The sequence below is a fragment of the Exiguobacterium sp. EF_C8 genome (genome assembly GCF_054956715.1).
In genome coordinates, this window is the sequence record NZ_CM143264.1 from 2,314,444 (window position 1) to 2,372,114 (window position 57,671).

At 46.5% G+C, this 57,671-nt stretch carries 54 protein-coding genes (2 of these 54 only partly in view); 9 read left to right on the top strand and 45 right to left on the bottom strand.

Annotated features, from left to right (window positions below):
* Positions 1–337 carry the 3' portion of a YslB family protein gene (locus ACY2IG_RS12370; RefSeq protein WP_035406382.1) on the top strand. Its footprint begins 101 nt before the window's first position, so only the last 337 of its 438 coding nucleotides appear in the window; the start codon falls outside the window, past its left edge; it ends in the stop codon at positions 335–337.
* A gap of 99 nt (positions 338–436) precedes the next feature.
* Complete coding sequence (locus ACY2IG_RS12375) at positions 437–1,051, top strand: PH domain-containing protein (protein ID WP_023468990.1); 615 nt, start codon at positions 437–439, stop codon at positions 1,049–1,051.
* A gap of 43 nt (positions 1,052–1,094) precedes the next feature.
* On the opposite strand, the gene uvrC is transcribed toward ACY2IG_RS12375, so the two are convergent.
* Positions 1,095–2,879: an excinuclease ABC subunit UvrC gene (uvrC, locus tag ACY2IG_RS12380; protein WP_056062620.1), complete on the bottom strand. Its 1,785-nt coding sequence runs from the start codon at positions 2,877–2,879 to the stop codon at positions 1,095–1,097.
* Between the two features lie 82 nt (positions 2,880–2,961).
* Here uvrC and ACY2IG_RS12385 point away from each other — a divergent pair, with 82 nt between their 5' ends.
* Together ACY2IG_RS12385 and ACY2IG_RS12390 are read left to right on the top strand one after the other, a co-directional pair.
* Positions 2,962–4,284, top strand: coding sequence for a dihydrolipoyl dehydrogenase family protein (locus tag ACY2IG_RS12385; protein WP_290785286.1), 1,323 nt, complete (start codon positions 2,962–2,964; stop codon positions 4,282–4,284).
* 11 nt (positions 4,285–4,295) lie between these two features.
* Positions 4,296–4,676, top strand: coding sequence for a VOC family protein (locus ACY2IG_RS12390; RefSeq protein ID WP_035406375.1), 381 nt, complete (start codon positions 4,296–4,298; stop codon positions 4,674–4,676).
* Positions 4,677–4,736: 60 nt separating this feature from the next.
* Here ACY2IG_RS12390 and trxA read toward each other — a convergent pair whose 3' ends face one another.
* The 11 genes from trxA to zapA all read right to left on the bottom strand — a co-directional run bounded on the left by trxA (position 4,737) and on the right by zapA (position 15,973).
* The gene (gene trxA / locus ACY2IG_RS12395; protein WP_023468994.1) at positions 4,737–5,048 is read right to left on the bottom strand and encodes a thioredoxin; all 312 of its coding nucleotides are present in this window, start codon (positions 5,046–5,048) and stop codon (positions 4,737–4,739) included.
* Between the two features lie 162 nt (positions 5,049–5,210).
* Positions 5,211–6,176 carry an electron transfer flavoprotein subunit alpha/FixB family protein gene (locus ACY2IG_RS12400; protein ID WP_035406372.1) on the bottom strand — a complete coding sequence of 322 codons (966 nt, stop codon included), beginning with the start codon at positions 6,174–6,176 and terminating at the stop codon, positions 5,211–5,213.
* 13 nt (positions 6,177–6,189) lie between these two features.
* Positions 6,190–6,963, bottom strand: a complete 774-nt coding sequence (locus ACY2IG_RS12405) for an electron transfer flavoprotein subunit beta/FixA family protein (protein ID WP_035406369.1) — start codon at positions 6,961–6,963, stop codon at positions 6,190–6,192.
* 74 nt (positions 6,964–7,037) lie between these two features.
* Entirely contained in the window at positions 7,038–7,616 is a 579-nt protein-coding gene (locus ACY2IG_RS12410; protein WP_052018985.1) for a TetR/AcrR family transcriptional regulator, read from the bottom strand.
* Between the two features lie 71 nt (positions 7,617–7,687).
* On the bottom strand, positions 7,688–9,361 hold the full coding sequence (locus ACY2IG_RS12415) for an AMP-binding protein (RefSeq protein WP_056062630.1): 1,674 nt from the start codon (positions 9,359–9,361) through the stop codon (positions 7,688–7,690).
* Between the two features lie 197 nt (positions 9,362–9,558).
* The gene (locus ACY2IG_RS12420) at positions 9,559–10,455 is read right to left on the bottom strand and encodes a YitT family protein (protein ID WP_035406360.1); all 897 of its coding nucleotides are present in this window, start codon (positions 10,453–10,455) and stop codon (positions 9,559–9,561) included.
* Between the two features lie 183 nt (positions 10,456–10,638).
* The gene (locus tag ACY2IG_RS12425; protein ID WP_023469001.1) at positions 10,639–11,046 is read right to left on the bottom strand and encodes a DUF350 domain-containing protein; all 408 of its coding nucleotides are present in this window, start codon (positions 11,044–11,046) and stop codon (positions 10,639–10,641) included.
* Positions 11,047–11,056: 10 nt separating this feature from the next.
* Positions 11,057–13,423 (bottom strand): endonuclease MutS2, encoded by a 2,367-nt coding sequence (locus tag ACY2IG_RS12430; protein ID WP_035406355.1) that lies wholly within the window; start codon positions 13,421–13,423, stop codon positions 11,057–11,059.
* Positions 13,424–15,139 (bottom strand): DNA polymerase/3'-5' exonuclease PolX, encoded by a 1,716-nt coding sequence (gene polX / locus ACY2IG_RS12435; protein WP_462617980.1) that lies wholly within the window; start codon positions 15,137–15,139, stop codon positions 13,424–13,426.
* A 45-nt stretch (positions 15,140–15,184) separates the two neighbouring features.
* Positions 15,185–15,733 carry a CvpA family protein gene (locus ACY2IG_RS12440; protein ID WP_035406349.1) on the bottom strand — a complete coding sequence of 183 codons (549 nt, stop codon included), beginning with the start codon at positions 15,731–15,733 and terminating at the stop codon, positions 15,185–15,187.
* A gap of 3 nt (positions 15,734–15,736) precedes the next feature.
* Complete coding sequence (zapA, locus tag ACY2IG_RS12445; RefSeq protein ID WP_029342308.1) at positions 15,737–15,973, bottom strand: cell division protein ZapA; 237 nt, start codon at positions 15,971–15,973, stop codon at positions 15,737–15,739.
* A 120-nt stretch (positions 15,974–16,093) separates the two neighbouring features.
* Between zapA and rnhC the strand changes: the two genes are divergently transcribed.
* Complete coding sequence (gene rnhC, locus ACY2IG_RS12450; RefSeq protein ID WP_290772105.1) at positions 16,094–17,014, top strand: ribonuclease HIII; 921 nt, start codon at positions 16,094–16,096, stop codon at positions 17,012–17,014.
* A 21-nt stretch (positions 17,015–17,035) separates the two neighbouring features.
* On the opposite strand, the gene ACY2IG_RS12455 is transcribed toward rnhC, so the two are convergent.
* On the bottom strand, positions 17,036–18,502 hold the full coding sequence (locus ACY2IG_RS12455; RefSeq protein ID WP_462617981.1) for a UDP-N-acetylmuramoyl-L-alanyl-D-glutamate--2,6-diaminopimelate ligase: 1,467 nt from the start codon (positions 18,500–18,502) through the stop codon (positions 17,036–17,038).
* A gap of 248 nt (positions 18,503–18,750) precedes the next feature.
* Here ACY2IG_RS12455 and ACY2IG_RS12460 point away from each other — a divergent pair, with 248 nt between their 5' ends.
* Together ACY2IG_RS12460 and ACY2IG_RS12465 are read left to right on the top strand one after the other, a co-directional pair.
* Positions 18,751–19,179, top strand: coding sequence for a MarR family winged helix-turn-helix transcriptional regulator (locus ACY2IG_RS12460; protein ID WP_035406341.1), 429 nt, complete (start codon positions 18,751–18,753; stop codon positions 19,177–19,179).
* Positions 19,176–20,363, top strand: a complete 1,188-nt coding sequence (locus ACY2IG_RS12465) for an MFS transporter (protein WP_035406338.1) — start codon at positions 19,176–19,178, stop codon at positions 20,361–20,363. Before ACY2IG_RS12460 ends, ACY2IG_RS12465 begins: the two co-directional genes overlap by 4 nt.
* Before the next feature lie 67 nt (positions 20,364–20,430).
* Here the strand turns inward: ACY2IG_RS12465 and pheT are convergent, their stop codons facing one another.
* From pheT to infC, 8 genes are all read right to left on the bottom strand, one after another.
* Positions 20,431–22,827, bottom strand: coding sequence for a phenylalanine--tRNA ligase subunit beta (gene pheT / locus ACY2IG_RS12470; protein WP_462617982.1), 2,397 nt, complete (start codon positions 22,825–22,827; stop codon positions 20,431–20,433).
* Positions 22,828–22,839: 12 nt separating this feature from the next.
* Positions 22,840–23,862: a phenylalanine--tRNA ligase subunit alpha gene (gene pheS / locus ACY2IG_RS12475; protein WP_056062640.1), complete on the bottom strand. Its 1,023-nt coding sequence runs from the start codon at positions 23,860–23,862 to the stop codon at positions 22,840–22,842.
* A gap of 308 nt (positions 23,863–24,170) precedes the next feature.
* Positions 24,171–24,923, bottom strand: coding sequence for a TrmH family RNA methyltransferase (locus tag ACY2IG_RS12480; protein ID WP_308101837.1), 753 nt, complete (start codon positions 24,921–24,923; stop codon positions 24,171–24,173).
* A 7-nt stretch (positions 24,924–24,930) separates the two neighbouring features.
* Positions 24,931–26,013, bottom strand: coding sequence for a M42 family metallopeptidase (locus tag ACY2IG_RS12485; protein WP_029342316.1), 1,083 nt, complete (start codon positions 26,011–26,013; stop codon positions 24,931–24,933).
* A 12-nt stretch (positions 26,014–26,025) separates the two neighbouring features.
* Positions 26,026–26,508 (bottom strand): dUTP diphosphatase, encoded by a 483-nt coding sequence (locus ACY2IG_RS12490; RefSeq protein ID WP_035406331.1) that lies wholly within the window; start codon positions 26,506–26,508, stop codon positions 26,026–26,028.
* Positions 26,509–26,626: 118 nt separating this feature from the next.
* Positions 26,627–26,986 carry a 50S ribosomal protein L20 gene (gene rplT, locus ACY2IG_RS12495; RefSeq protein WP_012371057.1) on the bottom strand — a complete coding sequence of 120 codons (360 nt, stop codon included), beginning with the start codon at positions 26,984–26,986 and terminating at the stop codon, positions 26,627–26,629.
* Between the two features lie 37 nt (positions 26,987–27,023).
* Positions 27,024–27,218 carry a 50S ribosomal protein L35 gene (gene rpmI, locus ACY2IG_RS12500; protein ID WP_023469015.1) on the bottom strand — a complete coding sequence of 65 codons (195 nt, stop codon included), beginning with the start codon at positions 27,216–27,218 and terminating at the stop codon, positions 27,024–27,026.
* 27 nt (positions 27,219–27,245) lie between these two features.
* Positions 27,246–27,776 (bottom strand): translation initiation factor IF-3, encoded by a 531-nt coding sequence (gene infC, locus ACY2IG_RS12505; RefSeq protein WP_035406328.1) that lies wholly within the window; start codon positions 27,774–27,776, stop codon positions 27,246–27,248.
* 432 nt (positions 27,777–28,208) lie between these two features.
* On the opposite strand from infC, the gene ACY2IG_RS12510 reads away from it, so the two are divergent.
* On the top strand, positions 28,209–29,678 hold the full coding sequence (locus ACY2IG_RS12510; protein ID WP_035406325.1) for a catalase: 1,470 nt from the start codon (positions 28,209–28,211) through the stop codon (positions 29,676–29,678).
* Between the two features lie 47 nt (positions 29,679–29,725).
* Here the strand turns inward: ACY2IG_RS12510 and ACY2IG_RS12515 are convergent, their stop codons facing one another.
* The 13 genes from ACY2IG_RS12515 to ACY2IG_RS12575 all read right to left on the bottom strand — a co-directional run bounded on the left by ACY2IG_RS12515 (position 29,726) and on the right by ACY2IG_RS12575 (position 45,261).
* Positions 29,726–30,931 carry a glycoside hydrolase family protein gene (locus ACY2IG_RS12515; RefSeq protein ID WP_290772117.1) on the bottom strand — a complete coding sequence of 402 codons (1,206 nt, stop codon included), beginning with the start codon at positions 30,929–30,931 and terminating at the stop codon, positions 29,726–29,728.
* A 217-nt stretch (positions 30,932–31,148) separates the two neighbouring features.
* Positions 31,149–33,089 carry a threonine--tRNA ligase gene (thrS, locus tag ACY2IG_RS12520; protein ID WP_035406322.1) on the bottom strand — a complete coding sequence of 647 codons (1,941 nt, stop codon included), beginning with the start codon at positions 33,087–33,089 and terminating at the stop codon, positions 31,149–31,151.
* Positions 33,090–33,400: 311 nt separating this feature from the next.
* Positions 33,401–34,318: a primosomal protein DnaI gene (gene dnaI / locus ACY2IG_RS12525; RefSeq protein ID WP_035406319.1), complete on the bottom strand. Its 918-nt coding sequence runs from the start codon at positions 34,316–34,318 to the stop codon at positions 33,401–33,403.
* A gap of 12 nt (positions 34,319–34,330) precedes the next feature.
* Positions 34,331–35,692: a replication initiation and membrane attachment family protein gene (locus tag ACY2IG_RS12530; RefSeq protein ID WP_056062648.1), complete on the bottom strand. Its 1,362-nt coding sequence runs from the start codon at positions 35,690–35,692 to the stop codon at positions 34,331–34,333.
* A gap of 72 nt (positions 35,693–35,764) precedes the next feature.
* Positions 35,765–36,241 carry a transcriptional regulator NrdR gene (nrdR, locus tag ACY2IG_RS12535; RefSeq protein WP_035406313.1) on the bottom strand — a complete coding sequence of 159 codons (477 nt, stop codon included), beginning with the start codon at positions 36,239–36,241 and terminating at the stop codon, positions 35,765–35,767.
* A gap of 13 nt (positions 36,242–36,254) precedes the next feature.
* On the bottom strand, positions 36,255–36,623 hold the full coding sequence (locus tag ACY2IG_RS12540) for a hypothetical protein (RefSeq protein ID WP_035406312.1): 369 nt from the start codon (positions 36,621–36,623) through the stop codon (positions 36,255–36,257).
* 107 nt (positions 36,624–36,730) lie between these two features.
* A complete protein-coding gene (gene speD / locus ACY2IG_RS12545; protein WP_023469024.1) occupies positions 36,731–37,117 on the bottom strand; it encodes an adenosylmethionine decarboxylase in 387 nt (128 codons plus the stop codon).
* 258 nt (positions 37,118–37,375) lie between these two features.
* A complete protein-coding gene (locus ACY2IG_RS12550; RefSeq protein WP_035406310.1) occupies positions 37,376–38,419 on the bottom strand; it encodes a glyceraldehyde-3-phosphate dehydrogenase in 1,044 nt (347 codons plus the stop codon).
* Positions 38,420–38,573: 154 nt separating this feature from the next.
* Positions 38,574–39,158 (bottom strand): dephospho-CoA kinase, encoded by a 585-nt coding sequence (gene coaE / locus ACY2IG_RS12555; RefSeq protein ID WP_214852872.1) that lies wholly within the window; start codon positions 39,156–39,158, stop codon positions 38,574–38,576.
* Positions 39,155–39,985, bottom strand: coding sequence for a DNA-formamidopyrimidine glycosylase (mutM, locus tag ACY2IG_RS12560; RefSeq protein WP_035406306.1), 831 nt, complete (start codon positions 39,983–39,985; stop codon positions 39,155–39,157). The genes coaE and mutM overlap by 4 nt, the downstream gene beginning before the upstream one ends.
* Before the next feature lie 16 nt (positions 39,986–40,001).
* Positions 40,002–42,599: a DNA polymerase I gene (gene polA / locus ACY2IG_RS12565; RefSeq protein ID WP_329468856.1), complete on the bottom strand. Its 2,598-nt coding sequence runs from the start codon at positions 42,597–42,599 to the stop codon at positions 40,002–40,004.
* Between the two features lie 212 nt (positions 42,600–42,811).
* Positions 42,812–44,545, bottom strand: a complete 1,734-nt coding sequence (gene pnpS, locus ACY2IG_RS12570) for a two-component system histidine kinase PnpS (protein WP_035406301.1) — start codon at positions 44,543–44,545, stop codon at positions 42,812–42,814.
* Positions 44,542–45,261 (bottom strand): response regulator, encoded by a 720-nt coding sequence (locus ACY2IG_RS12575; protein ID WP_369792024.1) that lies wholly within the window; start codon positions 45,259–45,261, stop codon positions 44,542–44,544. Before ACY2IG_RS12575 ends, pnpS begins: the two co-directional genes overlap by 4 nt.
* A gap of 211 nt (positions 45,262–45,472) precedes the next feature.
* On the opposite strand from ACY2IG_RS12575, the gene ACY2IG_RS12580 reads away from it, so the two are divergent.
* Positions 45,473–45,898 carry a divergent PAP2 family protein gene (locus tag ACY2IG_RS12580; protein ID WP_035406299.1) on the top strand — a complete coding sequence of 142 codons (426 nt, stop codon included), beginning with the start codon at positions 45,473–45,475 and terminating at the stop codon, positions 45,896–45,898.
* Between the two features lie 49 nt (positions 45,899–45,947).
* On the opposite strand, the gene ACY2IG_RS12585 is transcribed toward ACY2IG_RS12580, so the two are convergent.
* The 11 genes from ACY2IG_RS12585 to dnaE all read right to left on the bottom strand — a co-directional run.
* Positions 45,948–47,087: a zinc-dependent alcohol dehydrogenase gene (locus ACY2IG_RS12585; protein WP_035406295.1), complete on the bottom strand. Its 1,140-nt coding sequence runs from the start codon at positions 47,085–47,087 to the stop codon at positions 45,948–45,950.
* Positions 47,088–47,413: 326 nt separating this feature from the next.
* Entirely contained in the window at positions 47,414–48,352 is a 939-nt protein-coding gene (gene mdh / locus ACY2IG_RS12590) for a malate dehydrogenase (protein WP_056062660.1), read from the bottom strand.
* A gap of 22 nt (positions 48,353–48,374) precedes the next feature.
* On the bottom strand, positions 48,375–49,649 hold the full coding sequence (icd, locus tag ACY2IG_RS12595) for an NADP-dependent isocitrate dehydrogenase (protein WP_035406288.1): 1,275 nt from the start codon (positions 49,647–49,649) through the stop codon (positions 48,375–48,377).
* 71 nt (positions 49,650–49,720) lie between these two features.
* On the bottom strand, positions 49,721–50,833 hold the full coding sequence (gene citZ / locus ACY2IG_RS12600) for a citrate synthase (protein ID WP_035406285.1): 1,113 nt from the start codon (positions 50,831–50,833) through the stop codon (positions 49,721–49,723).
* 218 nt (positions 50,834–51,051) lie between these two features.
* Complete coding sequence (locus ACY2IG_RS12605) at positions 51,052–51,522, bottom strand: DUF441 domain-containing protein (protein WP_035406282.1); 471 nt, start codon at positions 51,520–51,522, stop codon at positions 51,052–51,054.
* Positions 51,523–51,580: 58 nt separating this feature from the next.
* Positions 51,581–53,329 (bottom strand): pyruvate kinase, encoded by a 1,749-nt coding sequence (gene pyk, locus ACY2IG_RS12610; RefSeq protein WP_056062669.1) that lies wholly within the window; start codon positions 53,327–53,329, stop codon positions 51,581–51,583.
* A gap of 65 nt (positions 53,330–53,394) precedes the next feature.
* Complete coding sequence (gene pfkA, locus ACY2IG_RS12615; RefSeq protein ID WP_052019079.1) at positions 53,395–54,312, bottom strand: 6-phosphofructokinase; 918 nt, start codon at positions 54,310–54,312, stop codon at positions 53,395–53,397.
* A gap of 198 nt (positions 54,313–54,510) precedes the next feature.
* On the bottom strand, positions 54,511–55,446 hold the full coding sequence (accA, locus tag ACY2IG_RS12620) for an acetyl-CoA carboxylase carboxyl transferase subunit alpha (protein ID WP_035406271.1): 936 nt from the start codon (positions 55,444–55,446) through the stop codon (positions 54,511–54,513).
* The gene (gene accD, locus ACY2IG_RS12625; RefSeq protein WP_056062672.1) at positions 55,433–56,293 is read right to left on the bottom strand and encodes an acetyl-CoA carboxylase, carboxyltransferase subunit beta; all 861 of its coding nucleotides are present in this window, start codon (positions 56,291–56,293) and stop codon (positions 55,433–55,435) included. Before accD ends, accA begins: the two co-directional genes overlap by 14 nt.
* Positions 56,294–56,313: 20 nt before the next feature.
* A complete protein-coding gene (locus ACY2IG_RS12630; RefSeq protein ID WP_035406263.1) occupies positions 56,314–56,832 on the bottom strand; it encodes a FadR/GntR family transcriptional regulator in 519 nt (172 codons plus the stop codon).
* Positions 56,833–56,934: 102 nt separating this feature from the next.
* Positions 56,935–57,671: the 3' end of a DNA polymerase III subunit alpha gene (gene dnaE, locus ACY2IG_RS12635; protein WP_329468858.1), read on the bottom strand. The gene runs 2,425 nt beyond the window's last position; 737 of the gene's 3,162 nt are visible here — the last part of the coding sequence; its start codon lies beyond the right edge, outside the window; its stop codon occupies positions 56,935–56,937.

A 57,671-nucleotide genomic window follows, 5' to 3' on the forward strand; every position in this document is an offset into this window, starting at 1 on the left:
CTGGGCAGGTAAACGTCTCGCGCGTCAATTCCCTGTCGTGGATGAATCTGAATTGGCCTCATTCTTTGAACAAGCCGGTTGGGGAATGCTCGAAATCAAGAAACGTAAAGGAACGGTCATCTCGTTCGTACTGTCTCCTCCTGATACGACGAGAGATGAACGGCCACAAGGCTACTTTCAACTCGAAGCCGGTTTCCTCGCTGAACAGTTTTCTCGTTTTAACGGATGTGTTGCGGAAGGATATGCTGAGACGAGTAAAGAGTTTGTTCAAATCACGGTCCAAATCGATCCAAAAGATCCACTCGAACCAATCGGTCGAACTTTACATAGAATGTGACAGGAATCTTTATTTTCAACATCGAAATAGATTCATGAAACTTTTTGTAGCAAGTGATCGTAAAATCATGCGTACACAAATTGCGAGGAGGAACTTTACATGTTCAAAAAACTAGCAGCAGATTTAACGGGATTCAGTGATATCGGACAAGTCATTCATCCTGATGATTTCGACAAGGCAGCCGCTGACGATTATGTTTTACATGAAGACGGCGAAAAAATCTATTTCTTGATCAAGTCCAAATCTGACGAGTATTGCTTTACGAACTTAGCCTTGATTCACCTTGATGGAGAAAGTGCTGTCAGTTCAAAACGTGTACTCTACCGCTATCCATATGCACATTATCCAATTCGCCACGTCATGTTCGAAACGGCCGGAACAGTCGACCTCGATGTCGAGATCAAGTTCGAGATTGGTGGCAAACATTATTCGATCGACGTTGATAAAAAACAACTGGAGCATGTAAAGGATCTGTATAAGACATTACTTGCCATCGCTGAAAAACAATACGAAGGACAAAAGATGCTCGAGTTCGCGAATAGCTCATTAAATCATTCGGTCACGATTCTCGGTGGTCTTCGCCAAGGCGACATGAATGTTCCGCAAACATTCAAGGAGTTGTCTGAACAATCCTTCGAGTGGCTTCAAGGTCACTACCATCAGTGGAACCAGCGTGATTTCGGTTCGTACTACGAGAAGTACATCAACAACTAATGCCATAAAAAAAAGCCGCTCTCTTCACGAGGACGGCCTTTTTTCATTCTTCATTCGCTTGGCTTAAATACTCAGCAACGGTTTCCGCTAATTTCACAGGCAATCCTGCCTCAGCCAACTGTTCGATCGTCGCACGTCTTAGACTACGCATCGACCCGAAATGACGGATCAGCTGTTGGCGTCGTTTTGGTCCGACTCCTGGTATCTCATCGAGCAAGGAACGGGTCATCCCTTTCGAACGAAGCGAGCGGTGGAATGTGATCGCGAATCGGTGGACCTCATCTTGCATACGCTGAAGTAAATAAAATGCACTTGAGCGAGGGCTGAGTTCGATCAATCGCGCATCTTCTCCAAACAACAACTGACTCGTCCGGTGTTTGTCATCTTTTTTTAATGAGCCGACCGGCAGGGATAGGCCGAGTTCATCTTGAATGACTTCTAAAGCAGCATTCAACTGTCCGACTCCTCCATCAATCAGGACGAGATCCGGAAGGCGCGCTCCCTCAAGTAACAAGCGTCGATAACGCCGACGAACGATTTCCCGCATCGATTCATAGTCATCCGGTCCTTGAACCGTCCGAATCTTGAACTTCCGGTATTCTTTTTTCAGTGGTTTACCGTCTTCAAAGACGACGAGCGCTGAAACGGCATCCGCTCCTTGGATGTTCGCATTATCGATGATCTCGATTCGGGACAATGGATGAACATTGATTGCATCAGCGAGTTCTTCTACTGCCTGAACGGTCCGTTTCTCATCCCGCGCGAGTAGTTCGAAACGTTCCGAAATCGCGTTTTCAGCATTTTTCGTTGCTAAATCAAGTAATTTCCGTTTTGATCCTCGGACCGGAACATGAATTTTGATCGAGAGCGCCTCTTTGAGCAGAAGTTGGTTAACGAGTGGTGGTACATACAGTTCACTTGGTTTGATGTTCTTCTCATAGAACTGGACGATGAAACTCTCGAGTTCCTCTGCTGGTGTTCCGTAGATTGGGAAGAGCGAGACATCACGTTCAATCATCTTTCCGCCGCGGAGGAAGAAGACTTGGACACACATCCAGCCTTTATCAACGTGGATCCCGAATACATCGCGTGATGTCAAATCTGCTGTAATCATGTTTTGCTTGTTCATGATCGACTCAATGGCTCGGACCTGATCCCGTAATTCTCCGGCACGCTCGAATTCCATCGTCTCAGCTGCTTCCGCCATCTTGTGCTTCAAGCTTTCGACGAGTTCCTTCGTGTCTCCGGACAAAAAACGTCGAATTTCCGAAACGAGCGCTTTTTGTTCCGACTCGAGATTCGGGATTTCGCATGGACCGAGACACTGACCGATATGGTAATACAGACAGAGCTTCTTCGGCATCGGCTGGCATTTGCGTAGCGGATATAAACGATCTAACAGACGTTTCGTTTCGTTCGCTGCATATGCATTCGGGTAAGGACCAAAATAATGTCCGCCATCCTTCTTCAACTTACGCGTCGTAATCAAGCGCGGATATGTCTCATTCGTAATCTTCAGATAAGGATAGGATTTGTCATCCTTCAACATGATATTGTACTTCGGATCATGTTTCTTAATAAGCGTCATCTCAAGCAATAACGCTTCTAGTTCACTCGCTGTAATAATGTATTCAAAATCACGAACTTCCGCAACGAGGCGTTCCGTCTTGATATCATGTGCTCCTGTGAAATAGGAACGGACACGGTTCTTGAGATTTTTTGCTTTTCCGACATAAATGACTTCACCAAATTCATTTTTGTGTAGATAACATCCCGGCTCATCGGGCAAAAGGGATAATTTCGCTTTGATATGTTCTTGATGTCCCAAATAAATGTCTCCTTTCACCGTTTTTAGTTTTATTCGTTCGGGTAAATACCATACATTGATTATGACATACGGAGGATGAAAAATGCGTACATATGATTGCATTGTGATTGGAACAGGTTCCGCTGGAAATCAAGCGGCTTATAAATTTGCTGAAAAAGGACTACGTGTTGCCATCGTTGAAAATTTCACGCCAGGGGGCACATGTGCCCAACGTGGGTGTGACGCTAAAAAAATTCTGCTGACGGGTAGTGAGACGAAGGATGCGGTCGAGCGCTTGCTCGGATATGGCGTAAAGGGATTAATTTCAATCGATTGGCGCCAGTTGATGGAGCGCAAGAATGAATACACGCGTGCCATTCCGGAACAAACACGAAAACGATACGAGGAGACGGACATCGACTATTTCCACGGCGAACCCCGCTTCGTCTCTTCACACCGTCTCCAAATTGGTGAAGAAGAAATCGAAGGGAAACAATTCCTGATCGCAACTGGTTTACGCCCTCGCGAGTTATCTGTACCCGGTAGTGAACGTTTTATAACGAGTAATGAGTTTTTGGAACTAAAAGACCTCCCACGTCGACTCGTCTGTATTGGTGGCGGGTACATCTCGTTCGAGTTCGCGCATCTTGCTCGGATTGCTGGTGCAGACGTCACGATTGTCTTACGTTCTAACCCCTTAAAACAATTCGAGAGTGAACTCGTCGATGTCTTACTCGATGCTACGCAAGCACTTGGCATCTCGATCATCAAAGAAGCAGAGGTCGTCGCTTACGAAGAGGAATCACTTCGTTTATCGAACGGTGACGTGTTGAAGACGGACGTCGTCTTAAATGCGACTGGACGTGTCGCAAGTATCGACCAACTCGGACTCGAAGAAATCGGTGTTTCCCATAATGAAAAAGGAATCCATGTCAATGCGTACCTGCAGTCTTCTGTCGAACATATCTATGCCGCAGGAGATGTCGCTGTCAGCGGGAATCCCGCGTTGACGCCGTTTGCTGGAACCGAAGGACGACTCGCTGCCGATAACATGCTCGAAGGGAATAACCGGAAACTGGAACTGCTCCCTGTACCTAGCGTCGTATTCACTGCGCCGAACCTTGCCCTCGTCGGTGAAACGGAAGTTTCCTTAAAAAAAGCAGGTATTCCGTACCGTGGTCGTTTGATTGATACGTCCTCTTGGCAAACGAACGCACGCATCAAGGATAATTTTGCTCGGGCGAAAGTGCTCGTGGGGGAAGATGATCAAGTACTAGGCGCACACTTCATTGGTGTCAATGCGGCGGAACTCGCAAACTATTTCTCGTTTGCGATGCAACACCGGATCCCTAGTACTTCGATGCAACAGACTGGATTTGCTTACCCGACACCTGCTTCAGACATTGCTTCGTTATTCGAGGATTGATAGGAGGCTTTTTGATGATTCAATACGGCTATACGATTTTATACGTTGAAGACACTGCACGGACGCTGACATTCTATCGAGACGTTCTTGGCTTATCCGTCAAAGCGGAGCACGGAAGCTACATTGAGTTCGAGACCGGTCAGACAACACTTGCCTTCAATACTCGTGAAGACGTGCAACGGTTGATTCCGGATTACACGATCCCAAGCGGAAAAGCGCAGCAGACGTTAGAGATTGGTTTCGTCACGGATGACGTCCCTACGCTTTTTCAAAAGGTGGAAGCTGCCGGATACAAGACCGTACTCACGCCTGTTGAAAAACCATGGGGGCAAGTCGTTGCGTACGTGCTTGATCCGGATGGTCACCTCATCGAACTTTGCACACCTATGTAATCTAAAAAAACAGACCGTTCTGCCTGTGCAGAACGGTCTGTTTTGATATGCAGGAAAGAATTAGTTAGATGTTTCAACGAATTCTTTAAGTGCGTCTTTTGGCATGAAGCCCATTGTTTTGTTGACAGGTTGTCCATCTTTGAAGAGAACGAGTGTCGGGATACTTTGAACTTGGAATGCTCCAGCTACTTCTGGGTTTGCATCTACGTCAACTTTAACGATTTTTACATCTTGCATGTCAGCATCGAGTTCTTCAAGAACTGGTGCGAGCATACGACATGGTCCACACCATGTTGCCCAAAAATCAACAAGGACGAGTCCTTCTTGTGTTTCTTCTTTAAATGATTGGCTAGTTGCGTGTACGATTGCCATTGATCATAACCTCCTAATGAGTAGATCAACCCGTTAAAAAAATGGGTGATCTCTTTATTGATTCGAGTATATCATAGCAGTCTCTTCCAACAAACGAAACTGCTCACGTGAAGAATTCGTAAAAAATAACCGGTACCATCTGCATGGCACCGGTACATTCACTCATCCGTGAACAAGCATTTTTTTGAATTCAGCTGTCAATAGTGGCACGACATCGAACAAATCTCCGACGATGCCATAGTCCGCGACAGAGAAGATGTTCGCTTCCGGGTCCTTATTGATCGCAACAATCACTTTGGCATTCGACATCCCCGCTAAGTGTTGGATCGCACCCGAGATCCCACACGCGATATAAAGATCCGGTGTAACGACTTTACCTGTCTGACCGATTTGAAGCGCATAGTCGCAGTAATCCGCATCACAAGCACCACGCGAAGCACCCACTGCTCCTCCGAGGACATCTGCTAGTTCTTGTAACGGTGCGAAGCCGTCCGAACTCTTGACGCCTCGTCCACCTGCGACGATGACTTTTGCCTCTGACAAATCAACGCCGCCTGTTGCTTTGCGTACGATGTCTGCGACGATCGTCCGTAAATCCTTCAGTTCAACCGTAACCGACTCGACCGTTCCTTGTGAACTCCCCGTTTCGAGCGGATCGATGTTATTCGGACGGACCGTAAAGAGTGTCTTGCCTTCTGCGACTTTGACTTTCTCGAATGCTTTCCCTGAGTAGATCGGTCGGATGAAAGTTGCTTCCGCGCCTTCCCCTTCAATCGCCGTCACATCACTGATTAGACCGGCTTGCAGTTTTGCCGCGATCTTCGGTGATAAATCCTTACCGAGCGACGTATGACCGAAGACGAGCACGTCGGGTGACGTCCGGTTCATCAACTCGAGGAAGACTTGTCCATAACCGTCTGGCGTGTAGTGTAGAAGACGCTCATCCTCGACGACGAGGACTTGGTCCGCTCCGCGTGATGCTAATGCGTCGGCATCCTTTGCGACATCGTGTCCAATCAGGACCGCGATGACTTCATCCGCGACACGTCGCGCTGCTGCGATTGCCTCAAACGACACATTCCGTAAACTACCATCCCGTGATTCTGCGAGTACTAATGCTTTTGTCATTCGTTTCTCCCCCTTAGACCACTTTTGCTTCGTTACGTAATAATGATGCGAGCTGCGCGACTTGCTCGTTTAGTTCACCTTCGAGAATCTTACCGGCTGCTTTGTTCGGTGGTAAGAAACGTTCAATCGTCTCTAGACGTGGTGCGAGTTCATCTTCATCGAGTTCAAGATCATCGAGTTCGAGTTCTTCAAGCGGCTTCTTTTTCGCTTTCATGATCCCCGGAAGACTTGGATAGCGTGGCTCATTCAGTCCTTGCTGCGCAGTCACGAGTAACGGAAGTGTTGTTTCAATCGTTTCTGTATCCCCTTCAGCGTCACGTGTCACGACAGCCTTCGTGCCGTCGAGTTCGAGTTTCGTGATCGTCGTCACGTAAGGAATATCGAGCAATTCTGCGACGCGTGGTGCCACTTGACCACTTCCGCCATCAACTGCGACGTTTCCAGCGATGATAAGATCGACTGTCTGTTCTTTTAAATAACCAGCAAGTACTTCAGAAATCGTGAAATGATCCGCCTCTTCGATGTCATCCTCAATCGAGATGCGTACTGCTTGATCCGCTCCCATTGCGAGTGCTGTTCGTAATTCTTTGTCCGCGTCTTCCGGACCGACCGTCACGATCGTCACAGTTCCCCCTTGTGCATCACGGACACGAATCGCCTCTTCTACCGCATATTCATCATATGGGTTAATGATGAACTCAGCCCCATCCTCATCGATTTGACCATTTTCGAGTTGGATTGCTTCTTCCGTATCGAATGTGCGTTTCAACAGTACATAGATTTCCATCTCATGCTCCCCCTTATCGTCTATTCACCATCATTCTTTGTATCCGCTTACATAATTGTTGTCATGAAAAGGGCTTAACTCAGCCCTTTGATCAACATCCGATGGATCCCGTCGCGTGTCTCAAGCAACTCATATTTGAATCCACTTGCCATCCAGCTCGTCACGACCTCATCGATTGTTCCGAAGATCATCTGACGCGCTAATCGATAATCGAGTTCGTTTGAAAACTCGCCTGTCGTCATCCCGTGCTTGATGACACGGTCAATCAGATGCAGGTACGGTTTCAAGACGGCGGCAATGTTTTGGCGCATGTCTTGATTGGATTGACGTAGCTCGATTTGCGTGACGACAGCCAAATCATAATCAACGGATAATTGCTCAAGATGTGCCTCGATCAATGCGGCCAATTGTTCTGTCGCTGACGTGTGATTCGCGATTTGTCCTTCGGAATACTCGATGAAGCTTCCCATTTTCGCTTGGAATAGCGAAATCAGCAGGTGTTCTTTATTCTTGAAGTACAGATAGATCGTTCCATCCGCAACACCGGCTTCCTTTGCGATGGCGGTCACCTTCGCTCCATGGTAGCCGTTTTTAGCGATGACTTTTACGGCGGCATCAATGATGCGGTCACTCTTTGACATTGTTCGTTTCATTCCACTATCTCCTAACGCATAAAATGAATGATGGTTCATTCATATTTATTCTATCATGCCATTTTGTCCTGTCAACTGCTTTCTTCGAGTTGTTTGGCACGTTCTTCTTCAACAAGAACACGACGGAGAATCTTCCCGACGAACGTCTTCGGTAACTCTTGTCGGAATTCGTACTGCTTTGGCACTTTAAATGACGCTAACTGTTTACGACAGAATTGATCAAGCTCTTCTTCTGTGACCGTCATCTCATCCTTGACGACGATGAACGCCTTGACGGTCTCTCCACGATAGGCATCCGGAACACCGATCACGACGGCTTCCTTGACGGCCGGATGCTCGTACAAGATTTCTTCGACTTCACGTGGATAAATATTAAATCCGGAAGCAATGATTAAATCCTTTTTCCGATCAACGATCCGGAAGTAATGATCTTCGCCGATATAGCCAAGGTCTCCCGTGTGCAACCAACCGTTTCGAAGAACAGCTTGCGTCTCTTCTGGTCGTTTCCAGTATCCTTTCATGACTTGCGGACCTGTGACGATGATCTCACCGATCTCACCAGGAGTTGCGGGTGTCTCTCCATCCGCTTGGACGATTTTCGCTTGCGTATCGGGTACCGGAATACCAACCGTTCCAGGAATCCGGCGATCCCAGATACAGTTCGTATGAGTCACCGGACTCGTCTCAGACAAACCATATCCTTCAACGATTCGTCCGCCCGTTAATGCTTCGAATTTTTCCTGGACTTCGACCGGCAGTGGAGCTGAACCTGAAATACAAGCTTCGATTGAAGACAGATCATATTTCTTTAGCTTCGGATGGTTCAACAGACCGACATACATCGTCGGTGCACCAGGGAACAGATTTGGTTTTTCCTTATGAATCATTTTCAATACTTGTTCGATGTCGAATTTTGGAACGATGATTTGCTCATAGGCATTAAAAATACCGAAATTGAGGTTACATGTCATGCCATAGACATGGAAATACGGAACGACAGCTAACAGTTTTCGTCCATCTCCCCGCTCATATTTATAAAACCATTTGTCGATTTGCTCGACATTCGCACTCAGGTTATAGTGCGTCAGCATGACACCTTTTGGAGCACCTGTCGTTCCACCCGTATATTGAAGAACCGCGACATCTTCTTTCGGTTGAATCGCAACCGGTGTAATCGGTTCATAACCACGTAGCGATAAAAATGGAATCGAACCCGTCGTATCGATGACGATGTTGTTATCTTTCCGTGCTTTAATGGGATACAGTTTATTTTTAGGGAAGGGAAGATAATCCGCGATGCTTGTTGTCACGACCGTTTTGAGTGCCGTCGCCGCTTTGACGCGAGATGCTTTCGGATAAAGTAGGTCGAGGGTTACGAGCAGATGTGCACCTGAATCGATGAGGATCTGTTCGAGTTCACGGTCCGTATAGAGCGGATTCACCTGCACGACGATTCCACCAGCATAGAGGACAGCATAATAACTGATCATATACTGGGGACAGTTCGGTAACATCAGTCCGACACGATCTCCTTTTTTGAGGCCATGCTCTTGAAGTAAACTTCCGAGTGCATGTGCTTCGTCGCACACTTCGCGAAACGTCATACGTTTCCCTAAGAAACTTAAGGCACGTTGTTCTGGAAAATCAGTCGCTGCCTCATCAAGTGCCTGATAAAGAGGTATTTCTCGGTAATCAATCGATACGGGTACTTGCTTTGGATAATCAGATAACCAAACGGATTCCATACGTTTCCCTCCCTGATAATGAATTACTATTCATTTTCATTATACGTTGATTTGAATTCGACATGCCAGTAAAATCCAAAAAAAGAAATTGAATCTGCTTGTTTTTTTGGTTATTTCAATCAAAATTTTAATACTAAAAAAGCAGCACCTCCCTTTCTCGATTTCCGAAAAAGAGAGGTGCTACTTTTGAATCCATATTACCGGGAGGGATATGTGAATCCTTCCCCGATGACTTCTCGCACTTTATGAATGACGACGAAGGCGCGGGGATCCGCTGCTTCGACGATTTGTTTCAACGGTGCCAGTTGTCGTTTATCGACGATCATATACAACATGTCATTCTTTTGTTTCGTGAAATGACCATGACTGTGGATGACAGTTGCGCTACGTCCGAGCGTCTCCGTCAGAATCGTCGCGATTTCTTCTTGGCGATGGCTAATGATCGTGACCGCTTCGCGGACATTCAATCCTTCGCTGACGAGATCAATCAAATACGAACCGATGATAATCGCAATTAACGTGTACAGCATCGTCTCTTCTCCAAATAGAAAACCTGACGCACCGACAACGGCGACATCGATGATGAACATCGAGACTGCGATACTGAGATTCAAGTATTTATTCATCAGTCGAGCGATAATGACACCACCGCCCGTCGTTCCTCCCGCACGAATGACGAGTCCGATTCCGACACCAATCAAAATACCCGCATAGACCGTACCAATCAAACGGCTATCCGATGATGTCGCAAGGTTTGCTGTCGAAGAGAGGACAAACGATGTAACGGCGACTGAGATGACTGAGTAAAGCATCGTCTTCCGGCTAAGGAATCGATAACCGACAACGAACAGCAAAGCGTTCGCAAGTAAGGAGACAAGTCCCGTATCCCAACCGTAAAGATAGTAGAAAATGACCGTGATCCCAATCAATCCACCTTCTGAGAGATCATTTGGAATCGTAAAGTAGTTGATTCCAAAGGCGAGAATCGACGACCCGATGATAACCCAGAAGATGTCCTTCCAAGAGATCAATTGCATCGCCTCGAAAGCACGGCGTCTCGTTTCTGTCGTTGTTGATGTTTTTCGTACGTTCATATGCGTTCCTCCTTTTTTGATTAGGCGTGGCTCAATAAAAATTCCGTACTGAAACGATGTCAGTACGGAATGATCACACGGTAAGACCGGTTCTTTTAATTAAATACAATCCAGAGGATACCGACAACCAAAAAGGCGATCGAAACCCCGAACATGATTTTCGCTAAACGTTCTAACACGGATTCACCCCACTAACGCTGATCCGATGACGTAGGACATGCCGATCGATAAAGCGCATGAAATGATACCGACAGCAATGTTGCCATTCTCGATTTCACGGTCTACCGGCAAATTCGGTGTCAGGAATTCAAAGATCCAATATGTCGATATCAACAATAAGAAGCCAAAGGCACTTTCAAGAAATATCGACCCGACCCGTTCTTCCCCTTGAACAGCGAAATGAACGATATTGGCGAGTCCGATGATTTTTCCACCTGTTGCTAACGCAACGGCGATGTTGCCACTCTTGATATGTTCCCAGTTTTTATACCGGGTTGTCAACTCAAAAAGTGCAAGCCCCAAAATGATCAGTAATCCCGCGACCGAATAGAGCGCTGTCGTATAGACATAGACGTTCTCAAAAATGTTCATCTTGCTTTCCTCATTTCAGTTCGATGATCGTCACACCGTGTCCGCCTTCACCTTGACCACCTAACCGGTGACCTTTGACGTGACGATGACCTTTCAAGAATTCTTGGACACCTTGTCGCATCGCTCCCGTACCCAAGCCATGAATGACACGGATGTGGTCGTAGTTCGATAACAAGGCTTGGTCCATGAAGCGTTCGAGCTTCGACAACCCTTCTTCGACACGCACGCCACGTAAATCCAGTTCAGCCGAAGGTGTCGATTGTTTCGTCACACTCGTTCCACCAGAGCGCCCTTTCGTTTGTGGACGTTTTGGTGTACTGCCAACCTTCGCGAGATCTTCCGGTTTGACGTTCACCTTCATGATGCCGACTTGGACGGTATACTCGCCGTTCGCCTGTTGGTTGATAATGTAGCCTTTTTGATTGAAGGTCGTGACTTTAACTTCTTCGCCTTTATCGAATCGCGGCGTTTGGTCGTATTTTGCTTTTACTTTAGCTATCCGCTTCTCTTGCAGACTCGGCTTCGCGTCTTCGAGTCGCTTCCGCGCCTCGATCAGTTCATGCTCTTTGACGGCACCAGCGTCTCGTAATTCCTTCAGACGTTTGATGACGCCTTCTGCTTCTTTTTGAGCGCGTTCGACCGCACGTGTTGCTTTTTCTTCCGCTTTTGCCAGAATTTCGTTTTTCTCTTCCTGGATCTCAGCTTGTTCTTGCTCGAACTGCTCTCTCTCTTCGACAAGTCGTTTTTTCTCTTCTAACAACTGTGCCTCTAACGTTTCAGCCCGCTGTTTCGCTTCTTCTAATCGTTCGATCATCGTCTCGACAGACTGTGCGTCGCTACCGATCTGACCACGTGCCGCATCGATGATCCGGTCTTCGAGTCCAAGACGTTTTGAAATCTCGAACGCATTCGAGCGTCCAGGTACACCGATGAGTAAGCGATAGGTCGGACTTAGTGATTCGACATCGAATTCCATTGACGCATTGACGACCCCTTCTCGGTTATAGCCGTACGCTTTTAATTCTGAATAGTGCGTCGTCGCTGCCACACGTGCTCCGCGTCGCTTCACTTCATCAAGAATCGCGATTGCTAGGGCAGCCCCTTCTGTCGGATCCGTTCCCGCACCTAACTCATCGAACAGTACTAGACTCATAAAATCGATTTTTTCCATCATTGAGACGATGTTCGTCATGTGTGAACTAAACGTCGATAAGTTTTGTTCAATCGACTGTTCATCCCCGATATCGGCATAAATCGCATCAAAGACACTGAGCTCCGTCTCATCTGCAGCTGGCACGTATAGTCCCGATTGCACCATCAATTGCAAAAGACCGATCGTCTTTAAGGTAACTGTTTTACCGCCGGTGTTCGGACCGGTGATGACGAGTGACGTAAAATCCCCACCCAGTGATACGGTAATTGGTACGACTTCCTCTTTCGGGATGAACGGATGCCGTGCTTCCTTCAGAATGATATGGCGGTTTTCGTTCAAGCGTGGCTCGACCGCTCCAATCTGATGACCGTATAATGCTTTTGCCATGATGAAATCAAGTTCTGCTAGTACATCCAGATTGATGCGTAGCGAATCACCAACGCTACCGACAAGTGCCGATAGTTGTGCAAGAATTCGTTCGATTTCCGCCCGTTCTTTCAAACGCGCTTCTTGAATTTCGTTGTTCGCAGAGACGACAGCTTGCGGTTCGATGAACAACGTTGCTCCAGAAGCCGACTGATCGTGGACGATTCCGCCGAACGCTTGACGGTATTCTTGTTTGACCGGTACACAATAACGATCGTTTCGCATCGTCACGATGGCGTCAGACAGCATCTTCGCTTTACTACGTAAGACGTTATCGATTTTTGAACGAACTTGTCCTTCGAGCGAGCGTAACTGACTGCGTAACGCTCGTAATTTATCACTCGCTGAGTCTTGGACAGTCCCTTGATCGTCGATGGCATGGCGAATCCCCTGTTCGATCTCGACGAGCTTCGTGATTTGCTCGATTCGACTATCAAGGCGCGGTAATCGTAGATCCGCATGGTCTTCGTGTAGCCGTTCTTGGAACGCCTTCACTTGACGTCCCGAGTAGACGACGTCTGCGACGGCTAGAAGTTCACTCGTCGAGAGGACAGAGCCAATCTCTGCCCGTTTGACTTCACTTCGGACGTCCGTCAATCCACCGAACGGATAACGGTCACGCAACCGGTAGACCGTCGTTGCTTCCGTCGTGACAGCTAACAGTTCCTTGACCTGCTCGAAGTCTTCCGCCGGACGCATTGCCCGGACGAACTGTGCTCCGAGTGAACTAGCCGTGAAGGCGAGCATGTTTTCTTTTAACTTCTCATATTCTAAAACGCGTAATGCGTTGGCATTCATTTAATCCACTCCTAAACGTTTTCGACCGAAGAATTCGAGTGCTTCTTCAGCAGACCACGTATTGATGACATCAGACGCCTCCAAATAAGCTTTACGAGCATGGAGGACTCCAAGTTTCATATCTTCTAACATTTCTGGTCGGTGTGTATCCGTATTAATTAAAATCTTCACGCCGGCAGCCTTCGCTTTCGCAAGCGAACTTGCCGTTAAATCAAAACGTGCTGGATTCGCGTTCATCTCAAGCGCTGTTCCTGTCTCCGCTGCTAGTTCGATCAATCGATCGACATTGACGGCGTATCCTTCTCGTCTTCCAATGATTCGTCCCGTCGGATGAGCAATCAAGGAAACATAAGGATTACGACAAGCATTCTCGAGCCGCTGCATGATCTCTTCTTCCGTCTGATCGAACTTCGAGTGGATCGAGGCGATGACATAGTCCATTTCTTTTAAGAATTCATCTTCATAATCAAGTGATCCATCGGGCAAGATATCCATCTCGACACCACATAAAATTGTCATATCGGGATGTTTCTCGCGTGCCGCTTCGATTTCAATACGTTGTGCACGCAGACGTTCTTCCGTTAATCCATTGACGAATTTCATATATTTACTATGATCCGTGATCGCCATCCATGTATATCCGCGTGCAGCACAGGCATCGACTAGTTCTGCAACAGACAACGTACCATCTGACCATGTCGTATGCATATGCACATCGGCTTGAATATCTTGTTCCGTCAAGAGACGTGATAAATCTTGCTCGAATTCATGACGTCCCGCTCGTAATTCAGGCGCGATGAACGGTAAATCATATCGCGCAAACAATTCTTCTTCTGTGTTCGGTTGCACTAATCCTTGCTCGGTCTCGACACCATATTCAGAAATACTCTCTCCTCGCTCTTTTGCGAGTTGGCGCATCCGGACGTTGTGATCCTTCGAACCCGTAAAGTGATGTAATGTGGATGCATACGCCGCATCATCCACGATTCGAAAATCAACCGCGATATAATGAACGTCTCGTTTTAAGATGAGCGATACTTTCGTGCTGCCAGCTGCGATGACTTCATCGATGAGCGACAGTTCTAGAAGCTGCTCCTTGATTCGTTCCGGTTCATCCGTTGAGAGAATGAAATCAAGGTCCTTACACGTCTCTTCTGCTCGACGGAAACTTCCTCCAACTTCAAAACGAATGATTGCCTCAAACGATGCAAGTGTCTGATTCAATTCAGCGACGATCTTTCGCATGACACCGTATGGTAATCGCTCCGGTCGTGTTTCAAACGTTTCAAGTGCTTTAACGTACTTCTCGACCGTCTTCTTGCCGAATCCAGGCATCGCTTCGACTGTACCATCTGCTAATTTCTCTGCAAAGGAATCTGCATCAATGACGCCGACTTCATGCAGTTTAGCGAGCTTTTTTCCACCAAGACCCGGAATCTTCAATAAGGCGATCAATCCTTCTGGCACTTCTTGTTCGAGTTCTGTCAGTGCCGTGCTCGTTCCCGTTTCCCGATATTCCTCTAGAACAGCAGCCGTTCCTTTCCCGATCCCCTTCATCGTCGTGAAATCCTCGATCGCCATGAAGTCAGCATCGGATGCTTCGAGAATACTTGCTGCTTTCCGAAAAGCATTAATCTTAAATGGATTTTCCCCTTTGACCTCTAGGTAGACCGATATCCGTTCCAAATGACGCATCGCATCTTGAATCGTACGCATGTGCAGTTCTCCCCTCAAAAAAAGCTCCCAATCGTGGGAGCCTGTTTATTTTATCAATCCAACTTGATCCATCAGCCAGTTCGCAAGAAGCGGGGTGTGCTGGATAATGAAGCTTGCTAAACTCGAGTCCGCGATCGCATCCTGTATCGATTGGATTGGAACGAATGCCGCTAAGAACAAGAGCAGGAAGATGAAGATGTACATCTCGATGAAACCAAAGACGCCACCTAATAACCCTTTGACTTGTTTTAGAATCGGGACATTCGTCAACGAATCAAACATCGACAATAAGATCGATAAGATGATTTTTGTACCGAAGAACAGGACGACGAACCAAAAGGCTTTGTAGAACACCTCATCGAGTCGTGCTGAACTTGGAATCGCGAACATCGTCAAATCGATTCCCGCATCATCCAGTGTAGACGGATATGGTACCCACAATCGGAATTTCGTAGCCAGTTCCTCATAGAACGACAGTGCAACGATGAAGGAAATGATCAGGCTGAGCAAATGACCGGCCTGCAACACAACTCCCCTTCGGACCCCTGTCATGACACCTAAGGCGAGAAGTAATAAGATAACGAGAGAAATCATAGTTTATAGTTCACCCAAATTCTTTTTAATTTTTACATAATCACTACCAATATTAAGCGCCGCTAGGACGGCGATTTGACGAACGTCGAGTTGTGGTGCTTGTTCTCGGATTTCTCGAATCTTCGTATCTACGAGGAGACCCACTTCGCGTACGTGTTCTGGCGACTCCGTTCCGACAATCGTATAATCATTGCCTGCGATATGAATCGTCGTCCGGTTCAACCCTTCTGAATCAGCCATTTTTCTGTCCTCCTCATACTTTGCTTCTTTCATATAGTACCATCATTTTCGTTTTAGGAAAAGAAGTCCCCCATCGGTCTTAAGGATGGTATGCTTAATCCCGGAAAGGGAGGTTAGCCTATGGGAACGACCGTTTTACGCTTATCTAAAGAAAAACAGGACTTAGTCATACAGAACTTCAAACAGAACGAGACGAAGTCTCCTCCGTATGCCCGTTTTGCTGCTAAGATTCCTGGTTGTGTCATCACGATTTATAATTCTGGAAAAGTGATGTTTCAAGGACCGCAAGCCGAAGCTATCGCTACACGTTTCGGTACGGCTTCGCCGACTAAGTCGAAAGAACCACTTGTTTCAACGTTACCGAATGGTTTTTCGGAATGGTCCGTCGTTGGTAGTGACGAAGTCGGGAAAGGCGATTTCTTTGGTCCACTCGTCGTCGCCGCTTCCTTTGTTGATCGAAAGCAGATCGCACTTCTTCACGAACTCGGTGTCCGAGACTCCAAACATTTGAACGATATCGAGATTCGTCGAATTGCTCGCGATCTCCATGCTGTCATTCCGTACACATATCGTATTCTACATAATCCAGAATACAATCAGATGCAACGGTCGATGACTCAAGGAAAGATGACTGCCCTGATGCATAATGATGTAATCGAGCGGCTTCTTGACCAACTGGAGACGAAACCAGAAGCGATTTTAATTGATCAGTTCGCCGAAAAAAGTGTCTATTATAAACACCTATCTGGTGTCGTGAATCCTGTTCGAGAAAATGTCTACTTCTCGACTAAAGCGGAACAACTTCATGTTGCCGTCGCTGCTTCATCCATCATCGCTCGTGCGATTTTTCTTAAGGAAATGGACAAGTTAAGTGAGTCAACAGGTGTCGTCATTCCTAAAGGTGCTGGCGCCAAGGTTGACCAAGTCGCAGCTTCACTGATTTTACGTTATGGCTCTGACAAACTGCGTGACTGGACGAAAGCTCATTTTGCGAATACAAAAAAGGCACAACAATTAGCTACGAAACGAAACCGACCATGACCCTTGCGGAATGGTCGGTTTTTAAATGACGGATTCTCCTTTAGACAGCCGTTCTAGTTCCGCAAGCAGTATATGTTTTTCATTAAATGGAATCGTTTTAGTTCCGATTCGTTCCACCTCATCATGCCCTTTTCCGACAATGACGACGCGTTGCCCTCGATGTGCGAGATGCGCGGCTTGTACGAGTGCTTCATGACGAGACGTGTGACACCCAATTAACCGCTCTTTCGGAACATCAACAATTAACTCATCGATGATCTGATTCGGAGCCTCTGATCTCGCATCATGAACAGTTGCTATGATATGTTCGCAATATTTACTTGCGATTCGTCCCATCTCCGCTCGTTTTGATCGGTCACGCTCTCCAGCTGCACTCAAGACAATCGATAGCGACTCGCCTATATAAGTAAGTGCCTGTAAACATTTTTCTAGACCATCTGGGGTATGCGCATAATCGAGATAGATTTCGCAAGAAGTCCATTCCAGTCGTTCAAGTCGTCCTTTCGGTAACTCCAGTTCTGGAATATGACGAATCAGTGCATACAGATTGGCATTGCCTGCCCGCAATAATCCCATTGCTGCCGCTAAATTCGCCGCATTGAATTCACCAAGTAAAGCTGTCGGTACACGTGTCGTCGTCTCATCGATCCGGACATTGATGGTGTCGGTCAGCCATTCGACTGCGATTTGTGACGTCCGGTGTGGTTGCGTCGTATACCAAATAACTGGTTGCAAAGGTGCGGCATCTCGCATGACACGACTCCAACCGTCTTCTCGATTTAAGACGATGGTCTGTCCGTTTGACGCAGCAACTTGTTGAAATAACAAAGCTTTCGTCTTGGCGTACTCTTCCATCGAATGATGATAATCAAGATGATCATGCGATAAATTCGTAAAGGCTGCCGAATGGAAGGAAACTCCCTCGACTCTCCCTTCAGCGAGCGCATGAGAAGACACTTCAATAATACAATCCGTCACGCCTTGTTCAACCATCTCGAACAATAATCGATGCAGAATGATCGCTTCGGGCGTCGTATTTGGCGTCTCGATGAATTCTTCATCGATCCGTGCACCGACCGTGCTGATCATGCCGGCTTTCACACCAGTCGCCCGAAAGAGATCGTACGCTAATTTCGTTGTCGTCGTTTTTCCGTTCGTTCCTGTTACACCATAAACACGCATTTTTTGACTCGGTTGGTTATAAAAGCGATTCGCGACTTGACCCGCAAGTCGTTTTGTATCCGATACGATGATGATAGGAACTGGACAGTTGGGAAACGGCCGTTCAGCCAAAATTGCCACAGCTCCATTTTTGATTGCTTGATTGATATAATCGTGACCATCAACGGTGTAACCGTTGATACAAATAAACAGTCCATTCGGTTTGATTTGACGTGAATCGGTGGCGATATTCGTGATCAATGGATTGATTGCTTCATTTATAGGAATTGGCAATAATTCAGTCAGAAGCTTCGCTAGTCGATTCATGATGTACTCTTCCTTTCTTCTCTCTATGTCCAAATAGTACAGTCAACTTATCGTAAGAGTAAGCACTCGATGTTTTAAGTTGAACAAATACCCTTTTACGGAACATACCCCGTTCGAGCATTGCTTAATCTTTTTCATTTAAGAACCTCATTCCTGTTAATACATGCAAGAAGTTTTTTCATCTTGCACCTCTCACCCAGCTTTGATACACTCTTAAGGTTAACTAGTTAACTAAAGGAGAAATAAAAATGCTTTATACCCAAGAAGATGTCCTCGGACAATTATCCAAAGTATCACGTCTCGTCAAACGAGAAGTTGATGCTACCTTAGCTCCATATTCCTTACATACGGGTCAATGGGCGCTATTGAAAGCAGTTGCGTTATTACAACCTGTTTCACAAGTTCAATTGGCACATTATTTGATCATCGAAAAACCAGCTGTGACAAAAACCGTTTCACGTCTTGAGACACTCGGATTCATCACTCGAACGAAAGAAGGACGAACACACTTCGTCTCGTTGACACCTTTAGCCATCGAACGGTTCGACCAAATCGACGCTGCTGTCCAAGAGACACATCAACGATTACTTGCCACCTTCCCCCTTACCGATCAGCAACAACTCGGTGAATGGATGACACACTTACTCACTCTACATCGACAGGAGGAATCCTCATGACCACTCGATTATTTTCACGTCATTACGTCATGACGTTGGTCATCAATCTATTGCTCTTCATCACGTTTTACCTACTCAATGCCTCACTGCCTTTACTGGCTGCTAAGCAGTTTCCAGTCTCTGCTTCAGCACTCGGATGGATTGTGACTAGCTTCATCCTGGCAACGGTCTGTTCTCGTCCATTGATTGGTCACTGGTTGGATCGTTACGATTTGAAGCGCGTCTTGATGATCTCTGCGACTCTCTTTACAATGATGAGCATTTGTTACCTGCTCGTCCTACCACTGGAATCATTCTTCTATTTGATCATCATCCGTATCATTCATGGTTTTAGTTTTGGGATGTTGTCTTCTTCAATCAGTCTCGCTGTCACGACATTGATCCCAAAAACACGTCAAGGCGAAGGTATGGGATATTTTGTACTATCGATGAACTTGGCATCCGTTCTTGGTCCTGTCATCGGTCTAACCTTTATTCAAGAAAAAGCCTTTGCTCTTTATTTCGTCACGGTTGCTGCCCTAGCCATCATCGCCTTATTGTTAATGATGCGTTTGCCACTAACAAGCCAACATATTCCAAGCACATCCGCATTTCGTTTAAGCCAGTCTCTCTTTTTATCGCGTCCACTTTTGTTAGTAGCGACCCTTTTGGCAGGCGTTGCAATTTCTAGTACTTCAGCGTTCATTTCACTGTATACGGACTCGATCGGACATGTGGCATATGCTTCTTATTTTTATGCGTTAGTTGCTCTTGGAATGGTCGGGATTCGACCAATTGCCGGAAAACTGTTCGACCAGCGGGGTGCCGCATTCGTGTTATTGCCATCGTTTGTTCTTTATATGATTGGCTTTGTCATTCTCGGCATGTATCCTTCTTTTGCCGGTTTATTGACTGCTGCCGTCATCATTGGTGTCGGTTCGGCGTCTATCTTCCCGGGTCTTCAAACCGTTCTCTTGAATTTCGCACCTCCCGCACAGAAAGGGAAAGCCATCTCGACCTTTTTCCTTGCTTACGACACGGGCTTCGGAATCGGTGCCTTGATTCTCGCCACAGTCGCAAGCGGTATCGGCTATTCGAATATGTTCTTATCCTGTAGTCTAATCGTTCTCGTAAGTGGTCTACTGTACTTTATCTTTACGAAACGACAAGCTACATCATCTGAAGCAGAAGAACTAGCTTCTTAAATCTATCTCGTCAAACGAAAACAGCCACCTTCCTCTAAGAGGAAAGCGGCTGTTTTTTTCATTCTGATTATGCACGAAGTTCCGCATTGAAAGTTTCTTTCACTGCATCAACGACTCGCTGTTGCGCTGTCGTAATCTCTTCGTCGACGAGCGTCCGTTCTTTGTTTTGGTAACGAAGAGAGAAGGCGAACGATTTTTTATGTTCTCCAACGTTCTCTCCCGTATAGACATCGAATAATTCGATTGCCTGTAGAAGTGGACCGGCCGCCTCCGTCATGACATCGACGATTGATTGTGCCGTCACTGATCGCTCAACGACGATTGCTAAGTCACGTGTCATCGATGGGAAACGTGAGATTTCCGAGTAGACCTGTTCTTCCTTCGAACGCAATGCCATTGCCTCTAACTCGAAGACGTACACTTCTTTTAGACCATACTGTTCTTTTGACAGACCAGGATGCACTTGACCGACGAATCCGATTGCTTCTCCATCAAGCAGAATACGTGCCGTCCGCCCTGGGTGCATCGATGGAATGCTCGCTGCCTCAAACGTCAACGTGATACCGACTGCAGAAGCGAGTGTCTCGACGATTCCTTTCATGACGAAGAAATCTGTTTTAACAAGTGTGCCATGAGCACGGTGTTGTTCTGATACACCAACTGCGACGCCACCAATCATTTCTTGTTCGATTGGAAGTGTCTCAAGTGAAGCATCTCGTTGTAGATAAACACTACCGAGTTCATAGAATGCGACATCTGCATGCTGTCGAGCGACGTTATGTTGTGCGACTTCAAGGAGTCCCGGAATGAGTGATGTCCGCAATGTCGAACGTGCTTCACTGATTGGCATCGCCAGTTTGACTGGATGCAGATCTTCCCGTTCATTGAATTGCATCGCGCGTTGCTCGCTCGTCAATGAATACGTGATCGCTTGTGAGAGACCCGCTCCCTGCAATGTCCGACGTAAATGACGACGATGGATGTTCCGTTTCGGTAAGAAACCACGGCTCGCTTCAGACGGTAAGCTTGAAGTCAGTGCATCATATCCATAGAGACGTGCGACCTCTTCCGCTAAATCAGCCGGAATTTTCAAATCTTGGCGGCGAGTCGGTACGCTGACAGTCAAGGCATCCCCCGATAATTCAACACCGAGACCAAGACGTTCGAGTAACGTTTGCATGACCGTTCCTTCAATTTCCATACCAAGACGATGATTGATGTACGAGACACTCGCTTCAATCAAATGATCGTCAAGCTCGAGCGTTCCGGCTTGAGCGACACCGGCTTGAACCGTTCCACCCGAAAGTTCAGCAATCAAAGCTGCAGCACGATCGAGTGCTAACAAGACACGACGTGGGTCGACACCTTTTTCAAAACGCGCACTCGAGTCAGAACGGAGTCCAAGAACACGGCTCGTCTTCCGGACAGAAATCGGTGCGAAATAAGCAGACTCTAAAATGATCGATGTCGTATTTCCGTCCACTTCGGTATTTGCTCCACCCATGACTCCAGCAAGCGCGACCGGGCGTTCACCGTCTGTGATGACGAGCATCGAAGAATCAAGTGTCCGCTCGACTTCGTCGAGCGTCGTGAATGACTCCCCTGCACGTGCTTGACGCACGACGATTTGTTTCCCGAGTTTTTCGGCATCAAATGAATGAAGCGGCTGACCTGTTTCAAGTAAAACGAAGTTCGTGACGTCGACGACGTTGTTGATCGGACGAATGCCGTTCGCGATCAAGCGGTTTTTTAACCAAGTCGGTGATTCTTGAATCGTCACCCCTTGGATTTCTCGTGCCGCGTAGAACGAGCAGTCTTCTGAATCAAGCGTCACTTCTACTGTCGTCGCTGGCTCTGCTTCTTTGACTTCAACGACCGGGAAAGTCGGTGTCGTGTCATAAAGCGCGGCCACTTCGTGTGCGACACCATACATGCTGAGACAGTCCGAACGGTTCGGTGTTAAGCCAAGTTCGAGGATTTCGTCGCGAAGACCGAGTAATTCCAAGACGTCTTGTCCTGGTGTGACTGGTTCACGGAACGTATGGATCCCGTCCTGCTCATCTTCTCGGATATATTTTTTTTCGAATCCGAGTTCTTCGAGTGAACAGATCATCCCTTCCGAGACGACACCGCGCAATTTGGCACGTTTAATTTTAATCCCTGGCAAGCGAGCTCCGACACGCGCGACGATGACATCTTGTCCTGCTTCGACGTTCGGTGCACCACAAACGATTTGAACTGGTTCGTCTTGTCCGATGTCAACTGTCGTAACGTTTAATTTATCTGCTTCTGGATGTTTTTCTTTCGTTAACACACGTCCGACGACGATGTTGTTTAACGCTTCATCCCGGACATCGACGCCTTCGACTTCGATTCCACTCTTAGTAATCAAATCAGCCAGGTCTTGTCCTGATGTATGACTGACATCCACATATTCGTTCAACCATTGTTTTGAGACTAACATCTGCGTTCCCCCTTAAAACTGTTCGCTGAAGCGAACGTCATTCGTATAGAAGTGGCGAATATCATCGACACCGTATTTCAACATGGCAATCCGTTCGATGCCCATTCCGAATGCAAAACCTGACATTTTCGTGCTATCATATTCGGCCATTTCGAGAACGTGAGGATGAACCATTCCAGCACCTAGAATTTCAATCCAACCCGTCTGTTTACAGATGTTGCATCCTTTACCGCCACATTTGAAACACGAAACGTCGACTTCGACGGACGGCTCCGTGAACGGGAAGAAACTTGGACGTAAGCGGACTTCACGTGCTTCACCGAACATCTGCTTCGCGAAGGCTTCAAGCGTTCCTTTTAAGTCTGCCATCGAAATCGATTCTCCGACGACTAGTCCTTCGACTTGCATGAATTGATGCGAGTGCGTCGCATCATCTTCGTCTCGACGATAGACTTTACCTGGGCAAAGAATGCGGATCGGTTCACCTTTAGAAGCGAGCATCGTCCGTGCTTGGACCGGCGACGTATGCGTTCGCATCAAGATTTCTTCCGTGATGTAGAATGAATCTTGCATATCACGTGCTGGGTGATCCTTCGGCAGATTCAACATCTCGAAGTTGAAAAGATCTTGCTCGACTTCTGGACCTTCCGCAATCGTATAACCGAGTCCGACGAAGATGTCTTCGATCTCATCTGACACCTGTTGCAAGAGGTGCGCATGACCGACCTTTTTCGGACGTCCTGGTAATGTGACGTCAATCGCTTCCGCTGCCAGTTTCGCATCCATCTCCTGCTGTTTAACAGCTGTCAGACGTTGTTCGAGTTGCTCTTGGATCGCTTGACGAACCGTATTCGCGATCTCACCGACGACTGGTCGTTCTTCCGCTGATAACTTTCCCATTCCTCGTAATACTTCCGTAATTGGTCCCTTTTTCCCGAGATACTTGACTCGAACGTCATTGAGATCTTTTTGTGTTGTTGCCTGATCGACTAATGTCAACGCTTCATCGCGTAACGCTTCTAATTGCTCGCGCATCTTTCCCACTCCTTTAGTTGAAGATATAAAAAAACGTCCCTCCGGCAAATGCCGAAGGGACGATGTAAACACCGTGGTACCACCCTTGTTTGACTTTTCAATCGAAAAGTCCTCCAATTGCGCGATAACGGGCGCATCCCGTCACGATCTCTCGTGCGACTCCGGAGTGAATTCGGTTAGCAGATTCACGAAGCAGTTTTCAGTCTACGACCGCTTCTCCCTGATTGAATCGTTCCCTAACGTACTCTGTTCCATCAACGTCCATGATGTATTCCTGATGTTCACTTTAGCATGAACGCTTGTCGGTTTCAATCCACGCTTGCAAAATGATAGAGCAAAATGCCTGCTGCTACTGCTGCATTCAATGACTCTGCCTTACCACGAATCGGGATGTAAGCACGCTCATCACAATAAGAGAGCAATTCTGGCGCAACGCCTTGTGCTTCGTTCCCGATGATCAAACCGAGTGCATCCATCGGTGCGATCGTTTGATAAGACGTCGCTCCTTCTAACGCCGTGCCGATTACCGCAATTCCTTGCTCGTGCAGTGCATTGACTGCCTCTTCGAGCGGCATTGCGATGACAGGTAGGTGGAACAGCGATCCTTGCGTCGCACGGATGACTTTTCCGTTATAGACGTCAACTGTTCCCGGTCCGACGACGACACCATCGAATCCAGCTGCGTCAGCTGTCCGAATCATCGTCCCGACGTTCCCTGGATCTTGTAGACGATCGAGCAACAAGTAGCGTCCTCGTTCTAATTGTGCCGAAGCTTGTTTCATCTCACAGACAGCGAAGATGCCTTGCGACGTTTCCGTCTCAGCCAGTACTTTGATGACGGCTTCATCGATCGTAAAGACATCGGCATTTCTTTTCCAAGAACCTGGTACTTGGTACGATTCACGCACGATCAATTCCTTGACGATTCCAGCGCGAACAGCTTCTTCAATCAGATGTTCTCCTTCGATCAAGAAACGGTTCGTCTGCAGACGTCCTTTTTTCGTTAAGAGTTTTTTCCATTGTTTAACGATTTCGTTCTTTGCTGATGCGATGTGCTTCATTATTTTATTACCCCTCGTAGATCGCTTGGACGGTCTCCGCATCAAGACGTTTTGTGACAGCAACGACTAAATCGACGGCTGCCTCGAAATCGGCTTTATGCATGATTGAGACGTTCGTGTGCAAGTAACGGATCGGTACAGTCAATGCAAGTGATGGAACACCTGTATTAGACAAATGGAATTTTGCTGCATCCGTTCCGCCACCTGGCGTTAAGTCCAGTTGATACTTGATATTTTCTTCTGTTGCGACTTTCGTCACGAAATCGATCAATCCACGATGTGCGATCATCGTTGCATCGAACATGATGACTTGAACGCCTTCACCTAATTTAGACAATGCTTCACGATCGGTCATTCCTGGCGTATCACCTGGGATACCTGTATCGACTGCAAAGGCGATTGATGGTTTCAGCAGGTGTGCGACGGTTTGAGCCCCACGTAACCCGACTTCTTCCTGAACAGTCGCTCCTGCGAAAATCGTGTTCGGATGACCGTCTGCTTTTAAGCGTTTGATTGCTTCGATTGCGATGGCACAACCAATCCGGTTGTCCCACGCTTTTGCCATCAAGAAGTTCTCATTTTTCATCACAGTAAATTCGCAATGTGGAACGACCGTATCACCCGGACGAATTCCCCAACCGTCGACTTCTTCTTTTGATGAAGCACCGATATCGATGAACATATCTTTAATGTCGACCGGCTTATTGCGCGCTTCCGGTGGTAAAACATGAGGTGGTTTTGCACCGATTACGCCTGGAATGACTTCACCAGATGACGTTACAATGTTCATACGCTGTGCCAAGAGGACTTGACCCCACCAACCGCCGAGTGGTTGGAAACGAAGGAATCCTTTTTCATCGATCTTCGTGACCATGAATCCGACTTCATCCATGTGACCAGCAATCAATACACGTGGTGCATCTTCGCCTGCGCCTTTATGTTCAGCAAACAGACTACCGAGACCATCCTGGTGGAATGCTTCTGCATGAGGTTCTAAATATTCACGCATGAGGCTCCGGACTTCTTTTTCGTTTCCCGGTACACCTGTTGCGTCCGTGAGACGTTTTAGCATATGTAATTGTTCGTTCATCTGATTTCCTCCTTAGTAACCGTTGTCTTGTCGCACATGGTTTGCTTCATTTTTAGAAATGTAAGCCTTGAAAATCATATCCTGTGTAAAGCCTAGTGTAGCACCTAATGCAAGGTATGCACCAATCAGAACATCATAACTTTGTTCCGTCCGCGAGATCGCAAAGACGTTCGTTTTGTTATAGACGTCTAAAAAAGCATCTGTTGCTGTCAAATAGAAGTCACCTTCTGTAAAATGACTCTTCTTGTACTCAAGCGCTAGACCTAGTGAGAGTAGAAAATGGACGCCATCGACATATTCCTCAAGAATTGTGACTTGAGCGGATGGTCCCTTGTTCGACCAGAACTTAAAGCAACGTGTCTCGTTCGCAAGTTCACCGAGTTCGACCAATAAGGCAAGCAGACGCTCGTCGAATTGATTGCCTGTTAATTGATGTTCTGACTGAATCCGTTTATCCAACTGTTCTTGCATCTCAAAAAGTGTCAACCAATCCATCTTTAATTCTCCTTCTATCTAAAAAAATCATATGACCGTCTCATCGACGTGCCTTCTTATTTTATCATTAAATCGAAAAAAACGTCGGAGAATTAAATTCCCCGACGAATTGTAGAACTTAAGCGTTCAATTTTGCTTTTGCTGTGTCAGCAAGTGAAGCAAATGCAGTTGCATCTGTAACTGCGAGGTCAGCGAGCATCTTACGGTTAACGTCGATACCTGCTAATTTAAGACCATGCATCATGCGGCTGTAAGAAAGACCGTTGATACGTGCTGCCGCATTGATCCGAGTGATCCAGAGGCGACGGAAGTCACGTTTCTTTTGACGACGGTCACGGTAAGCGTACATGAGAGATTTCATGACTTGCTGTTTCGCAACCTTGAAGAGTGTATGTTTCGAGCCGTAGTAGCCCTTAGCTAATTTGAGTTGTTTTTTACGACGTTGACGAGTCGTATATCCGCCTTTTACGCGTGGCATATAAATTCCCTCCTAAATCTGTATACGATTGGATAAATTACTTCGCGATCATGTGACGGATGCGTTTGAAGTCACCCGTAGATACCATGCTAGCTTTACGTAATTTACGTTTCGCTTTTGTTGATTTGTTACCGAACAAGTGGCTTGTGTAAGCACGACCACGTTTCAATTTGCCAGAAGCAGTACGTTTGAAACGTTTAGAAGCACCGCGGTGCGATTTCATTTTAGGCATGAGAGATTCCCTCCTACTTCGATTCGATTAGTCTTCTTTCTTAGGAGCAAGCACGAGGAACATGCTGCGTCCTTCCATCTTCGGTCTCTGTTCCACAACACCGAACTCACTTAAATCCGTTGCGAGGCGTTCGAGAACGCGTCTACCGATTTCCGAGTGAGTGATGGCACGACCGCGGAAACGAATACTCGCTTTCACTTTGTTACCATTCTCCAAGAATTTCTTCGCATTACGGAATTTCGTTTGGAAGTCGTTCTCCTCGATCGTCGGGCTAAGACGAACTTCTTTCATCTGAATCACTTTCTGATTCTTCCGAGTTTCTTTGTCCTTCTTTTGCATCTCGAAACGGTATTTACCATAGTCCATGATCTTACAAACTGGCGGTGTCGCTTGTGGAGCGACCATGACGAGGTCAAGTTCCGCTTCCTCTGCGAGACGTAGCGCTTCGTTGCGTGATTGGACACCTAGTTGAGCACCATCCGCTCCGATAAGACGAACTTCCCGGGCACGGATGCTTTCATTGATTAACAGATCTTTGCTAATGGTTAGCACCTCCATCGTGCATTGCACGAAAAATGAATGATAGAAAACGCTATAAAAAAAGCGTCGGCAGTTTTTCCCGCCCACACTCATAAGGAACGCCAAGGCACAGCATTTGCTATACATTGCGTATCTTCATGATGAACCAGTACGAGTTATCATACATGGTGAGAAGCGGGATGCTTCTGCTTTGTTGTCATTTCACTTTGCTATCATAGCACTTGTTTTCCCGTGATGTCAAGCCGCTTTCTATGTTCTTACAGAACGTTGCTCACATACTTGATTATAATAGCAATCCTTTTACGGATAAGCAAGAAGTTTCTAACCTGTTTTTCACGGGTACATTCATAACATGAAAAAAGATTCAGAACATTCGCAAGCAAAACTGTTTATTTAGAATGATTATTGTTTTATAATTAATTTAATCTTACATAAAGGGGAGAATAACAGATGACTGAAAAACGATTAACGACCAATCAAGGTGTACCAATCGGAGACAACCAGAATTCACGTACGGCTGGACGTCGCGGACCAACTTTATTAGAAGACTATCAATTAATTGAAAAGATGGCCCATTTCGATCGGGAACGTGTACCTGAGCGCGTCGTACATGCTCGTGGCTTTGGTGCTCACGGTGTCTTCACTGTCAAAAATTCGATGAAAAAGTACACGAAAGCTGCGTTTTTACAAGAAGAAGGGACAGAAGTTCCTGTTTTCGCCCGCTTCTCGACTGTTATTCACGGCACGCATTCTCCAGAGACGCTCCGCGATCCACGTGGATTCTCTGTCAAGTTCTATACAGAAGAAGGAAACTGGGATTTCGTCGGGAACAACCTTCCTGTCTTCTTCATTCGTGACGCCATGAAATTCCCGGATATGGTCCATTCTCTCAAACCAGATCCACGCACGAATATTCAAGATCCTGACCGTTACTGGGACTTCATGACACTTCGTCCGGAATCGACGAACATGCTCATGCATCTTTTCACGGATGAGGGTATTCCTGCAAGCTACCGTAAAATGCGTGGTTCTTCCGTTCACTCGTTCAAATGGGTGAATGCACACGGTAATACGGTTTATGTGAAACTACGCTGGGTACCAAAAGCTGGTGTTCATAATCTCTCAGCTGAAGAAGCAACAGAGATTCAAGGAAAAGATTTCAACCATGCTTCAAACGATACGTTCCAAGCGATTGAAGATGGCGATTACCCGGAATGGGATCTGTTCGTACAGGTACTTGATCCGGCTGACGTCGATCAGTTCGATTTCGATCCGCTCGACGCGACAAAAGATTGGTTTGAGGATGTCATTCCGTTCCAACACGTCGGTACGATGACTTTGAATAAGAACGTCGACAACTATTTCGCTGAAACGGAATCTGTCGGATTCAACCCAGGTGTCTTGATTCCAGGGATGTTGCCATCTGAAGATAAGTTACTACAAGGTCGCTTGTTCTCTTACTCAGATACACAACGCTACCGTATTGGCACGAATTATCAACAACTTCCAATCAACTGTCCGTTTGCACAAGTGAACAACTACCAACGTGACGGTGCAATGCCGGTCGGTCAGCAAACGAGTCCGGTCAACTACGAACCGAACCGTTATCAAGAAGAACCAAAAGAAACACCCGAGTATACGGAAGAAAATCAACCGTTGCTTGATGATAAACACGGTCGTCTCGAAATCGAGAAGACGAATAACTTTGGTCAAGCCGGAGAAGTATACCGTCGTCTGACAGAAGAAGAGCAAGCAGCTCTTCTGAAGAACCTCGTCAACGACCTTCAGCAAGTCCGTCATGAAAATACGGTCCTGCTCGCAATCTGTAACTTCTATCGTGCTGATGCATCACTCGGTCAGAAGCTATCAGAAGCGCTTCAAGTCAATATCGAACCGTTCCTGCAACAAATGCGTTCATAACGCAAAACGAGCACCCTCGACACTAGTCTTGGGTGCTTGTTTGTGTCTTAGTATGGAATAAAATCGTAACGCTCTGCCGTTTTATACGTGAACTCGTTCAGTTTTTTGAATAAGACGATTTGGTCGAGTCCAACCTGCTTGACCGTATTTTGTTGCATGTAACGTTTTTGATCTGCTGTAAACGTATTATAGATTGGAGCATAGCCGTTACTTTGGAACGGTTGCATTTGAATCGCGCGATCCGCGTCTTCCAATCGATTGTAGCGAATTGTCCCTCCGACAACTCCTCTACCGAGAATCGTCATCGCTTTTCCATCTGCTCGATGCACGTTTCGGATCGTATTGTAGCGGACCGTTGGATTCTCCCAGTTCATCATCGAAATCGCATAATCCTTCGTTCCGTCAATCGTGTTTTTTTCAATCCGGACATTCGTGTGTAATTTGTTTTCCGTGTATTGATGTGTGCCGATTGCCACATTGATGTTACGGAATAAGTTATTGCGAATCGTGATATCTTCATTTGGAGTGCCATCTTGATTCGACCACTTCCAGTTGAAACCCTTCGTGATTGGATCTGGGGTATCGAGATTAATCGATTCATTCGGACCTGTATTCGGTATCATGACGGCATCGACGAATTTCATGTTTTCGATGACTGCCTTCTTCGTTGCATCAAGTTCCATCGCATGTGAACCCTTTTGATTCCGTACCGTAATACCGCCGATGTACAAATTTTGATTATGGGCAATAGCGAAAGCCGAACCACGCGCATATTGATTCAAGTCGATCTGTGCATTCCCCTTACCGACGAGTTTAACATTCTGGGAACCGTTATATTTGCCAACTTTTTTATTCAGACGTAAAACAGATGGCGCAACGAAATCAAAGACACTCGTCGTCGAACTAATCTTTGTCGTCCCTGTCTCTGTCGTCTTTTTGATGATGACACCATCCTCTAGGATCACCGTCGTATTGGACGGGATACCAACACGTAACGGGGACAGATACGTTCCCTTTGTTAGAACGAGGGTGCCTCCCCCTTCTTTTTCAAGTCGTTCCAAATAAGAACGCATCGTATAATGATTGCGTGTCTTTGCATTATAGGTCGTATATTTACGGATTGCTGGGTCAATCGCTTCTGTTTTTGGTGTAATCCGGTATGTTTTTTTAATCGTTGTCGCCTTCGCTTCGCTCGGATGAATACCGATTAAAAGTGAAGAAGCGATGAATACAGCGAGAGTTGTTTTCTTCAATCTGTAACTTCCTTCCCATTCTTCAAAACATTTCATCCACTGAAGGTTTATTATATCATTTATCCAATTAAAGGAAAAATGACATTTGGTCATTTTAGATAGATTCAGTTGGATGTTCTACCTGTTTCATCGGTATGAAATTGGTTTCTTTCAAGCATCCCATCACAAAAACAATCCGCCCTACATCAGCAGGGCGGATTGTTTTTATATACATGAATTATTTTGAACGATTTGCGATTTCTTGCTCTAAATCTGCAATGAATTGTTCGAGTGATGCATTACTCGAGTCTTTTGAACCGTAACGACGAATGTTGACTTCGCGTGATTCAACTTCTTTGTCACCTAAAACGAGCATGACCGGTACTTTATTGACTTGTGCTTCACGAATACGATAACCGAGTTTCTCGTCACGGAAATCTGTTTCGACGCGGATTCCCTTTTTCAACAGGATCGCTTTGATTTCACGAGCATAGTCTTCATGAACACCAGAAACCGGAATCAATTTCACCTGAACGGGTGCGAGCCATGTTGGGAATGCGCCTTTGTATTCTTCGATCAAGTAAGCAACGAATCGTTCCATCGTTGATACGACACCTCGGTGTAAGACGACTGGACGGTGATCTTGTCCATCGTTCCCTTTGTATGTCAATTCGAATCGCTCTGGTAAGAGGAAGTCGAGTTGGACTGTTGAGAGCGTCTCATCTTTACCAAGCGCTGTCCGAACTTGAACGTCAAGCTTTGGTCCGTAGAATGCGGCTTCGCCTTCTGCTTCGAAGTATTCGAGTTCGAGCTCATCCATTGTTTCTTTCAACTCACGTTGCGCCATTTCCCAGATCGCATCGTTGTCGAAGTACTTCTCTTTGTCCGCTGGGTCACGGTATGAAAGACGGAACTTGTAATCTGTGATCCCGAAATCAGCATAGACTTCTTGAATGAGATGAACGATGGCTTTAAACTCATCTTTCATTTGGTCAGGACGGACGAACGTATGTCCATCGTTAAGAACCATGTAACGAACACGTTGAAGACCAGTCAAGGCACCGGACATTTCGTAACGGTGCATGCCACCAAGCTCCGCGACACGAAGTGGTAAATCACGGTACGAACGTGGTTCGTTCTTATAGACCATCATATGGTGTGGACAGTTCATCGGGCGAAGAACAAGTTCTTCATTGTCCATCTCCATTTTCGGGAACATGTCATCTTGATAGTGATCCCAGTGCCCCGATGTCTTGTATAAATCGACTGAACCGAGGACCGGTGTATAGACGTGCTCATACCCAAGTTCGAGTTCTTTATCGACGATATAACGCTCGACTGTCCGACGGATCGCTGCTCCTTTTGGTAACCACATCGGAAGTCCTTGACCGACTTCTTGAGAAGTGAAGAATAAACCAAGTTCCTTCCCGAGTTTCCGGTGATCCCGTTCTTTTGCTTCAGCGAGGAAGTGGAGGTGTTGTTTCAACTGATCTTTTGTTGCCCATGCTGTACCGTAAATCCGTTGTAACATCTTGTTTTTCGAATCACCACGCCAGTAAGCACCAGCAATGCTCATCAATTTGAAGACTTGTAGCTTCGCTGTCGCTGGAACGTGTGGTCCACGGCAGAGATCGAAGAATTCGCCTTGACGGTAAATCGTCAAATCCTGATCAGCAGGAATCGACTCGATCAATTCAATCTTCAACGGATCATTGAGTTCTTTATAGATGGCGAGTGCCTCGTCACGCGAGACGACTTCTCGTTCGATCGGCAAGTTTTCACCGGCGATTTTATTCATCATCTTCTCGATTTCTGGAAGGTCCTCTTCTGTCAGACGACGTTCCATATCGATGTCATAGTAAAAACCATTCTCGATTGTCGGTCCAATTCCAAGATGAATCGTTTCATCCGGATACAGACGTTTGATGGCTTGTGCCATCAAATGAGCTGATGAGTGACGAATCAAGTCGAGCCCTTCTTCTGAATCCGGCATGATCAATTCAATTGTACCGTCCTCTTCGATTGGACGACGGTAATCGATGGCGTGCCCGTTCAATTTAGCAGCAAAGGCTTTTTTACGAAGACCTGGGCTGATCGAAGCTGCCACTTCTTCAGCTGTCGTGCCGGCTGCAAATTCCTTTACGGCGCCGTCTGGAAATGTAAGTGCGATGTTTGACATGACTGTTTCCCCCTTTTACAAAATAAAAAAGACTCATCCCTAAAAAGGGACGAGTCTTAATCTCGTGGTACCACCCTCGTTCCCGGACCATGCACTGGTTCGGCTCGAACACGCGTTAACGGGCGTGAGGCGCAAACGGATTAGCCCCGTTCGTGCTATGAGGGAGTAAAGACATGAATGATGCCATGAGAAGCTTCCACCGTTCTTCTCTCGCTAGTTTGGTTCATTTCATACTCCATATCCTCAATCGTTGCATCGTCTATTGACGTGTCATTAGTATAACGAATCCGTTGCTTCCTTGACAAGGAAAATTAGTAGCGACGTCGATTTTCACCAAGGAACTCGATTGGTTGCGTCGTCGTCCGGATTCGTTCCATCAGTCGTGCAGCCTTTAATTTATCGCCTTGATCATTTGTGATTCCGAAATGGAGTTCGAGTTCATCATAAGATAAGTTCGAGCTGAATAATGTCGGCAGACGATGCATCATGCGATACTGCAAAATGATCCCGAACAATTCATCCCGTACCCACGGACTGATCGATTCAGCACCGATATCGTCAATCAACAAGACTGGAATCGTTTGAAATCCTTCGAGGAATGTATCAAACGAGTCAGACCGAATCCTCCGTTTCGCTTCAGCGACAAACCCCGGGGCATGGACAAGAATCGTTGCAATCCGTTCTTTTTTCAAAGCATTCCCGATCGCAGCCAAAAGGTATGTTTTCCCGACACCAAAGCTACCATGAAGGTACAATCCCTTTACCGTCTCCTTCGAGCGGAGATGATTGAGGAACTGAGACGCCGCACGTAAGGCAAGCTTACGGTCCGTCGTCGACAAGTCAAAATCACTGAAGTTCGCATCGCGGACTTCATCCGGCAGGAACAGGCTCTTAAATTTCTTCTCAAGCGCACGTTCATCCTCTCGGTCTTTTAACGCTTGCGACTTCTCATACGAGACGACGATCTGTCCTTTTTCGACGTGCAGGATCGGCTGGTACCCTTCGATGACTGCCTTACTTTCAATCAGTCGATTTCCGTCCATCTGTTCCGCATATTCATTCAATTTGAGCATGCCCCGCTCGATCATCCGTTGATCGATTTCCGGATGTGTCCGCAAGAACATGACGACACCTGGATGAGACAACACTCGTTGTTGAATCGCTCGAACCGATTCTGCGACGTCCGGTCGACTTAATATTTTTTCGATAGATGATTGGATATGTTCCATGTCTCGACTCCTTTAGTTCCCCTTCAGTTCTCGTAAGATTCGTTCCATTTCTTCATCATCTGGAACATCTGCTTCGAAACTCGCTTTTTTAGAGGCTTCGTACTGCTGCTGTTTTGCTTTCTCTTCTTGCAACCACTTCGGATTCGGACCGCCATTCGTGTTGCTTGTCCGTCCCCGGCGACCACCAACAGTTTGACGCGCACGTTCTTGTTTTTGCTCCTGCTTTTTTGAAATCAACTCATCCTGCTCCTGCGTCTTCGCTAGTGCCTCGGATGCCGTCACGTATCCCTTCTGTTTCCAATCATCAACGATCGATAAGAGGAAGTTCTTGCTGAAGCGATTATCTTTTTTGATGACGAGCGCATAGTAGTACGCAGCATTGACGATCCCAGACGACATCTCATAATCGATGATCAATTGTTGGATCAATTCTTCATCCCGTTCAGACAACGCTTTGACCTTTCGCAACTTCGCTACATAATGCTTCGGATGGGTGCTTTCCATCGTCTCCGTCGCTTCGATGTCTCCGACCTCGATCGTGTCTAGTGAGGCGACCTTCGCTTTTTTCTCCCGGCTGAGTTTTTGTTTTGCTGACAACATCATCTGTTTGCAGCGTTCTTGCTTCTCAGCATCGGTCATCGGCAAGTACGCTTCGTGACGGAAACGGGCATTCAACAGTTCCGCCATCAATGCTTCATTCGACTGCGTGACGTAAGCAAGCTTCACGAGCAGATGATCGATTGCCTTTGAGTAAAATGTTCGTGGCAGGAAACGATCGGTCTGTCGCTTCATCTCTTCTAGATCAAACGAATAGTCGAATTCATATACCGCACGTTCCTGTTTCGCATAAGCTTTCGGCTGATGAGCGGAAGCAAGACCAGCTTTTACGTCGAACACTTGATCAAATCGAACCGTCCGATCAACGATGTTCTTCGGAAGCGGCTCCGTCCGAAAACGATGCTGTAACGACCGGAACCGGATTTCACCGACGCGATAGAACAGCAGACTCGATAACACCCCGTCATTCAAGAAGGTGTTCGGCGCAAGCGGAACCCGGATTTGATAAATGTAACGATAAGCGGCTTGGCGCGCTTCGAACGTTCGAATCAACCCGATCCCTTCTAGCTTAAATAACTCTTCCTTGAACTCATCGACGGAAAACCCGAGTAGTGTTCCGAGTTCCGCATGGGAAATATACTGGGATTTCGTTTTCCCTGGGATCATCTCACTCCAAAACGTTTGATAGAGCCCAAGCGCTTTAACACCGATAATCGGCTGGTATAAATAATATAAAGATTGATAAGCTTCACGGTCGACGACACCATTGCTCATCACTAAGCAAAGGTCGGTACCGGAAAGTTCACGTTCTACCATCTGACTCGTCCTTTCCTTAGGGAGAAAAAGAGAGGTGCGCTGACCGGACAGACGACCTCTCTTATATCACGTTCAATTCTCACGGTCATTTTCCTGATGTCGCTCCATCAGTTCAGAGAGCTCTTGGAAAAAGACATTGATGTCCTTAAATTGTTTATAAACACTCGCAAAGCGGACATATGCCACTTCGTCAACGGATGCTAGTTCATTTAATACGAGACGTCCGACCTGCTCACTTGGAATCTCATGCTGAGCTGTCGCTCGTAATGCCTTTTCGACCCGACTGACGACTGTTTCTAGCTGTTCAATCGAAATCGGTCGTTTTTCACAGGCACGCACTAATCCACGTAGAATTTTCTCGCGATTGAACTCGTCACGCGTTCCGTCTTTCTTTACGATGATTAAAGGGGTCTGCTCGACCATTTCGAATGTCGTAAAACGATAGCCACAAGACTCACATTCACGTCTTCTTCGAATCGAACCGAAATCCTGGACTGGTCTTGAATCCAGTACTTTTGTTCCGTTAAAATTACAGGCTGGACAGCGCATGCCGTACCTCCGTTCACGTGATTTCTTTTGTTCCAATCATCTTTAATCGATACCCTGCATCAAGTGATGCATAGATTCGCTCAATTTGTTTCTCGAGATCAGGTCCGAGAAGACTTTCACGGTGTAAGAAGAGATCGACGGCAGTACGTCCGCCTGCCACCATGATGACTGTCGCAAGTCCATCGACTTCTTTTAAGGTAAAAGCGAGTTCTCCACGTTCCGCGTCAACACGACGAACCGTTCCGCCATCTTGCTTTAAGATATTTTCTAAACCAGCAAATAACATCTCCACAGTTGCTGCGTAGTAGTGTGTGCGTAGGTTTTCGTTTTTATGTGTATCGGATGTCTCTAGCTGTTTTTGCAAACGTTCCTTCAGTCCCATGGTCATCCTCTTTTCTTTGTTTCTTCTACTATTAAGAATAACAGACGTCAGACATATTAAAAAGCCCTCGTCTGAACGACGAGGGCTTGACGAATTCGTGTGTATTGTCAGTTGACGTGCTGGACAGTAGCCGCTGGAACTTGAACAGGTCCCATACCACGTGGAATTTCGACATTTTCACGGATTTTCGCATCGAGCTTTTCAGCAATGTAGTTCGCTGCGATGGCTGGATCGATCCGATCCCCACAAGTAAAGACATCAACCGATGCATACCCGTGCTCTGGGAAACTGTGAATCGTTAAGTGCGATTCAGAGATAATGACGACGCCACTGACGCCGTGTGGTGCAAACTTGTGGAATGCTACTTCTCGTACTTCTGCACCTGCTTGAAGTGCTGCGTCAACGAAAAGTCGTTCAACGAATTCCATGTCGTTCAATTTTTCAGGATTACAATCCCAAAGTTCTGCAATAATGTGTCTTCCCATAGTATCCATTTGTGGATCCCCCCTACATTCAATGGTCTTCAAAGTAGTTGATCACTTACTTTGCGCCTGAGTCGTTCGCACCCACGGGGGAAAGTTAGTCCAGAGAGGTCCTAACCCTTTAAGCTGCGATTGCCAGACCGATTGAAGTTCACGATTTGAATTATAGCGAGTATCAAAAAGATACACAAGGATAAATTTCAAAAATTAATATATTTTAAGAAAAAAAACGGGACAGCCCCCGTCATTGCTGGGATCTGCCCGTTATAATTAATTCAATTCAAGTTCTTTTTCAACGGTTCCCATCGCCTCTAAGTGTGCCGAGACGAGGTGTACGAGATCGACGACGCGGCATGAGTAACCCCACTCATTATCGTACCAAGCGAGGACCTTCACCTGACGACCACCCATGACCATCGTCGAGAGCCCGTCGACGACCGTCGAACGTTCTTCTCCGTTAAAGTCGATTGAGACGAGCGGTTCCATCGTCATTCCGAGAATGCCATCAAGCGCACCGTCCGCTGCTTTCGTGAAGGCTTCGTTCACTTCAGCGACCGTCGTATCCCGACTGACTTCGACGACGAGATCGACGAGTGATACGTTCGGTGTCGGAACACGAAGCGCGAGTCCATTTAATTTCCCTTCCAAATGTGGCAAGACGAGCGCAATCGCCTTTGCCGCGCCTGTCGACGTCGGAATGATCGATGAGCCGCATGCCCGGGCGCGCCGTAAATCCTTATGCGGGTTATCAATGTTATTTTGATCGTTCGTAAACGCATGAACCGTCGTGACGAGACCGGATTCGATTCCGAATGCACGGTCGATGACTTGAACGACAGGTGCGAGACAGTTCGTCGTACACGATGCGTTCGAAACGATATCATCCGTTTCATGATCATACATGTCATCATTGACACCCATGACGATCGTCCGAACATCCCCTTTAGCAGGTGCCGTGATGACGACCTTTTTTGCTCCTGCCACTAAATGCTTCGCAGCGCCCGTATCCGAATTGAACTTCCCTGTTGCTTCGACGACGATATCGATGCCGAGTTCCCCCCACGGCAATAGCTCAGGATTGCGTTCACTGACGATTTGAATCTCTTTTCCGTCAACCATCAACGCCCCATCGATGATGTCGACCGGATAATTGAATTTTCCGTGTACCGTATCATACTTGATTAAATGCGCGAGTGTTTCGACTGGATAACTCGCATTAATTGCTACGACTTCGCTTTTCCCCTCAGCGATCAGACGTCGAAAGACCATTCGACCAATTCGACCAAAACCATTGACTGCCACCTTGACTCCCATGTGCGGATCCCCCTTCAATGTGACGGATGTACCTCCGTTTACAGATAGAACTATATCATGAAATGTAAGCGATTTCATTATGTTCTCTAAAAAAAGTGAGAGAAGATGGAAACTTCTCTCACTTCATGTTTTTCATAACTTGTCATCATTTGCATCAATCACCATACCGACTTAACCACTCATCGATTTGTTGGTATAACGAATCAATACTACCGTCATTGAAGAATACATCATCTGCAAGCTCTTTTTTCTGTTCGATGCCGAGTTGCGCATGGATACGTGCATACGCTTCTGCTTCTGATAAATCATTACGTTGCATCAATCTTCTTAACTGCATATCTTCTGGGCAATAGACGACAACGACGCGTTCGAACAGGTTTCGCCAATCCCCTTCTAGCAGTAACGGAATATCAAATACGACGAGAGAATGTCCTGAACGTTCATAGGCATCTGCTGCTTCGAGCATCTGTTGTCGAATACTCGGGTGCATCAACTGATTCAATTGTTGTCTTTTTTCACTATCTTGAAAAATGATTTGTCCGAGCTTTGGACGGACAAGACGTCCTTTTTCAAACGCCTCTGGGAATGCCAGTTGGACTGCATCATATGCTCGCCCTCCCGGCTCAACGACTTCTCGCGCAATGAGATCCGCATCGATGACCGCTATTCCTTTTTGTTTTAAATAGCTAGAAACCGTACTTTTACCGGTTGCGATACTCCCTGTCAGACCGACTCTCATAAGGCAACCTGTTGGCACGTCGGACAGAAATGTGTTCCCCGTCCACCGACTTTGATTTTTTCGATGGCTGTACCACAACGAGGACACGGTTCCCCTTTTTGACCATATACCGCAAGTTGAAGCTGGAATTCACCTTTTCCTGACGGCGAGACATAACTCCGGATCGTACTTCCCCCTGCTTCCACCGCTTGTCGTAAAACGTTGACACCGGCTTGATGAATGCGTGAGATATCGTCGAGTGTCAAGGCGCCGGCTTTCGTCAACGGGTGGACGCGTGCAGCATGAAGAGTCTCATCGACATAGATGTTACCGAGACCAAGGAAGATGGACTGGTCGAGCAGTGCCGTTTTGATTGGACTTCTCTTTTTACGAATTAAATTCTCCGCTAACACTTCTGCTGTAAATTCCGGATCAAATGGTTCACGCTCCAGTTGTGCCAGTGGAGCAGTCTGCATCGCTGTTTGCTTATCACGTAATTCCATCGTTCCGAACTTCCGAACATCATTATAGTGAAGTTCCGAACCATCCGTGAAACGGAAGACGACATGCGTATGTTTATCCCGTTCAACCGGTTGTGGATATGGGAAGTACTTTCCTTCCATCCGCAAATGGCTGACGAGATAAAAACGATCAAAATCAAAGAGCAGGAACTTTCCGCGACGTTCGACGCGTTCGATCCTTTCTTGATGTAAGGCATCTGCAAATGGCGCCACTTCCATCCCCCGAATCATTTTCGGATGGTAGACTTTGACGGAAGAGACTGTCTTTCCAGAGACCGAACGTTCTAAACTGCGGCGAACGGTCTCGACTTCAGGTAATTCAGGCACATCTATTCCTCCTTGCTTACTTCGTTTCGTACCACGTATGCCCTGCGCCCCCATCGACGCGTAGCGGTACGGATAGTTCGACGGTCTGCTCCATCGCTTGTTTGACAAGTGCTTGTAAAGCGTCGAGTTCTTCGTCTGGTGCTTCAAAAATCAATTCATCGTGTACTTGTAATAACAAGCGTGCCTTCAGATTAGATGCTTTCAAAGCAGCATGAACATCAAGCATTGCTTTTTTAATGATATCTGCAGCCGAACCTTGAATCGGTGTATTGATCGCAGTACGTTCAGCAAAACCACGTAAGTTAAAGTTTTTCGAATTGATATCCGGAATATTGCGGCGACGGTTCATCAACGTTTCGACGAATCCATTTGCTCGTGCCGTCTCGATTGCTGTATCCATGAACTGTTTGATTTGCGGGAACAACTCGAAATAACGATCGATGAATGATTGCGCTTCTTTGCGTGTGATGTTCAAGTTTTGAGACAATCCATAATCGCTGATTCCGTAAATGATTCCAAAGTTGACGGCTTTCGCCTGACGCCGCATGTTTCCTGTGACATCTTCCGGTTCGACACCGAAGACACTACTTGCCGTTTGAGTATGAATATCCTCATCATGGAGGAACGCATCGACAAGCGTCTGATCCTGCGACATATCGGCCATGACACGTAATTCGATTTGTGAATAATCAGCAGCGTACAATGACCAGCCTGTTTGACTCGGAACGAAGGCTTTTCGAATCTTCCGTCCTTCTTCAATCCGGATCGGGATATTCTGAAGGTTCGGATTGACCGAACTTAAACGACCTGTTTGAGCGATTGTCTGAGCAAAACGAGTATGGATTTTTCCATCTTCCTTGATGACTTTTTGCAATCCTTCAACATACGTCGACTGCAACTTTTGCAGTTCTCGGTAAAGCATGATGTGATCGATGACTGGGTGCAGCGGACGCAGTTTTTCAAGGACATCTGCGGCAGTCGAGTAGCCCGTCTTTGTTTTCTTAAAGGCAGGGAGTTCGAGTTTTTCAAACAAAATTACACCGAGTTGTTTCGGAGAATTAATATTGAACGACTCACCTGCTGCTTCAAAGACCAATGTCTCAAGTTCTGTTAAACGCCCAGCAAGATCCGCTTGCATCTCTTGGAGCGTCGCGACGTCTACGCGAATCCCAGTCCATTCCATCTCAGCGAGGACACCTGATAGTGGACGCTCTAACGTTTCATATAACTCATATTGTTGATTCGCCTTCAGTTCTTCTCGGACTTTTGGGAACAGCAATTCAACCATCCGTGCTTTCTCAGCTAAATAAGGATGAAGAGCTTCATCTTCTGGCGCGAGACGTTTCGCCCCCTTACCGAGTACTGCTTCCTCATTCGGCGCCATTAATGCATAATGACCAGCGATCGAAGCGAGTGTTGTACCGCCACTTAAGTTTAACAAATAGCCTGCTAATAACAGATCTTCGTACCCGTTCAATGTCAAGGCGTGTTTACGCAATGCAAATGCGACTTGTTTCGCATCGAGACAAATCTTTTGATGTTCCGACTCGATCCATTGACGGAATGCTGGATCCTCGACGAGCGTCGGAGCAGCAACATAGATCGTGTCAGGCGTTGCTATCGCAAATCCAATGATGTCTTCTTCCATGTAATCTTCTCGAAGCTGTTCTGCAATCAATACGGCATCCGTGACGTCTTTAGGAAGTGAAGTGATCGTCACGACGTTTAATTGTTCTTTATCCTCTTCTTTGACGACAGGGGCGAATCGATTCGTCAATGACTTGAAGCCAAGTGACTGGAACAATGAATAAGGAACTTGGGTATCGACATTGCGAATTTGCAAATCATCTAGCGTCGTCTCGAGCGGGACATCCACCTTGATTGTCGCGAGTTCTTTCGACAGTCGTGCGAGCTCTTCGTTCGCGATGACTTTTTCTTTCTGCTTCCCTTTTAAATCCTCGACATGTTCGTACAGTCCTTCAACAGAACCGTATGCCGAAATCAATTTAACAGCCGTCTTTTCACCAATCCCAGGAATCCCTGGAATATTATCCGATTTATCACCCATCAACCCCTTCAAATCAATCATTTGAATCGGCTTTAGACCACCATACGTCTCAGCAAACAGTTCCTCTGTCATGCACTGGACGTCCGTGATCCCACGCTTCGTGATCAAGACTTCGACCTTATCCGTGACAAGTTGAAGTAAATCTTTGTCTCCTGTGACAATCCGCGTCCGATCCGTTGGCATTGTCCGTGCGAGCGTACCAATCAAATCATCTGCCTCATAGCGATGGAGTTCCATCATTTGAATACCGAGTGCTTCACAGATGTCTCGGACGATCGGGAATTGTTCTCGTAGTTCGGACGGTGTTTTTTCCCGACTTCCTTTATACTCCTGATAGACATCGTGACGGAATGTTTCACTCGAAGCATCAAAGGCAACGAGCATATGTGTCGGTTGCTCTTCTTCAAGCAACTTCAATAACATCATCGTAAAGCCATAGGCTGCGTTCGTATTTCGTCCTTGCGCGTCCGTCATTGGTGGTAAAGCGAAAAACGCCCGATAAGTCAATGAGTTCCCATCAATCAATAACAATTTATTTTCCATCATCTACGCCCCTTTAATCGATTTTCTGTCCCTATTGTATCACTCTGCACACATTTGTTCGCTAAAAATGACCAAAAAAAGACGATTGACTCACGGAGAGTCAACCGCCAAGGGCATGACGACATGGGAGCTGATCCAGTCGCCATACAGATGATGAAGAAGGTACTTTCATCATAAGATACATCTATTAAGGAATTGTGAATCCACTGTGAAATTCAGCCATGTTTTGGTAAACGAATCGTAAACGTCGTTCCTTGTTGCTCCGCCGATTCGACATCAATTTCCCCATGGTGAAGATCAACGATGTGTTTAACAATGGCCAGCCCGAGACCCGTTCCACCTGAATTACGGCTTCGCGCCTTATCGACACGATAGAACCGTTCGAAGATACGCTGCGTCTCCTTCGGATGAATACCAATCCCATCATCTTTGATGATGAGTTGGACAGACTCTTCTCCGTCCTCGAGTTGAATCCAGACGTTACCACCGTTCGGGGTGTAGTTCAACGCATTCGCAACTAAGTTGACTACGACTTGTTTCAACCGATTCAAATCTGCCCGGATGAAGACTTCCTCTTCCGTTTCGATATGAATCATCATCTCTTTTTCCGCTGCTCGTCGATGCAACAGCTCAGCGGTTTCGCGAACGAGACTCGTCACATCAACGATTGCTGTTTCAAGCTGATAGTTGTCTTGTTCCAGTCGCGATAGTTCGAGCAAGTCTTCGACCAATGTCTGCATTCGTTCTGATTCATCATGAATGATCCGCAAAAATTGTTCCCGGATTTCCGGAACATCTTGCGCACCATCGAGTAACGTTTCTGCAAACCCCTTGATGGACGTCAGTGGTGTTTTTAATTCGTGGCTGACATTCGCAACGAAGTCTTTGCGCATCTGTTCCAGCTTTTTAATTTCCGTAATATCGTTGAAGACAACGGTCGTTCCTTGCACGCGACCGTTCTTATCAAAAATCGGTGCGGCACTGACCATAAACGTCCGACTGTTGATGCCGAAACGGACACTCGATTGTTTGCGATTCGGTTTTTCTGTCAGGTAGACATCTTCAATCACCTGACTCATCTTTTCGTTCGGAAGTACGCGGTAATATAATTTTCCACTAGATGGTTCGTGAATATGGAACATCTCCCGATAGGTACGGTTAACAAGTAGTACATAACCCTTTTCATCAATCAGCATGAGACCGGCTCCCATGTATTCGATCAAGGATTCGAGTCGTGCCCGTTGCATCGCTTCACCGGATGATGCATTCTCTAGATTTCGTGCGAGGAGATTGATCGAGCGTCCTAAATCACGTGATTCATCTGGTGCCGCTAACTCGTAGACGCGTGACTTGTAATTCCCATGTGACAGTTCGTGCAACACATCGGTCGCCTCCGCGATTGGTCGTAGGAACCGTTTCGTTGAACGATAGATTGTCAAAAAGATGATTACGAGCGAAGCAAGGAGTGAGAAGAAAATGACCGTCCAAATCCGTGAATAGATAATATTCAAATCTTTAGCATAACGAATGAAACTGACGTACACTTCTCCACCATCTGCTGTTGGAACAGGCTTCGTGAACTGGACGACACTGTCATCCGTCTTCGATTCAAACGTGCCATCTTTGGGAATCGCTGAGAAATTGAGCGTTGCTACTTTCAGTTTCGTGACATCAACAGGGGTACCTGCGATGATTTCCCCACGTCCGTTAAATAAGATCATGTCAAAATTGGATTCGGCATACAATTGATTCACGTACTGTGCCATATCAGAAACTTCGCGCCCTTGTAGGATCGTCTCGACAAGCGAGGTTTCATCCATCAATTTTTCTTTTTCATTTTGAACATAGAATTCCTTAAATGATTGTCCAAGTAGAAAACCGAGTGCAACAAGCACCAAACTAATGAAAGAAATCATTTTAAAGATGAACCGTTTCCGATACTTACTCATTCTGGTTTCGGCTCCTCCATCTTATACCCGAGACCGCGAATCGTTTTGATATAAATCGGTTTTTTCGTATTCGGTTCGATTTTTTCACGGACGTGACTGATATGCACATCCACGATACGCGTATCGCCGACGAAATCATAATTCCAAATCGCGGATAACAGTTGATCTCGTGTCAAGACACGTCCTTTATTTTTAGCGAGATATACGAGCAATTCAAATTCCTTAGGAGTAAGTTCAAGACGTTCTTCTGCTTTGAAAGCTTCGTAGTTATCCGGAACGATTTTGACGTCACCAATCAGAATCGTTCCGTCCGTGACCTCATCCGGGGATGCTGTCTGATGACTCATCCGTCGTAAAATCGCTTTTACACGGGCAACGACTTCGCGTGGGCTAAACGGTTTTGTCAGGTAATCGTCCGCACCGAGTTCTAGACCGAGCACCTTATCAAACTCATCATCCTTTGCCGTCAGCATCAAGATCGGTGTATTGATTTTCTGTTGACGTAGTCGTTTACATACTTCCAGACCATCGAGTTCCGGCAACATGAGATCCAGTACGATCAGTGCGGCATCTTGTTTTTCCGCTAATTTCAAACCTGACATTCCATCATGTGCCGTTTCGACGACAAAACCAGCCTGCTCTAAATTAAACTTCAATAGTGTTGCAATCGACAATTCATCATCTACCACGATAATTTTATCTTTCAAACCTTGCATCCCCCTCAAGTTTCGTTCTTTCGAATGAGGAATTCCGTGGAATCCGCTTCGTCTGTCTTCATCTTACCGACTTTTACTGGAAAATCACAAATCTTTCTGCTGTTTCTTTACATAATCTTTAAAGGAGACGATGAATCCCTCTTGATCATTCGTGTAAAAGCGATAAAAACGGGGAATCAATACATATCGTCAATCGTAGGAGGTAGAATGTATGGAATGGAATCATCCCCTTTTTGCAGCCATCACGGCATGGTTCATCGCTCAAGCAGCGAAGCTTGTTACGAGTTTGGTACGGACCAGAAAGTTCGACCTGGAGATCATGTTTGCTTCCGGTGGTATGCCTAGTTCACATAGCTCGACTGTCGTCGCGTTAGCCGTGGTCATCGGTTTTCAGGAAGGCTTCTCATCTTCGCTCTTCGCACTAGCTGCCATATTTGCCACAATCATCATGTATGACGCGACGGGTGTCAGACAAGCTGTTGGTGTTCAGGCAAAATTACTCAATGATTATTTTAAGGGAATTCGTCATGAGACCCCTCTTCTGAATGAACTCGTCGGTCACACTGAGTTTCAAGTATTCGTTGGTCTCTTACTCGGTTTAGCTGTCGGTATCTTGTGGCCAGTTTTCTTCTTTTAATGCAAACAACCCATCCGATTTTGGATGGGTTGTTTGCATGTGAAGTGACTTATGGTTTTAGAACGACCTTGATGCATCCATCTGTTCGATCATTGAAGGTTTGATAGGCTGCAGCAGCATCATCGAGTGCCACTCGATGCGTCACGATGTCCGTCGGATCAAATTCCTTATTGATGATTTTCTGGAACAGTTCCGGCATCAAATGGACGACGGGTGCTTGTCCCATTTTCAGTGTGATATTCCGAGTGAAAAAGTCGCCGAGTGGAAATTGATTATATTTTTTCGCATAGACACCCGTCAACTGTACGGTACCAAACTTCCGGACAGCATCCTTCGCAATATCAATGGCACTCAACGTTCCCCCTTGCAAACCAATCTTTTGTTCGATTTTTTCAACAGGTGACATCTTCCCATCAAGACCGACGCAATCAATCACGACATCTGCCCCACCTTGCGTCAATTCTTTGATGTAGGCACCACTTTCTGCATGATCTGAAAAATTCACGGTCTCGACTTTATTCGTCACTTTGGCGTGATTTAATCGATAGACTTGATCATCCACCGCAATGACCCGTTTCGCACCTTGCATCCATGCGAATTTTTGTGTCATCAGTCCGACAGGTCCCGATCCGAGTACGACGACCGTGTCCCCTTTTTTCACACCAGCATGCAGGACACTCCAATATGCTGTAGGTAAAACGTCAGATAAGAACAACAACGCTTCATCTTCTAGTTCACACGATTCAGGAATTACGAGCGGCATGAAATTTCCAAATGGTACTTTTAAATATTCCGCCTGACCACCGGGATGTCCACCAAACTCTTCTGTAAAACCAAAATATCCACCTGTATCGACATGCGGATTTCCGTTTGAGTTATCACATTGACTTTCCATATCATGTTCGCAAAAGAAACAGTGACCGCAAGCAACGTTAAACGGTAACACGACGCGGTCTCCCCGTTTGACCTTCGTCACTCCTGGTCCAACTTCTTCAACGATGCCCATCGGTTCATGACCAATGACATAGTCTTTGTGAGCCGGCATATTCCCTTGATAAATGTGTAGATCCGAACCACAAATTGCAGTCGAGGTGATCTTTACGATGATGTCATCGTTTTTATCAATCGATGGATCCTGTACTTGTTTGACTTGAACATCTTTTGTTCCTTGGTACGTTACGGCGCGCATGTAAAATCCCCCTTAGTGGAATAAAATGACGTACCTTTGTCCTTACCCTAATACAAGCATTTATTCTACATGTTTTTTAAAATTGGAACTTTTATACTACATGGATAACATGGTGTGAACTAACCATTTTACTTTACACATTTATATATAAAAGAAGCTTATATCATGGCCCGATGCACCGTTTGTCTCAAAAATGGTCTTCTCGAACAATCTATCGTTTGATGTGATCGGCTGACCTGTCCGCATTGTCAAAACTCGCAACACCTACTGTAACGAGACGAAAAAGACGAACCTGTCGAAAGTGACAGGTTCGTCTTTTTTTAGATTCAGGATTTTAATAAGTCGAGTACCGAACGGACGGTAGACGCAGAGCGGTTCAATGCTTCTTGTTCATCGACAGTCAGCTCGAGTTCGTAGACGTGCTCGACACCGTTCCCACCAAGAATGACCGGTACACCAAAGTACATATCGTTGTATCCGTATTCGCCTTCGAGATAAGCGATTGCCGGAAGAATACGTCGCTGATCCTTCAAAATCGCTTCGACCATCTGAGCAATTGCCGCTGCTGGCGCGTAATAAGCGGAACCGTTTCCGAGTAACTGAACGATTTCACCGCCCCCTTTACGGGTCCGGTCAACGATCGCATCGAGTCGTTCTTTCGATATGAGCTTCTCAATCGGAATTCCTCCTGCTTGAGAATAGCGCAGTAGCGGTACCATATCATCTCCGTGTCCACCGAGCACGAACCCTGATACGTCCTTCACAGAAACATTGAGTTCTTCTGCTAGAAATGTCCGGAAACGCGCCGTGTCGAGGACTCCGGACTGACCGATGACACGTTCCTTCGGAAAACCAGATGCTTGATAGACCGTATACGTCATCGCATCGACCGGGTTCGTCAAAACGATGATGATCGATTCTGGTGCATGCGCGACGATTTCCTTCGTCACAGCTGTCATGACGGCAGCATTCGTGCTGACAAGGTCTTCGCGGCTCATGCCCGGCTTTCGAGCAATGCCGGCAGTGATGACGACGATGTCTGCGTCCTTGATATCTGCATAATCCGATGTCCCTTTTACCGAAACATCAAATCCGAGGATCGGCGCTGCTTCTTGCATATCAAGCGCCTTTCCTTTCGTCGGATTTTCTTGCTCTGGTCGGTCGACGAGGACGATATCACCTAACTCTTGCTGGGCAAGGTAAAGTGCCGTCGTCGCGCCCGTAAAGCCACTTCCTATGACTGCGATCTTCTTCCGTCTGTTCATCGACTCATTCCTCCTGATCGGATTACATGTTTTTGATGAGTTCGTCCGCGAATTCAGAACACTTCACTTCAGTCGCACCATCCATGAGACGTGCGAAGTCGTATGTGACGACTTTTGCTTCGATCGATGTTTCCATCGATTTGATGATGAGATCTGCTGCTTCGTTCCAACCGAGGTGACGGAACATCATTTCGCCTGACAAGATGACAGATGATGGGTTTACTTTATCAAGTCCAGCGTATTTTGGTGCTGTACCGTGAGTTGCTTCAAAAATCGCGTGACCAGTCATGTAGTTGATGTTTGCTCCAGGTGCGATTCCGATACCACCCACTTGTGCAGCAAGTGCATCCGAGATGTAGTCACCGTTCAAGTTCATTGTCGCAACGACATCGAACTCTTTTGGACGAGTCAAGATTTGTTGTAAGAAGATATCAGCGATTGAGTCTTTTACGATTAACTTACCAGCAGCTTCAGCGTCTGCTTGTGCTTTGTTCGCAGCCTCAGTTCCCTCTTCTTCTTTGATACGATCGTACTGGTTCCAAGTGAAGACGTGCTCTGCGTATTCACGCTCAGCAAGCTCATAACCCCAGTTTTTGAAAGCTCCTTCAGTGAACTTCATAATGTTTCCTTTGTGAACGAGTGTCAACGAAGCGCGCTTGTGCTCAAGTGCGTATTCGATAGCTGCACGAACGAGGCGTTCTGTTCCCTCTTTTGAAATCGGTTTGATTCCAAGACCAGATGTCTCAGGGAAGCGAATTTTGTTGACACCCATTTCGTTTTGAAGGAATTCAAGCAGTTTTGCAACGCCTTCGCTACCTTCTGCATATTCGATTCCTGCGTAGATGTCTTCAGTATTTTCACGGAAGATGACCATATCTGTATCTTCTGGGCGTTTAACCGGTGAAGGAACACCTGTGAAGTAACGAACTGGGCGAAGGCATGTGTACAAATCAAGCTCTTGACGTAATGCAACGTTCAATGAGCGAATACCGCCGCCGACTGGTGTCGTAAGTGGTCCTTTGATTGCGATGATGTGCTCACGGATGAGATCGAGTGTCTCTTCTGGTAACCAGTTGCCTGTTTTGTTGAATGCTTTTTCGCCAGCATAGACTTCTTTCCATTCAATCTTCTTCTCACCGTTATAGGCTTTTTCAACTGCTGCATCAAATACGCGTACCGCAGCATTCCAGATGTCAGGTCCTGTTCCGTCACCAATGATGAATGGAATGATTGGAGCATTTGGAACTTGAAGTGTACCGTTCGTTACTGTGATGTTTTCGCCTTGAAGTGTAGCCATGTCTAAAAATCCCCCTTAAGTAATTGTAATCTACATCAAAAATCAGGAGAGGATTACTCCTCTCCGTCCTTTTAACGTTCTTCGATGGACACATATGTCCGGTGCGTTTCACCCGTGTAGTCTGCACGTGGACGAATCAGACGGTTATCGCTATACTGCTCTAAAATGTGCGCCAACCAACCTGACATTCGACTTACTGCAAAGATTGGAGTGAAAAGTTCTGTATCAAGTCCAAGTGCATGGTACGTAGAAGCGGAATAGAAATCAACGTTTGGTTTCAATCCTTTTTCCGACTGGACGATCTCGTCAATCTTAACTGACATCTCATACCATTTCGGTTCCCCGATTTGAGCAGTCAGCTGACGACTCATTTCCTGAAGGTGCTTCGCACGTGGATCGCCGTCCTTGTAGACACGGTGACCAAAGCCCATGATTTTTTGCTTGTTCTCAAGTTTATTATGAACATACTCGTCAACCTTTTCAACCGAATCAATTTCTAACAGCATCTTCATGACGGCTTCATTCGCTCCACCGTGAAGAGGTCCTTTTAATGCACCCATCGCTGCTGTCACACCTGAGTAGACGTCAGAGAGTGTCGCAACACAAACACGTGCCGTGAATGTCGAAGCGTTCAACTCATGGTCTGCATGAAGAACAAGCGCTTGGTTGAACGCTTTTTCAGCCACTTCTGTCGGCTCTTCGCCTGTCAACATGAACAGGAAGTTTGCAGCGTAAGAAAGACCTGTTTTAGGTGCGATTGGTTCCTGCCCTTTTTTAATACGCGCGTAAGCCGTAACAAGTGTTGCGATTTGCGCTTGTAATTTGATGGCTTTAGCGTAATTCGCCTCTGTCGACATATCTTCTGATGTTTCATCGTAAAGCGCGAGTTGAGAGAGCGCTGTTCGAATCATTGCCATCGCATTCGCCGACTTTGGTGCTGCCTTCATCGTCTCGAGAACGGCAGTCGCAACTGGTGCTTCGGAAATGAGTGCTTCCGACAGTTGCTTCAATTCCTCTTCTTTTGGTAGACGGTCGTTCCATAATAAGAAGACGACTTCCTCAAATGAGGCGTGCTCCGCCAAATCATCAATTGTATAACCGCCGTACGTCAATTGACCATCGATGATCGAACTGATTTTCGATGTCGTCGCGACGATTCCTTCTAAACCTTTAGTTTGAGTCATGACAATAATCCCCCTTTTTTTCCCCAGAAATTTAAAACGCTTTCATTTCCGTATTGAAAAAAAGACGTCCACTCAAGAGTCGTTCCCCATGCTTGTACCGCTGTACTCTTGAATAGACCATCTTGTTTCTGTTCTTAGTATAAACAAAATTACCCAAAAAGTGAATGAACTTGCATACTATTATCAAAAAATTAATTCGTATTCTTTGCTGATCCTGCTCATCCCGTGAACGTTTTTGCGATGATATCCCACATTCCGATGACAAGCGCAGCGATCCCAGCACCAATTAGCGGACCAACGGGTACTCCCCGGAAGAGTCCAACTGCGAGAATCGTTCCGGCAAGCAATGCCGTCGTGACAAGTGGGTCTTCTTTCATCAGACCAACACCATGTGCCGCGACGATCGCAACGAAGATTCCTGATAAAAATGAGATGATGCCGATATGCCCCCGAATACTTTGAATAAGTTCCTTAAATCCGATATCCCCTGCTGCGATCGGTACGAGAATCGCAGCCGTAATCAATGTGACACCCCACGTGATTCCTTTTGCCTGCAAGGATGGAAATAATCGACCATCTAGTCCGATCGCCTTGACGATCAACAGGAAAGCAGCAGCGATGATCAATGATTTATTTTGTGCGATGACCCCGATGAAGACGAGGGCAATCAAAAATAGATAAGCTTCCATACGTCCTCCTCATGAAAAAAAGACGGACATGACCTAAGTCACGTCCGTCATGAATGAATTATGCGTTATACAGTTTACCTGTCAATGGATCGATTGAGATCATTTGACCGTCTTTGAAGACTGTCAATGCATTTTCAACACCAACGATGACCGGTTTACCGAGTGATGGTCCAACGATACCAGCATGGCTAGTCAATCCACCATCTACTGTGATCATTGCTGCAGCCAATTCGATTGCAGGCATCATGTCACGATCTGTTGAGTTCGTAACGAGGATCATGCCTGGTTTCGCTTTCGCATTCGCTTCTTCAGCATTGTTTGCGATGACGACTTCACCAACAACACCACGTTCGCCGATTCCGCGACCGTTTGCGATCTCTTTACCAACGATGTGAACTTTTAGCATGTTCGTTGTACCAGCAGTCAAAGCAGGGATACCAGCCGAGATGACGACGAGGTCACCGTCTGTAACAAAACCAGCATCTTTCGCTGTATCTGCAGCAAGTGTCAACATATCATCCGTGTTGTCTGAGAGATGATCGACGACGATTGGATACACACCCCATACGATGTTTAACTGACGTGCGACACGTGCGCTTGGTGTAACAGCGACGATGTTCGGCTCCGGACGGTATTTCGAGATACGTGATGCTGTGTAGCCCGATTGTGTCGGTGTCAAGATTGCTTTTGCATCCAAGTTGATTGCTGTGTGCGTAACGGCTTGAGCGATCGCATCCGTTACTGTGTGCTCACTGCGAGTTTGACGATCTTTCAACAATAGTTTGTAGTCGAGCATTTTTTCTGTACGTTTTGCGATCGAGTGCATCATTTTGACAGATTCAATCGGGTAGTCCCCTGCTGCTGTCTCACCTGAAAGCATGATTGCATCCGTACCATCAAGAATCGCGTTCGCAACGTCTGATGCTTCAGCACGTGTTGGACGTGGGAAACGTTGCATTGAATCAAGCATTTGTGTTGCTGTGATGACCGGTTTACCAAAGTCATTACAAAGCTTGATCAAGTCTTTTTGAGTTGGTGTTACGTCCTCTGTCGGGATCTCGATACCGAGGTCGCCACGCGCTACCATCAAACCGTCTGAAATCGCGAGAATTTCTTCGATGTTATCGACGCCTTCTTGGTTCTCGATTTTCGGGAAGATTTTGATGTGAGTCGCATTGTTTTTCTCAAGCAATTGGCGAATCGCAACGACGTCAGACGCACGGCGTACGAATGATGGTGCGATTAAGTCGACATCGCTCTTGATTCCGAATTCGATATCAGCTACGTCTTTATCTGTCAAAGCAGGAAGGTTAACCTTCACGTTTGGCAAGTTGACACCTTTTTTCGTTTTGATGACACCTTCGTTTTCGATAGAGCAACGAAGTTCACGGTTTGGAAGTTTTTCAACGACACGAAGACCGATGAGACCATCATCAAGCATGATCATCGAACCAACTTCGACGTCATCATAAAGTCCTTCATACGTAACAGAGAACTTATCTTTTGTTCCGACGATTTCGTTTGCGTCACCACTGACGACGATGACTTCTTGTCCACGTACGAGAAGTGCTTTTCCCTCTTCGAACGTATGCGTCCGGATTTCTGGACCTTTCGTATCAAGAAGAATCGTAACGATTTTGTTTGCTTCTTTTGCTGCACGACGGATATCTGTGATTCGTGCACCGTGTTCTTCATAATCGCCGTGTGAGAAGTTCAAACGAGCGACGTTCATACCTGCTTCGATCATTTCTGGGAGTCGTTTTTCTGACGCCGGTCCGATCGTACATACAATTTTAGTTCTGCGCATATTCCATAAACCTCCTACGGTGTTTGGCCAAGTTCTCTTGCCCATTCCAATCCTATCGACGTTCGTTAAATCGAAAGCTGTTTTGAAAGCTCAAGGATTTCAAGATCCAGCTCATGTTTGTTTGCGTCGAGTGCCTCATCGATATCGAGATCAATCATCTTGCCACCACGTACACCTACGACACGTCCTTGTTTTCCTTGAAGTAGGATTTCGATGGCATGTGCCCCCATCCGACTTGCAAGTACACGGTCCGCTGCCGTCGGTGCTCCACCACGTTGAACGTGACCAAGAACCGTGACGCGTGTATCGAGACCTGTTTCTTTTGCGATAGCGTCTCCCACGTCCTGAGCACGACCTGCACCTTCAGCGACGATGACGATCGAGTGTTTCTTACCGCGGTTGACACCACTTTGAATGCGATCGAGGACTTCTTTTAAATCTTCAGGACGTTCAGGAACAAGAATCGATTCTGCTCCACCAGCAAGTCCTGCATATAATGCGATATCACCCGCATCGCGTCCCATGACTTCAATGACATACGTCCGCTCATGCGACGATGCTGTATCACGGATTTTGTCGATCGCTTCAAGCGCCGTATTGAGCGCTGTATCAAAACCGATCGTATAGTCCGTTCCAGGAATATCGTTATCGATCGTACCTGGAAGTCCAATTGTCGGGAAGCCAAGTCCAGTCAATTTTTGGGCACCACGATACGACCCGTCTCCGCCTACGACGACGAGTGCATCAATTTCAAATTTCTTAAGATTGACGACCGCTTTTGCTCGTCCTTCTTCTGTACGGAACTCAGGGCAACGTGCTGAACGTAGGAACGTTCCACCTCGTTGAATGATGTCACCGACTGATCCAAGGTTCAACTGGACGATGTCCCCGTTGATTAATCCTTGATACCCGTTGTAGACACCGAATACTTCTAAGCCATGAAAAATCGCTTTACGCGTGACAGCACGCACCGCGGCGTTCATACCTGGTGCATCGCCGCCACTCGTTAAGACAGCAATCCGTTTTAAACTCACGTTAATCACCTCTCCATTAATCTGAATCTAAAATAGCACGTTGTTTTCTTGTTTTACAACAGGGCAGATTGCATAAACTTTCACTATCTTTTTCATCATCAATTCCGGAAATGAGGAATATCAATCATGATAGCGATTACATGGTGCTTATGTGCCAATTTGGTGATATTTTTCGGTCCGTTGATCGAGGAGCTCTTCCTTGGTCAGATGAACCAAAGTTTCGAGCTTCTGTACCAAGACAGATTTTAATTTATCCGCCTGTAATGACACATCAAGATGTGCTCCTCCGATGACTTCAGGAATGATAGCATCCGCGATTCCAAGGCGTAACAAATCAGGTGCTGTGATTTTCATCGATTCTGCAGCCTTTTCCGCAAGACTCGCATCTTTCCACAATAATGCTGCAGCACCTTCAGGAGAGATAACGGAATACGTCGAGTTCTCAAGCATCAAGAGTTGATCACAAACGCCGATTCCTAAAGCACCACCTGAACCGCCTTCACCAATGACAATCGAGATGATTGGCACAGTCATCCCAGCCATCTCAAACAAGTTTTTCGCGATGGCTTCACTTTGACCGCGTTCTTCTGCCGCACGTCCTGGATATGCTCCTTTCGTGTCAATGAACGTAATGATCGGTCGGTTGAATTTTTCCGCTTGTTGCATGAGACGCAGTGCTTTCCGGTACCCTTCTGGATGTGGCATTCCGAAGTTACGACGAATGTTCTCTTTTGTATCTTTTCCGCGTTGATGACCGATGATCGTCACGGGACGACCATTTAGCGTTCCGATTCCACCGACGATTGCTGCATCATCATACCCATGACGATCACCGTGCAGTTCGATGAAATCTTCACAAATCGATTCAATGTAATCGAGTGTCGTTGGACGTTCTGGATGACGTGCCAACTGAACACGATTCCACGCTTTCATATTCCCGTAAATATCGAGTTCTAACCGATGAAGGCGTTCTTCAAGAAGTTGCAGTTCTTCCTTGAAGTCAAGTCCTTGCGTTTCCGCCATGTCATGAAGCTCAAGAATTTTTTCGCGTAACGCGATGACTGGTTGGTCAAATGGTTGCATGGTTCGTTCCCTCCGCATGTAGCTTTAAGATTCGCGTATAGTACGTCTTCAGATCGTGTCGTGATACGACATCGTCCAGTTGACCTGCTTGCAATAAGAATTCTGCTGTTTGGAAATCTTCCGGTAGTTTTTCACGAATCGTCTGTTCGATGATCCGACGACCCGCAAATCCAATCAACGCACCCGGTTCAGCAATGTTGAAATCACCGAGCATCGCAAAACTTGCTGATACACCACCGGTTGTCGGATGGGTCATACAAGAAATATAGAGTAACCCTGCATCTGAATGCTGTTTTAAAAAGAGACTCGATTTCGCCATCTGCATGAGACTGACCATTCCTTCTTGCATCCGTGCCCCACCTGAAGCAGAGAATATCGTGACAGGTAGACGATGTTTCGTCGCGTAACGAACAGCTTCAGAAATTGCAGCACCAACGGCAGCTCCCATCGAGCCCATCCGGAATCGCGCATCCATGACACAAGCGACGAGTGGGTGACCATTCACATTCCCGACGCCACAGACGATCGCTTCCTTAAGACCCGTTCTGACTTGATCTCCTTTTAATTTTTCCGGATAGTCCTCAAATCCGAGGGGATCCGCTTGAACTGCTGGCAGATCAAAATATGTTACCGAACCTTCATCAAATAATTGCGTAAAACGTTCTTGCGCAGTCAATGGATGATGATATCCACATGAACAGACGCGTAGGTTCGCTTCTAGTTGTTTCGTATATTGGATCAATTTACATTTCGGACATTTTGTCATTAAGCCAACAGGCACATCGACACGTTGCTCCTTTGAAGTCAACGTGACGAACTTTTTAGGTTTTCGAAAAAATGCTTGCACGTTCAGTTCCCCCTTGTCATCTATGGGCGGTTCAAGAGTTGTTCCCGTTCCACTTGCGTATAGAGTTCCCCTTGACCGAAGCTTTTATGGAAGGCATTGACTTGTCGCCAGATTCGTTCAAACAGATCGTTATCGACCGTCTGAATCAACGTCTCACGAAACGCTGCATCGGATGCAACGACTGGTGCAAGCACCGAAAGGTCATCCAGCTGCGCGAGCGCTGCTTGCTCAAGCAAGCGGAGCGTTCCTGCCAAGTCTTCGAACTTCGAATCGCCAGTCACTAAGAATTGAGCGATGATTTGAATATAGGTATGATCGTCACGGTTTAACAGAAAGCTTCCGCCTCCGTGCCGTGTCTCGACGATGCCTAAATAAGCGAGCGTCCGTAATGCTTCTCGTACGGACGGTCGGCTGATGGATAGTCGTTCTGCCAGTTCCCGTTCCGATGGGATTCGGTCTCCTGGAACTAATCCATCTTGTTCGATCATCAATTTAATCGCCGCGATATTGGCTTCAAACGCATTTCGTTTCTTCTCCATATCGATACGGCACCACCTTTCTGACCCTTCAGTCGGTTGCTTTAATCGGTGGCATTGGTCAGACCAATTACCCTTTATTATAACAAATCTTATTACCTACTACTAGTTTGAGCGAGGCACATTTTTCAGGACAACATGATCTTCACCAAACTGCATACGTAGACGAGCTAATAATTCCTCATCATGCCGAACCGCATAAAGCGGCGGTAACGATTTCGTCTCGCGTGAATCAGCGTAGCGAACGACGACTGGAATATCGCCTGGCGCAGCTTCTAACAATTGTTCGAGTGTGGCTAGCTCATTTTTTGATGTTAGCTTGACGAACAATACATCTTGTCCGAGTGGCCGGAGCCGTTCCAAAATGAATTGGCGCTCCCCTTCACGATCTTGAACCTTCAATTCGATCAATAAGACATTCCCTAAATAAAGAGAACGACGGAACCGCTCATACTGACTTGGGAATACGACGACTTCTTCATTTGAATACCCATCGACCGCTTGAATGACCGCCATCTCTTGACCGCGTTTCGTCTTGAATTCTCGGATTTGATCAATATAGCAGATTAAATAATGCGTGTCTGCTCCGACACTAAGATCATGAAAATAAGCAGATTCGACCGGTGCTTTCATCGCTGTCGTCAAAGGAGAATACGTTAACCAGAATCCGAGTGCATCTCGTTCCAGGCGTGCCCAGTCGGAATCGCTTCGTTTCGATGACTTCTGTGTCCGTCGTTTCCCGAGGATTGCCAGTTCGTCCGGTAATAAGGTATTCGATGATTCCGTGAAGTACTCGAGCACCTCTTGTTCAGCGAGTCCACGATCGCCGTGCGTCGCTCGGT

Bases quoted from the DNA above. Each gene is read 5' to 3' on its own strand.
- ACY2IG_RS12375 (WP_023468990.1), top strand. From the start codon at position 437: ATGTTCAAAAAACTAGCAGCAGATTTAACGGGATTCAGTGATATCGGA.
- ACY2IG_RS12385 (WP_290785286.1), top strand. From the start codon at position 2,962: ATGCGTACATATGATTGCATTGTGATTGGAACAGGTTCCGCTGGAAAT.
- trxA (WP_023468994.1), bottom strand. From the start codon at position 5,048: ATGGCAATCGTACACGCAACTAGCCAATCATTTAAAGAAGAAACACAA.
- ACY2IG_RS12400 (WP_035406372.1), bottom strand. From the start codon at position 6,176: ATGACAAAAGCATTAGTACTCGCAGAATCACGGGATGGTAGTTTACGG.
- ACY2IG_RS12405 (WP_035406369.1), bottom strand. From the start codon at position 6,963: ATGGAAATCTATGTACTGTTGAAACGCACATTCGATACGGAAGAAGCA.
- ACY2IG_RS12410 (WP_052018985.1), bottom strand. From the start codon at position 7,616: ATGAAACGAACAATGTCAAAGAGTGACCGCATCATTGATGCCGCCGTA.
- ACY2IG_RS12415 (WP_056062630.1), bottom strand. From the start codon at position 9,361: ATGGAATCCGTTTGGTTATCTGATTATCCAAAGCAAGTACCCGTATCG.
- ACY2IG_RS12420 (WP_035406360.1), bottom strand. From the start codon at position 10,455: ATGAACGTACGAAAAACATCAACAACGACAGAAACGAGACGCCGTGCT.
- ACY2IG_RS12425 (WP_023469001.1), bottom strand. From the start codon at position 11,046: ATGAACATTTTTGAGAACGTCTATGTCTATACGACAGCGCTCTATTCG.
- ACY2IG_RS12430 (WP_035406355.1), bottom strand. From the start codon at position 13,423: ATGAATGCCAACGCATTACGCGTTTTAGAATATGAGAAGTTAAAAGAA.
- polX (WP_462617980.1), bottom strand. From the start codon at position 15,139: ATGCGTACGATTCAAGATGCGATGCGTCATTTGGAACGGATATCGGTC.
- ACY2IG_RS12440 (WP_035406349.1), bottom strand. From the start codon at position 15,733: ATGATTTCTCTCGTTATCTTATTACTTCTCGCCTTAGGTGTCATGACA.
- zapA (WP_029342308.1), bottom strand. From the start codon at position 15,973: ATGGCTGATTCAGAAGGGTTGAACCGGACGACGATTCATATCGCAGGC.
- rnhC (WP_290772105.1), top strand. From the start codon at position 16,094: ATGGGAACGACCGTTTTACGCTTATCTAAAGAAAAACAGGACTTAGTC.
- ACY2IG_RS12455 (WP_462617981.1), bottom strand. From the start codon at position 18,502: ATGAATCGACTAGCGAAGCTTCTGACTGAATTATTGCCAATTCCTATA.
- ACY2IG_RS12460 (WP_035406341.1), top strand. From the start codon at position 18,751: ATGCTTTATACCCAAGAAGATGTCCTCGGACAATTATCCAAAGTATCA.
- ACY2IG_RS12465 (WP_035406338.1), top strand. From the start codon at position 19,176: ATGACCACTCGATTATTTTCACGTCATTACGTCATGACGTTGGTCATC.
- pheT (WP_462617982.1), bottom strand. From the start codon at position 22,827: ATGTTAGTCTCAAAACAATGGTTGAACGAATATGTGGATGTCAGTCAT.
- pheS (WP_056062640.1), bottom strand. From the start codon at position 23,862: ATGCGCGAGCAATTAGAAGCGTTACGCGATGAAGCGTTGACATTAGTC.
- ACY2IG_RS12480 (WP_308101837.1), bottom strand. From the start codon at position 24,923: ATGAAGCACATCGCATCAGCAAAGAACGAAATCGTTAAACAATGGAAA.
- ACY2IG_RS12485 (WP_029342316.1), bottom strand. From the start codon at position 26,013: ATGAACGAACAATTACATATGCTAAAACGTCTCACGGACGCAACAGGT.
- ACY2IG_RS12490 (WP_035406331.1), bottom strand. From the start codon at position 26,508: ATGGATTGGTTGACACTTTTTGAGATGCAAGAACAGTTGGATAAACGG.
- rplT (WP_012371057.1), bottom strand. From the start codon at position 26,986: ATGCCACGCGTAAAAGGCGGATATACGACTCGTCAACGTCGTAAAAAA.
- rpmI (WP_023469015.1), bottom strand. From the start codon at position 27,218: ATGCCTAAAATGAAATCGCACCGCGGTGCTTCTAAACGTTTCAAACGT.
- infC (WP_035406328.1), bottom strand. From the start codon at position 27,776: ATGGAGGTGCTAACCATTAGCAAAGATCTGTTAATCAATGAAAGCATC.
- ACY2IG_RS12510 (WP_035406325.1), top strand. From the start codon at position 28,209: ATGACTGAAAAACGATTAACGACCAATCAAGGTGTACCAATCGGAGAC.
- thrS (WP_035406322.1), bottom strand. From the start codon at position 33,089: ATGTCAAACATCGCACTTACATTTCCAGACGGCGCCGTAAAGGAATTT.
- dnaI (WP_035406319.1), bottom strand. From the start codon at position 34,318: ATGGAACATATCCAATCATCTATCGAAAAAATATTAAGTCGACCGGAC.
- ACY2IG_RS12530 (WP_056062648.1), bottom strand. From the start codon at position 35,692: ATGGTAGAACGTGAACTTTCCGGTACCGACCTTTGCTTAGTGATGAGC.
- nrdR (WP_035406313.1), bottom strand. From the start codon at position 36,241: ATGCGCTGTCCAGCCTGTAATTTTAACGGAACAAAAGTACTGGATTCA.
- ACY2IG_RS12540 (WP_035406312.1), bottom strand. From the start codon at position 36,623: ATGGGACTGAAGGAACGTTTGCAAAAACAGCTAGAGACATCCGATACA.
- speD (WP_023469024.1), bottom strand. From the start codon at position 37,117: ATGGATACTATGGGAAGACACATTATTGCAGAACTTTGGGATTGTAAT.
- ACY2IG_RS12550 (WP_035406310.1), bottom strand. From the start codon at position 38,419: ATGGGAGTCAAGGTGGCAGTCAATGGTTTTGGTCGAATTGGTCGAATG.
- coaE (WP_214852872.1), bottom strand. From the start codon at position 39,158: ATGAGAGTCGGTCTGACAGGGAGTATCGCAACCGGTAAAAGTACGGTT.
- polA (WP_329468856.1), bottom strand. From the start codon at position 42,599: ATGATGGAAAATAAATTGTTATTGATTGATGGGAACTCATTGACTTAT.
- pnpS (WP_035406301.1), bottom strand. From the start codon at position 44,545: ATGAGTAAGTATCGGAAACGGTTCATCTTTAAAATGATTTCTTTCATT.
- ACY2IG_RS12575 (WP_369792024.1), bottom strand. From the start codon at position 45,261: ATGCAAGGTTTGAAAGATAAAATTATCGTGGTAGATGATGAATTGTCG.
- ACY2IG_RS12580 (WP_035406299.1), top strand. From the start codon at position 45,473: ATGGAATGGAATCATCCCCTTTTTGCAGCCATCACGGCATGGTTCATC.
- ACY2IG_RS12585 (WP_035406295.1), bottom strand. From the start codon at position 47,087: ATGCGCGCCGTAACGTACCAAGGAACAAAAGATGTTCAAGTCAAACAA.
- mdh (WP_056062660.1), bottom strand. From the start codon at position 48,352: ATGAACAGACGGAAGAAGATCGCAGTCATAGGAAGTGGCTTTACGGGC.
- icd (WP_035406288.1), bottom strand. From the start codon at position 49,649: ATGGCTACACTTCAAGGCGAAAACATCACAGTAACGAACGGTACACTT.
- citZ (WP_035406285.1), bottom strand. From the start codon at position 50,833: ATGACTCAAACTAAAGGTTTAGAAGGAATCGTCGCGACGACATCGAAA.
- ACY2IG_RS12605 (WP_035406282.1), bottom strand. From the start codon at position 51,522: ATGGAAGCTTATCTATTTTTGATTGCCCTCGTCTTCATCGGGGTCATC.
- pyk (WP_056062669.1), bottom strand. From the start codon at position 53,329: ATGCGCAGAACTAAAATTGTATGTACGATCGGACCGGCGTCAGAAAAA.
- pfkA (WP_052019079.1), bottom strand. From the start codon at position 54,312: ATGAACGCCGCGGTGCGTGCTGTCACGCGTAAAGCGATTTTTCATGGC.
- accA (WP_035406271.1), bottom strand. From the start codon at position 55,446: ATGCAACCATTTGACCAACCAGTCATCGCGTTACGCGAAAAAATTCTT.
- ACY2IG_RS12630 (WP_035406263.1), bottom strand. From the start codon at position 56,832: ATGGAGAAGAAACGAAATGCGTTTGAAGCCAATATCGCGGCGATTAAA.